A 54,954-nucleotide genomic window follows, 5' to 3' on the forward strand; every position below is an offset into this window, starting at 1 on the left:
ATCGATCGGCGCGCCGCGGCGCACCCGCGTGCACGTGCGCATGTCGGAGCAGACCAAGGGCCTCGCCGATGAGGGCGTGGAGTGGCCGCCGCCAGTGGTCGGGCAGGTACGCCTGCGTCTGATGACCGACATCACCGCCGCCGATCTCCGCGGCCCCACCGCGTGCGTCCTGCAGACCCCCGACGAGATGCTCGCGACCATCGCGAAGCTCGGACCGGACCCGCTCGTCGGAGACCCGGTCGAGAACGAGGAGCGCTTCGTCCGCGCAGTGCGCAAGAAGCAGACCGTCATCGCCCTTCTGCTGATGGACCAGTCGGTCGTGAGCGGCATCGGAAACGTGTACCGCGCCGAGATGCTCTATCGGCAGCGGCTCAACCCGCACACCCCGGGACGCGACGTTCCCGAGGACGTCGTTCGTGCGCTCTGGCGCGATTGGGTACGGTTGCTGGCGATCGGCGTCGAGACCGGCCAGATGATGACGATGGACGACCTGTCGCCCGAGCGGTACCGAGCGGCCATGGCGAGCCGTGACGACAGGCACTGGGTCTACCACCGCGCGGGTCTGCCGTGTCGCGTGTGCGGTACCGAGATCGCCCTCGAGGAGATCGGCGCGCGCAAGCTCTACTGGTGCCCGCGCTGCCAGGCGTGAAAGCCCGGGATCGAGTCGAGTCCTAGGCTGGGAGGATGCGTCAGAATCCCAGCTTCACTCTCGCCGATCAGGCGGAGATCCGTCGCGTGATCGCGGCGAATCCCTGGGCCACGATCACGAGCAGCACCGCCGATGGACTCGTCGCCTCGCACTACGCCGTACTGCTGGACGATGCGAGCGATGACCTGACGGTGGTGGGTCACGTCGGCCGGCCCGATGACCTCATCCACGGACTCGGCGACGGTGAGATCCTCATCGTCGTCCAGGGCCCGCACGGTTACATCTCGCCGGGTTGGTACGGCGATGTCGCCGCGGTGCCGACGTGGAACTACACGGCGGTGCACCTGTCGGGCGTGCCCGAGATCCTGACCGCCGACGAGAACCTCGCGGTGCTGGACCGTCTCGTCGACCGTTTCGAAAGTGAGCTTCCCGATCCGCGACGGATGTGGGAGCGGCCGAACGATGCGGCCTTCATCGAGCGTCTTGCGGCCGGCACCGTCGGCTTCCGGTTGACCCCGACGCGCGTGGTCGCGAAGCGCAAGCTCAGCCAGAACAAGCCCGCGGAGACGATCGAAACGGTCATCGGCGAACTGAACGGCGAGGGGCCGTACGCCAACCCGGCGTTGGCATCGGAGATGCGTCGGGCGCAGGACGCACGGAAGGAGAGGCGGGCATGAGCGTCGTCGGTGACGAGGTCGGGATGATCCGCGGGGTTCGCATCGCCGGACCCGGTCGTGAGTACCTGATCGACGAGGAGCCGGTGGACATCGTGATCGCGGACGGACGGATCGCCGACATCGCGCCCGCGGGCGCCCTGCGCCCGACCGGTGCGGTGCTCGATGCCGACGGGGCGTGGGCGGTGCCGGGGCTCTGGGACAACCACGTGCACACGGTGCAGTGGGCGTTGGCGGCCGAGCGCGAATCGCTGGGTGACGCTCTCTCGGCCGCCGAGGCGGCGTCCCGGATGGGGGCGGTCGCGCCTCTGTCGGACGGGCGACGCGTGGGAACGGGGTATCGCGACGCGCTCTGGGACGACCGCCCGACGCTCGCCGTGTTGGACGCGGCGACCGGTGAGGTGCCGACGTACCTCATCAACGCCGACGTGCACAGCGTGTGGCTGAACTCCGCGGCGCTGCGGCGCGAGGGCATGTCGACCACCGACGGGGTGCTGCGCGAGGAGGGGGCATTCGAGATCTCGCGCCGTCTGAACGCGGTCGACCCCGAGCATGCGGACCGCGCAGTGCAGCGAGCGGGGGAGGAGGCCGCGGCTCGCGGCGTGACCGGGATCGTCGACTTCGACATGGCCTGGAACGCGGATGCCTGGCCGCGCCGTGTCGCGAGCGGGTTCGCCGCGCACCGGGTGGAGTTCGCCGTGTACCCGTTCGACCTGGCTCGGGCGGTGGCGGAGGGTCTTCGTACCGGTGAGCTCATCGACGATGCGGACCTTCCGCAGGCGGCACGAGGCCTCATCCGGGTGGGACCGTTGAAGATCATCAGCGACGGCTCGCTCGGCACGCGGACCGCGGCGTGCACGCACGCGTACCCGGGCGATCCCTACAACTTCGGGGTGATGACGGTTCCCCGCGAGGAGCTGATCGGTCTGCTGACCACCGCGACCGGCGCGGGCCTCGCCGTCGCCGTGCACGCGATCGGCGATCGCGCGGCCTCCACCGCGCTGGACGCCTTCGCCATGACCGGGGCCGTGGGCGCCATCGAGCACGCGCAGCTCGTCCGGCACGCCGATCTCGCGCGATTCGCCCGGCTCGGCGTCACCGCGAGCGTGCAGCCGCAGCACGCGATCGACGACCGCGACCTCGCGGAGCGTCTGTGGGTGACGCAGGATTCCCTGGGGTACCCGCTCGCATCGCTGTTCGCCGCGGGGGCCGACGTGAGGTTCGGTTCCGATGCGCCGGTGGCTGCCCTCGACCCCTGGCAGGCGATGGCCGCCGCCGTCACACGCACCGAGAACGCGCGCGACGCCTGGCATCCCGAGGAAGCGGTGACCTTCGATCAGGCACTGCAGGCGAGCATCCGATCGACGAGCGTTCCCGGAGCTCCCGCAGACCTGGCGTTGTGCGCCGCGGATCCGCGGCGAGCGGCGGGGACGCACCTGCGCGACATGCCGGTGGTCGCGACACTGCTCGCCGGTCGCGTCACCCACCGGGCCTGAACAGCACGAAGGGCCCCGGGATCGAATCCCGGGGCCCTTCTGTCGTTCTCGTGCGACGAGATTACGCGGCGATGTGCGAGACGAGGAACCAACGGTCCTTCTCGAGGCCGCGCATGATCTCGATCGCGACGTCCTGGCTCGTGAGGTCGACCTCGTCGAGGCCGTCGATCGCGGCCTTGGTGTCGACCAGGATCGCGTCGATGTCGGCGATCACGGCGCGGACGAGTTCGTCCGACTGCGTGAAGCCGGCGGGGACGCCGGTCTCGCCGGCCTTCGTGGCGACCGCGCTCACGCGGGCGTCGATCGGGAGACCGAGGGCGACGATGCGCTCCGCCGCGGTGTCGGCGAAGTCGCCGGCGTGGGCGACGATCGTGTCGAGGAGTTCGTGGACGCCGACGAAGTTGGCGCCGCGCACGTGCCAGTGCGCCTGCTTGCCGTTGATCGTGAGCGCCTGCAGGCCCAGGACGACGGGCGAGAGGAACTGTGCGGCGGCAGCAGCCACGGTGGGGTCGCTGGCGGTGGTGGAAACGGTCTGTACCTTGCTCATCTTGTGCTCCTCCGAGGTGCCTTTTCGTACCTGATGAAGACAACGCTACTCAGGTCGAAACATTCCGCAAGCAAGCTGAGGCTCCGCTAACCGCCTCGAAAATCCGCGGAATCACGCGGAAGTGAGGATAGTCTCGCCTCATGAGCATCGCATCCGGAGCATCCGTCCTCGCCCTCCCCGATCGGGAGCCGTCGATCGATCCCGAGGCGTTCGTCGCCGAGGGGGCTCGCATCGTCGGCGACGTCACTCTCGCAGCGTCGTCGAGCGTCTGGTACAACGCGGTCCTCCGGGCCGATTCGGCCTCGATCGTGATCGGAGCGGGCAGCAACGTGCAGGACAACGTCTCGGTGCACGTGGACGCCGGACACCCGGTGCTGATCGGGCGCCATGTGTCGATCGGGCACAACGCCGTCGTGCACGGATGCTCGATCGGCGACGGTTCGTTGATCGGCATGGGGGCGGTGATCCTCAGCGGCGCGGTGATCGGGAGCGGATGCCTGATCGCGGGCGGTGCCGTCGTGCTGGGAGGCACCGAGGTGCCGGACGGATCTCTCGTCGCGGGCGTTCCTGCGAAGGTGCGTCGCGCCCTGAGTGAGGAGGAGCGTGCCGGACTGCTCGCGAACGCCGACATCTATCTCGCGCACCAGCAGGTGCACGCGCGCGCGACGAAGGTATGACTCGGGGCACCGCTAGGCTGGACGTACACGGGGCGGTGGCCAAGCTGGTCAAGGCAGCGGGCTCATAACCCGACGATCGTGGGTTCAAGTCCCACCCGCCCTACCATGCCGTGACAGTGGATTAGGCTTGCCTCAGTAAAGATGAGAATCACGGCTTCCGACGACAGCAGAACACCGGGCGAATCCTTCGCCGCTCCGCAGAGGGGCGCGCACGACAGCGACCCGGTGATCGGTGTAGGCACCGCGTCGGGCAAGGCGATCCTCTTCGGGGAGCACGCCGTCGTCTACGGGCACCCCGCGATCGCCCTTCCGCTGCGCGATCTTCGCGTTCGTGCCGAGGCGGAGCCGCTGCCCGAGCGCCGTCTTCTGCACAGCGCGCTCTACACCGGTGACCTCGGTCGGGTTCCCGATCGCCTGGCCTCCACCGCTCGCGCGGTCGAGGCGACGATGAGCGCGGTCGGCGCCGATGGCTCCGGGGTGCGGGTGCACGTCGAGAGCGATCTGCCCGCGGAGCGCGGTGTGGGATCGAGCGCCGCAGTGTCGGCGGCGATCGTGCAGGCCGTCGCCGCCGCTTTCGGCCACGAACTCGATCCCTCCGAACGTCATCATCTGATCCAGATCGCGGAACGCGCTGCGCACACGTCGCCCAGCGGGCTCGACGCGCGCACGGTCGTCTCCGATCGGCCGGTGTGGTTCCAGGACGGCAGCGCGCACGATCTCGAGGTCGCAGGTCCCCTGTCGTTCGTGATCGCCGACTCCGGAGTGCGGGGACGCACGCGCGAGGCCGTCGCCGCCGTCCGCGCGCTGCGCGACGCCGATCCGATCGCCGTGGAGCGGCGGCTCGATCGGCTCGGAGCGCTCGCCCGCGAGGGTCGGGCGGCGCTGGCATCCCCGAGGCCGGAGGAGATCGGCGTCCGAATGGACGAGGCGCATGCGCTGCTCGGGGAGCTGGGAGTCGGAGATCCTGCGCTCGACCGGCTCGCCGGCATCGCCCGCACGGGCGGCGCGCTCGGAGCCAAGCTCACCGGAGGCGGTCGGGGAGGATGCGTGCTCGTGTTGGCGCGTGATCCCGATCATGCGACGGAGCTCGCGCACGACCTTCGCGGACGAGGCGCCGCCGCCACCTGGACCACCGAACTGAGAGGAACGCGATGACCGCCGTCACGGCCCGCGCCCACCCGAACATCGCCCTCGTCAAGTACTGGGGAAAAGCGGACACGGCGTTGAACCTGCCCGCGACGGGCAGCCTCTCGATGACGCTGGACGTGTTCCCCACGACCACGACCGTGACGCTCGCGCCGGATGCCGCGCACGACGAGGTCGTGCTCAACGGAGCGGTCCGTGAGGGAGTGGTCCGTGATCGTGTCGTGCGCTTCCTCGACATCGTGCGGGAGATGGCCGGGTCCCGGACCGCAGCCGTGGTCGATTCCGTGAACACGGTGCCCTCCGCCGCCGGTCTCGCCTCCTCCGCGTCGGGGTTCGCCGCCCTCGCCGCGGCGGCGTCGCGTGCGTACGGCCTCGACCTCGATCGCACGGCGCTCAGTCGACTCGCCCGTCGCGGGTCCGGATCCGCGGCTCGATCGGTGATCCCGGGGTTCGCGGTGTGGCACGCAGGCAGCGACGAGGAGTCGTTCGCGGGGCCGCTCGAGGCCCCCGATCTCGCGATGGTGATCGCGATCGTGAACTCCGAGGAGAAAGCCGTCTCGAGCCGCGACGCGATGAAGCGGACGGCCCTCACGTCGCCGTTCTACCCCGCGTGGGTCTCGTCGACGACGGAGACGCTGTCGGCCGCGGTGCAGGCCAGCCGTGACGGCGACGTCGAGCGCCTCGGGCGGATCACCGAGACGAACGCGCTCCGCATGCACGCGGTCATCCAGTCGTGCGATCCGCCCGTGCGGTACCTGTCGCCGGTGAGCGTCGCCCTCTTCGACCTCGCGGAGTCGCTCCGAGCCGACGGTCTGCCGGTCTACGCGACCGCCGATGCGGGGCCCAACGTCGTGTTCCTGTGCCGGCCGCAGGACGCGGATGCCGTCGCCGCGGCGGTCCGTCCGCTCGCGGAGACCATGATCGCGCGTCCGGGGCCCGGAGTGGAGGTGCTCGCATGAGCCCGGTCATCACGGTCCGCGCACCGGGCAAGCTGTTCATCGCGGGGGAGTACGCGGTCGTCTCGCCGGGCGAGCCCTCCGTGCTCGTCGCCGTCGACCGGTACGTGTCGGTCTCGGTGTCGGAGAGCGTCGGAGCCGGGAGCATCCACTCGCCCGAGTACGGGCGTTCGCCGCTGCTGTGGACCCGCAGTGCCGACGGACTGCGCATCGATCCGGAGCACCACCCCTACGACTACGTGCTGGCGGCGATCACGATCGTCGAGAGGCTCCGCGCCGACCTACGGGTCGCCCCGCGCTTCTTCGATCTGCGGATCGAGAGCGGTCTCGACGACGTCAGCGGGCGCAAGTTCGGCCTGGGCTCCTCGGCGGCGGTCACGGTGGCGACCGTGCGCGCACTCGACGAGTTCTACGGGCTGGGCCTGGATCGCCTGGCGGCGTTCAAGCTGTCGATGCTCGCGACGATCCGGGTCAACCCCAGCGCATCGGGGGGCGATCTGGCAGCGAGCGCCTTCGGCGGATGGATCGGCTATCGCGCGCCCGACCGGGATCTCCTCGGAGAGAGATCCGAGAACGGACCGATCGCTCCGCTGCTCGCGGACGAGAACCTCTGGGCGGGCCTCCAGATCGTGCGTCTGCATCCGCCGGAGGAGCTGCGGTTCGTCGTGGGCTGGACCGGTGAACCCGCGTCGACGGCGCGACTCGTCGACGAGCTCGGCCGCCGAACGCTGGCGGGAGCGGTCGATCACCCCGCATTCCTGCTCGACTCGCGCGCGTGCGTGTCTGCCCTGTGGGAGTCGCTCTCGCGCGGCGACGACGCGGCGACCCTCGACGGCATCCGGGAAGCCCGACGACTGCTGCAGCGCCTCGGCGCCCAGGCCGGTCTGCCGATCGAGACCGCGCAGCTCGCGGTGCTGTGCGATATCGCCGAGGCGGCGGGGGCGGCCGCGAAGCCCTCCGGCGCGGGCGGCGGCGACTGCGGCATCGTGCTCGCTCCCGTGCACACCGATCTCGCCGACATCTTCCGCGAGTGGGAGCACCACGACGTGCGTCACCTCACGATCGGCGTGCACCCGCCCGAGGGGGTGCTCGATGTCCTCTGAGCGCAAGGACGATCACGTGCGGCTCGCCGCAGCCCAGCAGGACGAAGCGCGCATCGCATCGAACGGCTTCGACGACGTCGCGTTCGTGCATCACGCCCTCGCGGGGATCGACGCCGAGCGCGTCAGCCTCGCGGGTGATCTGCTGGGAGCACGCTGGAGCGTGCCTCTCTACGTCAACGCGATGACCGGCGGAAGCGAGAGCACCGGACGCATCAACCGCGACCTCGCGATCGCCGCGCGGGAGGCGGGAGTGCCGCTGGCTTCGGGATCGATGAGCGTCGCGCTGGAGAATCCCTCTCTCGCTTCCACGTTCCGTGTGCTCCGCGAAGAGCATCCCGACGGGTTCCTCTTCGCCAATCTGGGTGTCGAACGCACGCCGGACGACGCGCGCCGAGCCATCGATCTGATCGAGGCGAACGCGTTGCAGGTGCACGTCAACAGCGTGCAGGAGACGGTCATGCCCGAGGGACGCCGCGCGTTCTCGTCGTGGCAGCGGTCGCTCGAGTCGCTGGTGGCGGCCGTCGACGTGCCGGTGGTCGTGAAGGAGGTCGGTTTCGGTCTGAGCGCCCGCACGCTCGCCCTCCTCGCCGATCTCGGCGTCGCCGCCGCAGACGTGTCCGGCCGCGGAGGAACGGACTTCGTCCGTGTCGAGAACGCCCGCCGCGGGGGAGAGGGCTACGCCTACCTGGCGGGATGGGGGCAGTCGGCCGTCGAGTGCCTGATCGACGCCCCGGCATCCGCCCCGGTCCTCCTCGCCTCCGGCGGCGTGCGCACACCGCTCGATGCCGTGCGCGCCCTGGCGCTCGGCGCACGGGCGGTGGGCGTCTCCGGCCCGTTCCTCAAGACGGTGCTCGACGGCGGTCCCGAGGCGCTGGCCTCACGCCTCGTGGAATGGACCACGCATCTCACAGCGCTCTCGGCGCTCCTCGGCGCCGCGGCGACCTCCGACCTGGTGCGCACCGATCTCGTCGTCACCGGCGACACCGCAGACTTCTGCCGCGCGCGGGGCATCGACCTCGCGGCCCTCTCGCGGCGCTCCGACGCACGATGACCGAAAGGCTCCCCATGTCCGACGCCGTGTTCACCCCCATCCCCACGCGCTGGGTCGGTCCGCTGCTGCTCAGCGGCGAGGTCGAGGGCGAGCAGTCCGTGCCGCTCGCGACCTACGAGTCGCCGCTGTGGCCGTCGGTCGGGCGGGGCGCCCGGGTATCGCGGCTCGTCGCCGGCGGCATCCGCACCACCGTGGTGGGCGAGCGGATGACGCGATCCTCGCTGTTCGTCGCGCCATCGGCGGCCGATGCGGTCGCTGCAGCCCGCAGCATCGAGGCGCGCCGAGACGAGCTCGGAGCGGTCGTCTCGGAGCGCAGCCGTCATGCGCGCCTCATCGACCTCGACACCGAGATCGTCGGACACCTGCTGTTCGTGCGGTTCGCGCTGACGACCGGAGACGCGTCCGGCCACAACATGGTGACTCTGGCAGCCGAGGGGCTCATGGAACGGGTTCTCGCCTGGCACCCCGAGTTGGAGTACGGCTCGATCTCGGGCAACTACTGCTCCGACAAGAAGGCCACCGCGGTGAACGGCATCCTCGGTCGGGGGCGCAGCGTGATCGCCGAGATCCTCATCCCCGCCGACATCGTCGAGCAGCAGCTGCGTTCGACGGCCCGTCGCATCGTCGAACTGAACGTGCGCAAGAATCTCGTGGGTTCCACGATCGCCGGGGCGCTGCGTTCCGCGAACGCGCACTACGCGAACATGCTCCTCGCGTTCTACCTCGCCACGGGGCAGGACGCGGCGAACATCGTCGAGGGCTCGCAGGGCATCACCTACGCGGAGGAGCGCGGAGACGGCGACCTGCTCTTCTCCTGCACGCTGCCGAACCTCATCGTCGGCACCGTCGGCAACGGCAAGGACCTCCCGGCCGTGGAGGACGCGCTCGAGCGCCTCGGCTGCCGCGAGGAGCGCGCGCCGGGAGGCAACGCCCGCCGCCTCGCCTCGCTCATCGCCGCGACGGTGCTGTGCGGCGAGCTGTCGTTGCTCGCGGCCCAGACCAACCAGGGAGAACTCATGGCCTCGCATCTGTTGCTCGAGCGCCGTCAGGGAGGTGCGAAGTGACCGTCGTCGGCATCCACGACCTGTCCATCGCCACCGCGAGCCGCGTTCTCGATCTCGCCCTCCTCGCGGAGCGCGCCGGCATCGATCCCGACAAGTATCGGATCGGCCTCGGTCAGGATCAGATGAGCGTCCCCGCCCCCGATGAGGACATCGTCACGATGGCGGCCGCGGCCGCGCTGCCCATCGTCGAGCGCCACGGAGCCTCCGGCATCCGCACCGTGCTCTTCGCAACCGAGTCGGGCGTCGATCAGTCGAAGTCGGCGGCGGTGTTCGTGCACGAGCTCCTCGGGCTGGATCCCGCGACCCGCGTCGTCGAGCTCAAGCAGGCCTGCTACTCCGCCACGGCCGCTCTGCAGTTCGCCCTCGGGATCGTCGCCCGCCAACCGGACGAGTCGGTGCTCGTGATCGCGGCGGACGTCGCCCGATACGCGGTCGACACCGCCGCGGAGCCCACGCAGGGCGCCGGTGCCGTGGCGATGCTCGTCACGCAGAATCCCGCGATCGCCGAGGTCGAGCCGGCCACCGGCATCCACACCGCCGATGTCGACGACTTCTGGCGACCGAACGACAGTGACACGGCCGTCGTGAACGGCAAGCTCTCGATCGACGCCTATCTCGACGCCTTCGTCGGGGCATGGGACGACTATCGGGCGCGCGGGGGTGCGGCGATCGGGTCGATCGACTACTTCTGCCACCACCAGCCGTTCACGCGGATGGCGGTGAAGGCGCACCAGCGCCTGGCGGTGCACACCGGCGTCGCGCTGACTCCCGCTCAGATGGAGCCGACCACCCGATACAACCGTCGCCTGGGTAATTCGTACACCGCGTCGCTCTACTTCGCTCTCGCCGCCCTGCTCGACGGCGAGGAGGACCTGACCGATCGGCGTGTCGGGATGTACAGCTACGGCTCGGGCAGCATCGGCGAGTTCTTCTCGCTGCGAATTCGTCCCGGCTACCGCACGGCACTCCGTACCGAGGCGACGAAGCGCATCCTCGATTCCCGGGAGCCGCTCGACGTCGATGCGTATCGGGCGCTGCACGCCGCGCACTCGGCGTCGAGCGAGGTCGACCGTGAGATCGCGCCGACATCGCCGGCGCCGTTCCACTTCATCGGGGTTCAGGGGCGCGCGCGCCGGTACGCCCGCACTGACGCATGAGGTAGCGTTCGGAGCATGACGGCCGGCGACGAGCTGACGACGATCGCGACCGAGCTGTACGTGCGTCCACTCGGCGAGTTCGTGAGCGCCCGTCGTGCGAGCGCGAAACAGGCCTCCGACCGCGGGCTCGCGGCGGAGATCGCGACGCTGCGCAAGCCGTCGATCGCCGCCTGGGTGGTGAACGTCTTCGCGCAGGAACGCGCTGCGGAACTGGGTGAGGCGCTGCGACTCGCTCGCGAGCTCCGTGAAGCTCAGGACGATCTCGATGCGCCGGCACTGGCTCGGCTCGGTCGCGAGCGCCGGGCGCTGACACGCAGGCTCGCCGAGCAGGCCCGCGACCTCGCGATCGCCCGCGGCGAGAAGGTCACTCCGGGCACGTTGGATGCCGTGCAGCAGACGATCGGCGCGGCGTTCTTCGACGAGGCGGCATCGATCGCCGTCGCTTCCGGACGCCTCATCCGGGAGATCGAGCCCTCCGAGAGCGTGGTCCTGGGGGAGATCGTGGCCGGGGGACCGGTTCACGGGGAAGAGGCCGTTCCCGAGCACCGTGTGGACGAGCTGGCGGAGCGGCGTCGCAGGCGTCAGGCCGAGCGTGCCGTGCGCGATGCCGAGGATGCCGTCACGTCCGCCGAACGCGCGCTGGCCGCGGCGGAGAGCGCGGGCCGGGACGCCGATCGTCGCATCGACGAGGTGAGCGCCCACGTCGTCGCTCTCGAGAGGGAGCTGGCGCGTACCCGCGTCGAGTTGGACGGTGCGCGGCAGGACGCCGACGCAGCGAGATCGCGCGTGGCCACGGCGACGGAGGCCGTCCAGGTCGCCTCCGATGCCCTCGATCGGGCGCGCGAGGACCTGGACTCCGTATGAACAGATGACTGTATGCGAAGGAATCGAGTCTGATATCAGTATTCCGGTGGCGCTGAACCGTTCCATTCCCCTAGATTGAGGTCGCTGCCCCTCGGCAGACGCCGCCCGAACGGCGCCTCCCAACGAAGGAATCCTCTGTGACTCGCTCGCGCCTCGCCGTGGCCTCGCTCAGCGCCGCCGCGCTCGGCATCGCCGCCGTCCTCGTGCCCACCGCCTCCATCGCGGAGCCCATCACCGAGACGCCCGCGGCGTCCGCGCAGGTCATCTGGGCCGACGCTCCGGAGGATTTCACGCCGTTCGCTCCGACGGAGCTCGACGGGGAGTTTGCGATCGCCGACGAGTGGCAGTGGACAGCATTCGCCGGAACCGAGGGGTCGACGCTCTCGGACTTCGGCACCTTCGACGCGAACGGATTCACCAGCAACGGTTCGTCGCCCATCGGTCTCGTGCACGGCCTTCCCGCCTCTGTCTCCGGCGATGAGTTCATCGCCTTCATGGAGAATTCCTCGACGAACTCCGGCGCGGAGGTCGAAACCGGAGTCTTCATCGCCGGCGACGGTATCGAGTCCCCGCAGGTGACGACCATCGCCACCGTCGACGGCTTCCGCGGCGTGTCCACGCAGTGGGGAGCGGGCGAGGTGGGGATGTCCACCGAGCAGTTCGGGAGTGAGCTCGCCGAAAGCGGGTACGCGGTGATCGCCTATTACGCGATCCTCCCGGGCGACGCTCCGGTCATCACTTCTCCGCCGGCAGATCCCTCCAACCCTCCGGTGCTTCGCCAGGCCGCCCCGAGCGTGCTTGACGCCGCGCCGACTTTCGAGGAGCGGCTCGCGGCGCAGGGTGGCGGAGTCGCACTGAGGGCCGCCGCCGTGCCCGCCGCGGGCATCGCCAGCTTCCGCATCGGCGACCTCACCACGTACTTCACGCCGCAGCCCACCGCCGCTCTCGCTCTCAGCAGCACGTCGATCACCGTCGCGCAGGCGACCACCACCGGCTTCACGGTGAGCGGCAGCGGCTTCGCCCCGGGTGAGATCGTCAGCTCGGGCATCGGTACCGGCGCCATGGGCGACAGCCTGCCCGACACCTTCATCGCGGATGCCGACGGCAACGTGAGCGGCACGATCGTGCTCCCCGCGGCCTGGGCCGCCGCCGGCGACTACTTCATCGTCCTCGTCGGTGAGTCCTCCGGTCAGGTGGCGTCGAGCGCTCTCGCGATCACCGGTGCGGCCCCGGTCGCCGTGCCGGTGCCGGGCGAGGCCACGTACACCGGCTGACACTCGGTGCCCGACACCATCAACGTCCCGCGGCGGCGCACGATTCTCATCGTGGCCGCCGCGGTCGTCGTGTGCGCCGCGATCGTCGTCGCCTGCGTGGTGATCTTCGGTCGCGGTCCGGCAGTCGCCGAGCCCGCGCCGACCAGTTCGTCGACCCCCGTCGCGACGCCCGACCCGACGCCGACACCCACGCCGACGGCGGAGGAGCCGGTCGCCGATGTCCATGCGCCCGCGGAGTCGACCGTCGCCGCCGTGATCGGCGCCGAGATCGCGGTCAGCGCCGAGCCCGGTGGTGCAGCGACGCAATCGTTGCCGAACCCGCAGTCGTCCGGAGCGCCTCTCGTCTTCCTGGTCACCGCTCAGGAGGGGGACTGGCTGCAGGTCCAACTCGCGCAGCGGCCCAACGGAAGCCTCGGGTGGATTCACTCGGAGGCCGTTCAGCTCTCCACGACCTCGTACGCGCTGGTCGTGACGACGTCGACCAACACCCTCGATCTCTACGAAGGCGGGGAGCTGCGGCAGAGCTATCCGGTCGCGACGGGCACGGGCGGAACGCCGACCCCGAAGGGGCAGTTCGCGATCACCGAGCTGCTCGCTCCGACGAACAGCGGTTACGGCCCGTACGCCTACGGTACGACGGCGTTCTCCGACGCCCTCAACTCGTACGGCGGTGGCCCGGGTCAGATCGGCCTGCACGGCACCGACGACGAGGCGAGCATCGGCTCCGACGCCTCGCACGGTTGCGTGCGCCTGGCGAACGCCGACATCACGGCGCTCGCCCAGCTCCTGCCCCTCGGCACACCGCTGCAGGTGCGCTGAGTCCGAGGTCACCGCAGACGGAAGGCCCCGGGCGCGCATGCGCCCGGGGCCTTCCGTCTGATCACCGGGAGGAACGCCTCGTCTCGGCATCCGATCCGGACGGGGCGTCCGGGGCATCGCCGTGGGCGCCCGGCGTCGGCCGCGCACGCAGCTCGGCCTCGAGCTTCTCGGCTTCCTCGCCCGTGATGGCCTCTCCCCGCGCGACGAGTCCTGCCTGATCCGACAGGGGGATCTGCTTGAGGAACAGCGAGAGCACGAGCGCGAGCACGATGAACGGCACGAGGTACCAGAACACCGGAGCGAGGGCGTCGGCGTACGCGGTGACGATTCCGTCGCGCACCTCGTCGGGCAGTGAGTTGAGGGTGGCCGGGTCGATCGTCGCGGCGGATTGGGCGGCGTCGGAAGACGACGCTCCGGCATCCGTGAAGACACCGAGCAGGTTCTCGGTGAGACGGGTGGTGAAGATCGTGCCGAACACCGCCGTCCCGAGAGAAGCCCCCACCTCGCGGAAGTAGTTGTTCGTGCTCGTCGCGGTACCGATCTCACCGGCCGGAACGGCGTTCTGCACGACCAGCACGACGACCTGCATGATGAGGCCGAGTCCGGCGCCGAAGACGAACAGGAACACGCAGATGAGCCAGATGGGCGTCTCGGCCGACAGTGTGGTCATGGCGACCATGGCCATGCCGGTGAGGATCGTTCCCACGATCGGATAGGCCTTGTACCGACCGGTCTTCGAGATCGCGATGCCCGAGAAGATCGAGGTTCCGATCAGTCCCACCATCATCGGGATCATCAGCAGTCCGGATGCCGCGGCGGAGGTGCCGGAGGACATCTGCAGGAAGGTCGGCACGAAGCCGATCGCGGCGAACATCCCGATGCCGAGAACCAGCCCGATCGCGGTGGCGTTCACGAAGATCGGATTGCGGAACAGGCTCAGCGGGATGATCGGGTCCTGCACGCGGGACTCGGTGATCACGAACGCGGTCGCCGCGACGATCAGTCCCGCGCCCCAGGCCCACGTGGCGATCGAGGACCAGCCGAAGTCCTTGTCGCCACCGAAGTCGGTGAAGAAGATGAGGCAAGTCGTGGCGATCGAGAGGAAGATGACCCCGAACACGTCGATCGGCTTCTCGGCCTTCTTGCTGGGGAGCTTGAGGGCGACGAGGGCGATGATGAACGCGGCGATGCCGACGGGGATGTTGATGTAGAACGCCCACTGCCAGGTCATGTGGTCGACGAAGAAGCCGCCGAGCAGCGGCCCGGCCACAGCGGAGAGGCCGAAGACCGCACCCAGGGGGCCCATGTACTTGCCGCGCTCGTTCGCCGGCACGATGTCGGCGATGATCGCCTGCGAGAGGATCATCAATCCGCCGCCGCCGAGGCCCTGCAGCGCGCGGAAGACGACGAACATCCAGAAGTCCGTCGCGAACGCGCAGCCGACCGAGGCGAGGGTGAAGAGCGCGATCGCCACGAGGAACAGGCTCCGTCTGCCGAGCACGTCGCCGAACTTGCCGTAGATCGGCATGACGATGGTGGTCGCGAGGAGGTAGGCCGTGGTGATCCACACCTGGTGGTCGACGCCGCCGAGCTCGCCGACGATCGTCGGCATCGCGGTCGAGACGATGGTCTGATCGAGGCTGGAGAGCAGCATCCCGGCGATCAGGGCGCTGAAGATGATCCAGATGCGGCGCTTGGTGAGCAGGAAGGGCGCATCTGCCGTGGCGGTGGTGGACATTCAGTGGTCTTTCTGTGCGGAGGCGAAGAGGTCGCGAGCGATGTCGAGGCGTTCGGCGACGAGTCGGCCGAACGGGATGGAGGACTGGTGATCCAGGATCTGAGCGACGGCCAGGCGGATGCAGGCGCCGACGGTGTGGACGACGACCTCGGCGCGCATCGTCTGATCGGCGCCTTCGCGGCGCACGATGAGGGCGACGTCGCGGCGCTCGTTCTCGGCCAATCGCTCGAACGCGCCCTTCAGCAGTCGCGGTTCGTGCTCGATCACCTGGAGGAGGGCGGGGGCGTCGGACAGCGGGTCGAGCATCTCCCAGCGACGGACCACGACGTCGACGAAGTCGTCGAGCAGGTCACCGCTCTTCGCCACGAACTCGTCGTCGAGCTCGACGAGGCGCGGATCGATCTCGGTGTATCCGAAGACCGCGTTGTCCTTGCTCTCGAAGTAGTTGAAGAACGTTCGGCGGGAGACCCCCGCCTCGGCGCAGACCTCTTCGACGGTGAACCCGGCGAAGCCGCGCTCGATCGTCAGGCGTCGAGCCGTGTCGGTGAGTGCGCGGATGGTCTCGCGCTTGCGAACATCGCGCAGCGAAGGTGCATTGTTCTCCATAGAGTGCAAGTTTGCACTTCAAACCTTGGAGTGCACTGAATGGAGGGGGGCGGGTCAGCCGCGCGAGGCCTCCAGGGGCGCATCGGAACTGATCTGCTCATCGATCAGAGCGATCCCGCCGGTCGAGTTCGCAGAATGCGCGAGCGCCTCGATCCACGGGCGGCTCAGTTCCGGCGGCTCCGCCTCATCGAAGACGAAGCGGAGGGGAATGGAGGGGTGCAACCAGATCGTCGATCGGCCAACGGCATCCGTCTCCGGGTGCTTCCACGACAGCGTGAAGCTCTCGTTGCGCCGGAGCTTGGTCGAGATCACGACCTTCAGGTGCGCGAGTGCGCGATCCTCGATGCCGATCGGTTCGGCGCTATCGCCGTAGTAGAGACTGCCCACAATCGGACTCTACGGTGCCCCGCGACGCGCGGCCTCCCGCGCGGAACGACGCGCCGCTGACGCGAAACGTCCGTGCGCCCGATGTCATCTGCGCGCCTGGGCCGCGGTGGCCGACGGCGCCACCCCGTACTCCGAACGGTATGACGCGGCGAAGCGCGACGGGTGGCTGAAACCCCAGCGTCGTGCCACCACCGCGATCGAACCATGGCCCCCGTCGGAGAGGTCGCGATGCGCGCCCGCCAGACGCGCGCGGCGCAGGTACTCGGCCGGAGTCGAGTCCAGCGCCCGGCGGAAGGCGTACTGCAGGCCGCGTGTCGAGATGAACGCGGCAGCGGCGACGTCGTCGATCGTGATCGGGCGGTGCGCGTTCTCGTCGATGAACACGAGTGCTCGTCGCACGGCGATCGGAGCGGCCCCGCGCTGAGCCGCGCGCGACATCGAATCGTGGATGCTGGTGGGGAAGACCGACAGCGTGACCGCCAGCGCATGGCGCTCGAGCTCGGCGCGCAGGATGCCGTCGGCGGCGGTCTCGGCGACCGCATCCTCGAGATACGCGACCGTGCGCTCCCAGTGGCGTCCGGATTCCTCGTCGCGCGGGGCGAGGCCGGACGATCGGAGTGTGAGTCTGTCGTCTCCGGTGATCTGGCGTACGCGTGCCTGCGCCGCCGCCCGGTCGATCACCAGGGCGCGCACGCGCGCGGTGTGCTCCCAGCGCGCATGCACCTGAGCGCCGTCGGTCAACCACGGCTGGCCGGCGTCGATGGACTCCCTCCCGGAGCCGACCTCGGCGTTGGGCGCGGCGACCCGGCAGACCAGGAGCTCGTTCTCCGGTTGCGCGACGGACTGCACCTCCGCCGCGAGGTCGTACCGCACGAGCGTCAGACTTCCGAGCTCGGCCGACGTCCAGTCGAACATGAAGCGATCCGGATCCACACGCTGCAAGGAGGCAGAGGGAACGTATTGCCGCCAGGTCTCCTCGACCCGCTCGACCTCGTATGATCTGAACCTCACCGCGTCCCCCTCGTGGCGCCACCGATATATTCCAGTGCGTTCGGATGGTACCGGACGGTGATGCTGCTCATATTCACGGATAGCGGCGGGCGTCACACAGCGTCAACCCCCTTGTTCCCGGGCGCCGTCGTGTGCCAAGTTCGGCACCGACTCTCAGGAGGATGATGGCGACTCAACAGTCGGACGGCCCGCCGGCACCGCACGATCTCGGCGCCAGGTCCTGGCGTTTCGTCGCGCGCGGAACCGCGCGCAAGTTCGCCGACGACGGCGCTGCCGACATCGCGGCGGCGCTGACCTTCCACTCCGTGCTGGCCCTCGTACCAGCCATGCTCGTCGGCGTCTCGGTCGTCAGCCTCCTCGGAAGCGATTCCACGGCGGTGACGTTCGTTCTCGAGGTCGTGCGCGCCGTCGCGCCCGAGGAGACGGCGATGACGATCGCAGACGCCGTCGACGGCCTCGCGGACTCCGCTCTCGCGGGCCCCGCGCTGATCATCGGTATCGGACTCACGATCTGGGCCGTCGCCCGATACATCGCCGTCCTCGGCCGCGGGATGAATCGCGTCTACGACGTCGACGAGGGGCGTTCGCCCTGGGCTCTCAAGTCCATGCAGGTGGCGGTGGCGCTCGTCGTGCTCCTCGCCACGGCGGCTGCGGTGGCCGTGGGCGCCGCGAGTTCGTCCGTCGCCGCGGCCATCGGCGAGCAGCTCGGCGGCGGAGAGGCCGCACTTCTGGTCTGGCGGATCGCGCGCTGGCCGATACTGGTCGTGATCGTGGTCGCCACCGTCGCGTTCCTGTACGACCGTGCGCCGAACATCCGTCATCCGCGATTCCGTTGGCTCAGTTGGGGTGCGGCGCTGGCGATCGTCGTTCTCGCCATCGCCTCTCTCGCGTTCGGGCTGTACGTCTCGAGCATCGTCGACTACGAGCGCGTCTACGGGCAGCTCGCCGGCATCATCGTGCTCCTGCTCTGGCTGTGGATCGCGAACCTCGCTCTCGTTCTCGGAGTGGAGTTCGATGCGACGCTGGAGCGTGCGCGGGAGCTGAGCGCGGGGATCCCGGCAGAGGCGAGTCCGCGCCTCCCGCTGCGGGATCGATCACGGGTCGTCCGTAAGCAGGCGCGACGGAGCGCCGAGATCGCCGAGGCGCGTCGGCTCCGCGATCGGACGTGATCGCGCACTCGTCAGAGGGGCGGGTTCGCCGCGCCGACGGCGTGCGGACGCACCGGCCACGTACCGTCGACCGCGTCTTCCGGATCGAGGCGGCCGATGCTGATGAAGTACTCCGTCAGGCTCTCCGCCTGAGCCCGTGCCCACCCGATCTGCCGCGTATGCAGATCGTCGAGAGTGTCGGGCAGCGAGAACTGTCGCGCGATCGCCTGGGCCACCCGTCCCGCGGCGATGGCGTCGGCCGCGGCCTCGTGTGCGCCGTCGAGGGCCACCGCGTAATGGGCGGCGACGAGACTGAGAGTGCGCTTGCCCCTGCGGTAGCGATCGACGGCCTTGTCGATCACGAAGGGATCGATGATGGGCGCGGGATCGGACAGCGGGGCGAGTCCGTGTCGAACGGCCTCGTGCGCGAGGAGTGAGAAGTCGTAGGAGGCGTTGTACGCGACGACGGGGATGCCCTGATCGAGGAGCGAACGCAGAGCGATCAGCACCTGGGCGACGACTTCGCGTGCGGGGCGCCCCTCCGCCCGTGCCCGAGCGGTCGTGACGCCATGCACTGCGGTCGCCCCCTCCGGGATATCGACACCGGGGTCGGCGAGCCAGGTACGGGCCACGATTTGGTGGCCCTCGGCGTCGAGCACGCCGACATGCGCGGTGACGATGCGATCGGATGTGACGTCGATCCCCGTCGTCTCCAGGTCGAACACGCCGACACGGCGCAGCCAGGGCGGGAGCGGGAGATCGTCGGCCATGGGCCCACGCTAGATCCGGGCTCGGACATTCGGAGGGAGGCGCTCGGGAATCCGTAGACTCGTGACATGACCGTGCCCTCTCCGTACGCCGACCGCCTGGCTCGACTTCCCGTCGAGCGACGGGAGGCAGAAGTGCGCGGTGGCACGACGGCGTACTGGGTGTACGGCCCCGAGGACGCCGAGACCACGATCGTGGCCGTGCACGGCTTCCGCGGAGAGCATCACGGGCTGGAGCCGGTTCTTGCCTTCCTCCCCGAGGCACGCGTGATCGTGCCGGATCTGCCGGGCTTCGGTGAGACGGCTCCGCTTCCCGGACGCACGCACGACCTCGACGAGTACGCGGCGTGGCTCGGCGATTTCGTGGGGGAGGTCGCCCCCGGCGCCGTCATCCTCGGCCACTCGTTCGGGTCGATCGTCACGTCCGCGGCCGTGGCGCGCGGGCTCGTGACGCCCCGCCTGATCCTCCTCAATCCCATCGGGGCGCCGGCGCTGGAAGGCCCCAAGGGTGTGATGACACGGCTCGCCGTGCTGTACTACGCCCTGGGAGCGCGTCTGCCCGAACGCCTCGGAACCGCGCTTCTGCGCAACCGCCTCATCGTACGGGTGATGAGCATCACGATGGCCAAGACCTCCGACCCCGCTCTGCGCCGATTCATCCACGATCAGCACGACACGTACTTCTCGCGCTTCTCGGATCGCGACGTGCTCCGCGACGCCTTCGTGGCGAGCGTCTCGCACGACGTGCGCGGGTTCGCTCCCGACATCCACGTCCCGACGCTGCTGGTGGCCGCGCAGCGCGACGACATCACGCCGATCGAGGCCGAGCGCACGCTCGCGACGCTCTTCGACGACGCGTCGCTCGTCGAGATCGCCGAAGTCGGTCACCTGATCCACTACGAGACGCCGGCCGAGGCGGCCGGTGCGATCAGACGCTTCCTCCGGATTCCCGTCGCGCGAGGCCGATGAGTCCGGCGACGCGGAACGGGATGACCTCGCCCATCGCGAGAGACGTCTCCGTGCGCTCCACGCCCTCGATCGACAGGATCCGCGCGTCGGTGTCGAAGAGGTGACGCGCGTCGCGGCAGGCGACCCGTGCGAGCAGGTCGATCGAGCCGCTCAGCCCGTGCGCCTGCACGACCTCCGGGATGCGGGCGAGCTCGTTGATGATGCGCGGGAGCTCGGTCTGCCGCACCCCGATGCTGACGAACGCCTGCAGCGGGAAACCCAGCACGTCGGGGGAGAAGGCGCGTTCGTACGAGAGGAAGATCCCGGTCTGCTCGAGCCGGGTCATGCGCGCCTGGATCGTGTTGCGCGACAGCCGCAGGGTCTCTGCGAGCGCGACGATCGTGACGCGCGGGTCGTCGGCGAGAGCGGCGAGGATCTCGAGGTCGGTGCGGTCCAGTCCTGGCATAGTGCCAAACGATAGCAGCACGGATTCCTCGGATGCTTGGCAACATGCTCAAGCCCCTCTCGGATGCTTGAGCGACGTGTTCAGCGGACGTACGCTCGGGGCATGCCGGCATCGTCGCCGGCTCCAGCGCGAGAGCCTCACGAGGGCTGCTGAGAACGAGGAGGACGATGATGTCACCGCAGATCACTCCCATCGCCGACACCGAGCAGGATCTGGAGCTCACCGAGCGCCTCCTCGCTCCGGACGGCACCCGCGTGCGGCATCCGCAACTCGATCCCTTCGTCGCCGACGTCGACCACGAGATGCTCCGTGGACTGCTGCGCGACATGGTGGTGCTGCGGCGGATCGATGCCGAGGGTGTCGCGCTCCAGCGGCAGGGTCAGCTCGGCCTCTGGGCGCCGTGCCAAGGGCAGGAGGCGACGCAGATCGGCACCGCCCGGGCGCTGGAGGACCGCGACTACGTCTTCCCGAGCTACCGCGAGACCGGCGTCATCTACGCCCGGGGCGCTCAGCCCGGCGACTACGTGCGCATGTGGCGCGGTGAAGAGGGATCGGCGTACGATCCGGCCGAACTGCGGGTCGCACCGCTGCAGATCATCATCGGTGCGCAGACGCTGCACGCCGTCGGCTATGCGCTCGGCATCCGGCACGAGGGGGCCGACGAGGTCGCCGTGACCTACTTCGGCGACGGTGCCACGAGTCAGGGCGACGTGAACGAGGCGATGATCTTCGCGGCCTCGTACCGCGCCCCCGTCGTCTTCGTCTGCCAGAACAACCACTGGGCGATCTCCGAGCCGGTGGCGGTGCAGTCGCAGTACCCGATCGCCGGTCGCGCCCCCGGCTTCGGCATCCCGAGCCTGAGGGTCGACGGCAACGACGTCCTCGCCTGCCTCGCCGCGATGCGGTGGGCGCTCGATCACGCTCGTTCGGGCAGGGGGCCCGCCTACATCGAGGCGGTCACCTACCGGATGGGGCCGCACACGACCGCCGACGACCCCACGCGCTACCGGCCGGAGGGCGAGCTCGACGCGTGGCGCCGCCGCGACCCGATCAGCCGTCTCGAAGCGCACCTGCGCGCCGCGGGCGAGCTCTCCGAGGAGTACGTCGCGCAGACGCAGGAGACCGCCGACGCGGTCGCCAAAGAGATGCGGGCGCAGTGCCTCGGCATGGTGACCCGTCCGCCGCTGGCGGTCTTCGACGGTGTCTATGCCGAACCGCACACGGGTCTCGACCGCCAACGCGAGGAGTACGCCGAGTACCTCGCCGGCTTCGAGGAGGCGACGGCATGACGGAGCTGACTCTGGGCAAGGCGCTCGGCGCGGGATTGCGGAGGGCCATGCGCGACGACGACCGGGTCGTGCTCCTCGGCGAGGACATCGGCAAGCTCGGCGGCGTCTTCCGGATCACCGACGGTCTCCTCGACGAGTTCGGCGCCGGTCGTGTGATCGATACGCCGCTCGCGGAGTCCGGGATCGTCGGGACGGCGGTCGGACTCGCCTTCCGCGGCTATCGCCCGGTGGTCGAGATCCAGTTCGACGGATTCGTGTACCCGGCCTTCGATCAGATCGTGGCGCAGGTGGCGAAGCTGCACTATCGCACGCACGGGCGGGTGAAGATGCCGATCACGATCCGCATCCCGTGGGCCGGGGGCATCGGCGCCGCCGAGCACCATTCGGAATCGCCCGAGGCGTACTTCGTCCATACCGCGGGGCTGCGCGTCGTGGCAGTCTCGAACCCCGAGGACGCCTATCGCAGCCTGCGGCAGGCGATCGCCTCCGACGATCCGGTGATCTTCTTCGAACCGAAGCGCCTCTACCATCACAAGGGCGAGGTCGACCTGGATGCGCCGCTCGCGGATGCCGTACCGATGGGGCTCGCCCAGGTGGTCCGCGGGGGGACGGATGTGACCCTCGTCACCTACGGCGCGATGGTGTCCACCGCGCTCCAGGCCGCGTCGGCCGCGGAGGACGAGGGCGTATCGATCGAGGTCGTCGATCTGCGCTCCCTCTCGCCCGTCGACTACGACACGCTGGCCGCTTCCGTGCGCAAGACGGGTCGCGTCGTCGTCGCGCACGAGGCCTCGCGGGAGGCCGGTGTCGCCGCCGAGGTGATCGCGAGCATCACGGAGTTCTGCTTCGAGTACCTCGAGTCGGCGCCCCTGAGGGTGACGGGGCACGACGTGCCGTACCCGCCCGCGAAGCTCGAGAAGTACCACCTTCCCGATCTCGACCGGCTGCTGGATGCGGTCGATCGCGTGCTCGATCGCGGCGCGCGAACGGGGGTGGACGCATGATCGCCGAGTTCCGCCTCCCCGACCTCGGCGAGGGCCTCACGGAGGCCGAGGTCGTGCAATGGCTGGTCGCTCCCGGTGAGCAGGTCGCGCTCAACCAGACGCTGGCGGAGGTCGAGACGGCGAAAGCGGTCGTCGAACTCCCCTCGCCCTATGAGGGAACGGTGGCCGAGCTGCACGCCGACGCCGGAGAGACCGTCGCGGTCGGCTCGCCCCTGATCGCCTTCGAGGTCGTGGGCGAGGAAGCGGATGCCTCCGCTCCGACGGCCGGAGCGGAGCGGGCTCAGCCCAATCTCGTCGGATACGGGGCGGCCCCGTCGACGTCGGGGCGACCGGCGCGGCGCGCGCGGCGCGCAGCAACAAGCGTGCCGGTGATCGATGCGGCCGTGATCGAGGCCGCACCGCACGACGCGTCCCCCTCGGTCACGGCCGAGCCACCGGTCGTGGAGCGGCCGCGCTCGACCCCGCCCGTCCGCGCGTATGCGAAGCGCGCGGGCGTGGATCTCGCCGTGGTCGCGGCCGTCGTCGGCGATCGCCTGATCACCCGCGCAGACATCGATTCCTTCGCCTCGACCGCGGCGGATGCCGGAGGTCGGACAGTCGCGGCGCCACGGCGCGAGACCTCTCCCGCGTTCGGCGCATCGGAGGAGGGGGCGCGCGAGGTGCGCATCCCCATCCGGGGCGTGCGCAAGCACACGGCGGCGGCGATGGTCGAGAGCGCCTTCACCGCGCCGCACGTCACGGTCTTCCACACGGTCGACGTCACGGCCACGGTCGAACTGCTCGACTCGCTTCGCGCCGATCGTGTCTGGAGCAAGCACCGCATCGGCCCGCTCGCTGTCGTCGCGAAGGCCGTATGCCTGGCGCTCGGTCGAACGCCGGGATTGAACGCGCACTGGGACGAAGCGGCCGGGGAGATCGTCCAGTACCGCTACGTGGACCTCGGTATCGCTGCGGCGACGGACCGCGGACTCATCGTGCCGAACATCCGCGATGCCGAGGGTCTCGGCCTCGGCGGTATGGCGGATGCGATCCGCGATCTCGCGGCCACGGCTCGCGCGGGGAGGACCACGCCGGCGGAACTCCAGGGTGGAACGTTCTCGATCTCGAACATCGGGGTCTTCGGCATCGATGCCGGCACGCCGATCCTGCCGCCGGGGCAGTCGGGAATCCTCGCGGTGGGTGCGATCCGACGCCAGCCCTGGGAGCACCGCGGCGAGATCGCGCTGCGCGACATGATGACGCTGAGCCTCTCGTTCGATCACCGTCTGGTGGACGGGGCCGAGGGTGCGCGATTCCTGCGCGATGTCGCCGACGTGCTGCAGGAGCCGGGTCGGGCGATGCTCTTCGGTTAGCTGCGCAACGCCGCGGAGGCCATGCGCGCCAGCACGTCCCCGGTGGCCGCGTGGCGGCGCGCCGCAGCGCGCGTGCTGTGCGGCGTGGAGTTGATGAGGCCGAAACAGGCCTGCACGCGCAGACGCAACTCGTCGCGGTCGGCCGGAAGCAGGGGAGCGAGCGTGTCGATCCACAGTTCGATGTAGTCGCGCTGCACGCGGCGGACATCGTCGCGATCGTCGTCAGCGAGATGCACGACATCCCGGTCCTGTACCTGGATCACGGCGGCGTTGCGCAGGGCGAAGTCGACGTGGAAGCGGATCAGCGCCTCCATCCTCTCCTCGGCGTCCGCGTCAGCGGTCGCCACGCGTGTGCCGCCCGTCAGCAGATCGTGGCTGACCTTCACGAGCACGGAGCCGAGCAGCGCCTGCTTTCCCGCGAAATGGCGGTAGACGGCGGGGCCGGAGACGCCCACGGCAGCCCCGATGTCCTCGAGGCTGACGCCGTTGTAGCCGCGGGCGGCGAAGAGCAGCGCCGCCTCGTGACGGATCGCATCCGAGCGCTCCGCCTTGGCGCGATCACGAGCGGTGATCGGGGTTGTCATCTCAGTTAATCCTCGCTAACCTGAATAACCGGGTTAGTGCACACTAACCGAAGGATCGTGTGCAGCGCCAGCACCGTGGCTGCGCCGAAGCGTGTCGAGGAGGACACCGCGATGCCCGCAACCCAGCAGGCCCTCGCCGAGCAGTTGCACGAGCGACTCGCCGCCGCGGCACTCGGTGGCCCGGAGGCCTCGCGTCAGCGCCATGTCGCCCGGGGAAAGCTCCTGCCGCGCGAGCGCGTCGACCGACTTCTCGACGAGGGGAGTCCGTTCCTCGAGGTGGCGCCACTCGCGGCGGACGGGCTCTACGACGGCGAAGCGCCGGGCGCGGGAGTGATCGCCGGCATCGGACTGGTGCACGGCCGGCACGTGATGGTCGTCTGCAACGATGCGACCGTGAAGGGCGGCACCTACCTCCCGATGACGGTCAAGAAGCATCTGCGTGCTCAGGAGATCGCACGTGAGAACCGTCTGCCGTGCCTCTACCTGGTGGATTCCGGCGGGGCGTTCCTCCCCAAGCAGGACGAGGTCTTCCCCGACCGCGACCACTTCGGTCGCATCTTCTTCCACCAGGCACGGATGTCGGCCGAGGGCATCCCGCAGCTCGCCGCGGTGCTCGGATCCTGCACCGCGGGTGGCGCCTACGTACCGGCGATGAGCGACGAGACGGTCATCGTGCGCGGCCAGGGCACGATCTTCCTCGGTGGTCCGCCGCTGGTGAAGGCCGCGATCGGAGAGGTCGTCACGGCGGAGGAGCTCGGTGGGGGAGAGATGCACGCGCGCCGCAGCGGGGTGGTCGATCACCTCGCCGAGGACGACGAGCACGCCCTCGAGATCCTCCGGGATATCGTGCGCACGCTCCCGGCACCGCGTGAGCCGATCTGGGAGGTCCTCCCGACGCGCGAACCCGACGAAGCGGGCTCGCTGTACGACGTGGTCCCCGTCGACGTCAACGCCGCGTACGACGTGCACGCGGTGATCGATCGTCTGGTCGACGGCGGCAGCGTCCGCGAGTTCAAGGCGGAGTACGGCACGACGCTGGTGACCACCTTCGCCCGGATACACGGGCACCCCGTGGGCATCGTCGCGAACAACGGCGTGCTCTTCAGCGAGTCCGCACTCAAGGGAGCGCACTTCATCGAGCTGTGCGATCAGCGGGGCATCCCGCTCCTCTTCCTGCAGAACATCACCGGCTTCATGGTCGGCTCCGACGCCGAAGCCGGCGGGATCGCGAAGGACGGTGCGAAGATGGTCACCGCCGTCGCGAGCTGCCGGGTGCCGAAGCTGACCGTGATCATCGGCGGATCCTTCGGCGCGGGCAACTACTCGATGTGCGGGCGCGCCTACTCGCCGCGCTTCCTGTGGACGTGGCCCGCGAGCCGCATCTCGGTGATGGGCGGTAACCAGGCGGCATCCGTCCTGGCGACCGTGAAGGAGGACCAGCTCACCGGCCGCGGAGAGTCCTGGACCCCGGAGCAGCGCGCCGACTTCGAAGAACCGATCCGTGCCCAGTACGAGGAGCAGGGCGAGCCGTACTACGCGACCGCCCGCCTCTGGGACGACGGGATCGTCGACCCGCAGCAGACGCGGCACATGCTCGGGCTCGCCCTCGACGTCGTCTCGCGCGCGCCGCTGCCCGAACCGCGCTTCGGCGTCTTCCGGATGTGAGTGGGATGAGCGAGCACCTCTTCGACACGGTCCTCGTCGCGAACCGCGGCGAGATCGCACGGCGCGTGATCCGCACCCTCACCGCGCTCGACATCCGCAGCGTCGCGGTCTACAGCGACGCCGACGCGGATGCCCCTCACGTGCGCGAGGCAGACGAGGCGGTGCGGATCGGCCCGGCCCCGGCGAGCGCTTCGTACCTCGACATCGACGCGATCATCGCGGCGGCCGTCGACACGGGCGCCCAGGCCATTCACCCCGGTTACGGTTTCCTCTCCGAGAGCGTCGGCCTCGCCGAAGCCTGCCGCGCGAACGGCATCGTCTTCATCGGCCCCGGCATCGAGGCGCTGCAGATCATGGGTGACAAGGCGCGCGCCCGCAAGCATGTGGTGCGTCACGGCGTGCCCGTGGTCCCGGGCTTCGACGCCGCGGGGCTCGACGACGATCGGATCGCGCACGAGGCGGATGCCGTCGGCTACCCGCTGCTCGTGAAGCCGAGTGCCGGCGGCGGCGGGAAGGGGATGGAGGTCGTCGCGGCGGCATCCGATCTGTCCGGTGCGCTGGCTTCCGCACGCCGCGTCGCGGCAGCGGCCTTCGGCGACGATTCCCTGGTTCTCGAACGCCTGCTCCGGCGTCCCCGGCACATCGAGGTGCAGGTGTTCGGTGACGTCCACGGCACGGTCATCGCCCTCGGCGAGCGCGAATGCACGCTCCAGCGGCGGCACCAGAAGGTGATCGAGGAGGCGCCGTCGGTCGGCATCTCCGCCGCCACCCGGGAGGACCTCTTCCGGGCGGCGGTGCGCGCTGCCGAGAGCGTGTCGTACGTCGGCGCGGGCACGGTCGAGTTCCTGATCGACGCCGACGACCCGACGGAGGTGTTCTTCATCGAGATGAACACCCGCCTGCAGGTCGAGCATCCGGTCACCGAGGAGGTGACGGGTCTCGATCTCGTGGCGCTGCAGTTACGCGTCGCGGCAGGGCTCGCCCTCGATGCCGCGCCCGTCGTGCACGGTCATGCGGTCGAGGCGCGCGTCTACGCCGAGGCGCCCGAACGGGGCTTCGTACCCTCGACGGGAACCGTCCTGCTCTTCACACCCCCGCCGGGTGTGCGCGTCGACTCCGCCGTCGAGACCGGATCCGAGGTATCGGGGTTCTACGACCCGATGATCGCGAAGATCATCGCCGTGGCAGACGATCGCGAGACCGCACTGCGGCGTCTCGACATCGCTCTCTCACGCACCGTCGTGCTGGGTGTCGAGACGAACATCGCGTTCCTGCGCACCCTCTGCCAGGACGAGCGCGTGCGAGCCGGCGACCTCGACACCGGGCTCATCGAGACCCTGCTCCCGATCGCACCGGAGCCGCCGTCACCCGGCATGCTCGACGCGGCTTCGCGGGTCGTGCTCTCCGACCCGGCGGACGCCGATGCGCTGTTCCCGTGGAACGACGGCTCAGGATGGCGTCTCAGCGGCGTTCCGTCGGCCGCAGCGGCGCGAGTGTTCCTCACCGACGATGACGCCGTCGTGGAGGCGTCACCCCTCGACGGCGTGCGGCGCTACGCGGTCGCACGAGCCGATGCGGACGGAGCGATCTGGGTCGCCGAGGACGGGCGCGGCGTGCGCTTGCGCCCGCTCGACCGTCGCGCAGCGCTCGATCGTCGCCTCGCTGCCCGGTCCGACGCGGCATCCGCCACCGAGCCGGAGGGGCGGGCGCCCATGCCGGGGAGCGTGGTCGCGGTGCACGTGCGGGATGGCGACCATGTGAGGGCGGGAGCAGCCCTCGTGTCGATCGAGGCGATGAAGATGGAGCACCCGGTGCTCGCTCCGCACGACGGTGTCGTGCGGGTGCTCGTGGCCGTGGGCGATCAGGTGCGGCGCGGCGAATCCGTCGTGCGCGTGATGACGGATACGACGACGGAGGAGACAGACACATGGACGACCTGAGCCCCGAGGAGCGTGAACTCGCCGGCATGGTGCGCGAGTTCGCCGAGACCGTCGTCGCTCCGCGCTCGTACGAGGCGGACCGCACGCACACCCTGCCGATGGACGTGGTCGCGCAGATGGGAGATCTCGGACTGTTCGGCCTGCCCTTCCCGGAGGAGTACGGCGGACAGGGCGGTGACTATCTCGCGCTGGGCATCGCGATCGAGGCACTCGCCCGGGTCGATCAGTCGATCGCGATCACGCTCGAGGCCGGTGTGAGCCTCGGCGCCATGCCGATCTTCCGCTTCGGCACGGAGACGCAGAAGAACGAGTTGCTCCCCGACCTGCTCGCCGGCCGCGCCCTGGCCGGCTTCGGGCTCACCGAACCGGAGGCGGGGAGCGACGCCGGTGCCACGCGCACGACCGCACGACTCGACGGCGAGGACTGGGTCGTCGACGGCACCAAGCAGTTCATCACGAACTCCGGCACTCCGATCACGCGTTTCGTGACCGTCACGGCGGTGACGGGGAGTGTGGACGGTCGCAAGGAGATCTCGACGATCATCGTGCCGAACGGCACGCCCGGTTTCACGGTCGAAGCGCCGTACGACAAGGTGGGGTGGAACGCCTCCGACACGCATCCGCTCACCCTCGACGGGGTGCGGGTTCCCGCCGCGAACCTGCTCGGTGAGCGGGGAGAGGGCTTCCGCAATTTCCTCAGCATCCTCGACGAGGGGCGCATCGCCATCGCCGCACTCGCCACCGGCGCGGCCGAGGGCTGCCTCGAGGAGGCCGTCGCCTATGCGAAGAGCCGCACGGTCTTCGGCAGCGCGCTGAGCACCCGGCAGAACGCCCAGTTCACGCTGGCACGCATGCGGGCGCGTGTGCACACGGCCCGTCTCGCCTGGCACCATGCGGCACGGTTGCGCGACGAGGGCCGCCCGTTCGCGGAGCAGGCGGCGATCGCGAAGCTCGTCGCGGGCGAGGCGGCGATGGACAACGCCCGCGATGCCACGCAGATCTTCGGCGGCAACGGGTTCATGAACGAGTTCCCCGTGGCGCGCCACTATCGCGACTCGAAGATCCTCGAGATCGGCGAGGGAACCACCGAGGTGCAGCTGCTCGTGATCGCGCGGGGCCTCGGACTCGCCGGGTAGCGTGGGGGCATGAGCGCGCAGGAGATCGTCCAGAGGGGCCTCTACTTCGAGGAGTTCGAACTCGAGACCCGCTATCTGCACCGCCCGGGTCGCACGGCCACCGAGGCCGACAACGTGCTGTTCACGACCCTCACGATGAACACGCAGGCCCTGCACCTCGATGCGGCGTTCGCCGAGGCGCAGGAGCCCTTCCACGACCGCCTCATGAACTCGATGTGGACGCTCTCGACGATGGTCGGCGCATCGGTCGCCCAGCTGACGCAGGGCACGCTCGTCGCACAGCTCGGACTCGGTGACATCCGCTTCCCGCATCCGCTCTTCGCGGGCGACACCCTGTACACCGAGAGCGTCGTGACCGGCATGCGGCCCTCGTCGTCGCGTCCGACGCAGGGGATCGTGGAGATCGCCCACACCGGCCGCAACCAGGACGGCACGGTCGTCGCGACCGCCACCCGCTCGGTGCTCGTGCGCCGCCGGCCCGAGGGGACCTCGTGACCTTCGACCTGGGACCCGCACTCCTGTTCTGCCCGGCGGACCGTCCGGAGAGATTCGCGAAGGCGGCGGAACGGGCGGATGCCGTCATCCTCGACCTCGAGGACGCCGTGCTCCCGGCGGCGAAAGCGTCCGCGCGCGAGAACGTGCGGGCGGCCGCCCTCGATCCGGCGCGCGTCATCGTGCGCGTCAACGCGCCGGGCAGTGCGGAGTTCGCCGCCGATCTGGCCGCCGTGGCTGCCTCGCCGTTCCGGACGGTCATGGTCGCGAAGACGGAGGAGCCCTCGACTCTCGACGTCTTCGACACGGACTACGCCGTGATCGCTCTCTGCGAGACCGCCCGAGGGGTGCAGGCGGCCGAGAGCATCGCGGAGCACGAGCGGGTCGTCGCCCTCATGTGGGGTGCGGAGGATCTGGTCGCCTCGCTCGGCGGCACATCGAGCCGTCGTCCGGACGGCACGTACCGCGACGTCGCCCGGTACGCGCGTACGCGGGTCCTGCTCTCCGCCGGCGCGCACGGCAAGGGGGCGATCGACGCCGTGCACGTCGACATCGACGACGTCGACGGCCTGGAGGAGGAGGCCTCGGATGCCGTCGCCTCCGGGTTCCGCGCGACGGCGTGCATCCACCCCTCGCAGGTGCCGGTGATCCGCGCGGCCTACCGTCCCGATCCGGCGAGCGTCGAGTGGGCGCGCGGAGTGCTCGCGGTGGCCGAGGAGGAGCGGGGCGTCTTCCGGTTCGAGGGCCGGATGGTCGACGAACCGGTGTTGCGGCACGCCCGGTCGATCGTCGCGCGGGCGAACTGAGCGGGCACGCGCCCGCCCACGCCTCTCAGAGCAGAACGGTCTCTTCGAGCAGGCGCAGCGAACCCGGTGACGCCTCGAACCGCGTTGCGGAGCCGTTGCGGATGATGTCGCCGACGCGGGGGAGCGTGCCTCCCGAGACGTGGTCGATCAGCGAGCGGATCACGCCACCGTGCGCGACCACGATGACGGACTCCGCAAGGGGAGCCGAACGGCGACGCGCATCGAGGGCGATCCGATCGAGCGCCCTGAGCGCTCGATCAGCCACGCCCTGGAGCGTCTCGGCGCCGGGAACTTCGGCGTCCCAGTCGCCGTAGGTCTCGAGGTAGTCGGCGACGAGCATGCCCTCGCCCTCGCCGAACTCGCGCTCGCGCAGATCCGCATCGAGTGCGGGAGTGTCGAGTCCGAGTTCCGCCGCGATGATCTCCGCCGTCTCACGGGCTCGCTTCAGCGGGCTGGCGTAGATGGTGTGGTGCACGCCGCCCGCGAGCTGTCCCGCCGCCCATCGGGCATCGGCCCGGCCGGTGTCGTTCAGCGGGATGTCGGTCGATCCCTGGATACGGCGGGCCAGGTTCCAGTCGGTCTGGCCGTGGCGGACGAGGGTGAGCAGAGTCACGAGAGAAGCTCCTGCAGGGCGGGGAGCACGTCACTGGTGCCGGCGGCGATGGTGACATCGGCCCAGGCATCCGCGCGGGTCGGCTCGCGGTTGACGATGATCAGGGGGATGCTGCGGCGGCGCGCGCGCTCGACGAGCCGCACGCCGGAGTTCACGACGAGCGAGGAGCCGGCGACGATCATCGCCGTGCTCGACCGCAGCAGGGACTCCGCGGCGCGGAAGCGGTCCTGCGGAACGTACTCGCCGAAGAACACGACGTCGGGCTTGAGCATGCCGTCGCAGACGGTGCATCGGGGGATCACGAAACCTTCGACGCTCTCGGGGAGAACATCGCCGTCCGGCGCGAGCGGCACGTTCTCCGGCACCGTGATCCAGGGGTTGAGTTCTTCGATCTGCCCGGCGACGTCGCGGCGGTCGAAGACCTGCCCGCAGTGCAGGCACAGCACGCGGCGCATCGTGCCGTGCACCTCGATCACGTGCGAGCTCCCGGCTCGCAGGTGCAGACCGTCGACGTTCTGCGTGATCACACCGCTGACGACGCCGGCGGACTCCATCTCCGCGAGCGCACGGTGCCCGGGGTTCGGGTCGGCGCGGGCGAACGCGCGCCACCCGAGATGACCGCCGACCCAGTACCGACGCCGCGCGGCCTCGTCGCCGAGGTAGGTCTGGATCGTCATCGGGTTGCTCCGTGGCGTGGCGCCCTCGCCGCGATAGGCGGGGATCCCCGAGTCCGTCGAGACACCCGCGCCCGTGAGGAGGGCGATGCGCCGACCTCGCAGGAGGTCGGCCGCCTTCTCGATGCGGAGCCGGAGCTCGTCGTCTGCGATCGTGGTCACTAATCCTCCCCGTGTGATTCTACGGGGCCGGCCGATGCCCGGCTCCCTCGAGGCACGGCCCGCGCATGGGAAGGTGGGAGTCTATGGACATCCTGCACATCGACTCGTCGACGGACCCGCGACTCGACGAGTACCGGTCGCTCACCGACACGGCCCTGCGGAGCATCCGGGAACCGGCCGGCGGGCTGTACATCGCCGAGTCGTCGAAGGTGATCGAGCGCGCGATCCGTGCGGGGCATTCGCCGAGGTCGGTGCTGGTGCAGGAGCGGCGGCTCGACGGCATCCGCAGCATCGTCGCCGGGTTCGACGTGCCCGTGTACGTGGTGCCCGACGACGTCGCCGAGGCGGTCACCGGGTTCGCTGTGCATCGCGGGGCGATCGCGTCGATGCACCGTCCGCCCCTGCCGTCGGTCGCCGAGACCCTGGGCGGGCGGAAGAGCGCTCGGTCGCGCATCGCGATCCTCGAGGGGCTCGCCGACCACACGAACATCGGGGCGCTGTTCCGGTCGGCCGCGGCGCTCGGCGTCGACGCGATCCTCATCTCGCCGGACTGCTCGGACCCGCTGTACCGCCGCGCGGTGCGCGTCTCGATGGGCACCGTGTTCCAGGTGCCCTGGACGCGGATCTCGGAGTGGCCCGCGGGCATCCATGAGCTGCAGGACGCCGGCTACGTCGTCGCGGGCATGACGCTGGGCGAGGGAGCGATCACTCTCGACGACCTCGTCGCCGAGGATCATGACAGGCTCGCGCTGGTGTTCGGCACCGAGGGCCATGGCATCACGCCCGCCACCGACGCGATCCTCGACCGCCGGGTGACGATCCCGATGATGGGGGGCGTGGATTCCCTCAACGTGGCCGCCGCATCCGCGGTCGCTTTCTACGCCACCCGTTAGCCGAGGCCCGAGGCGCTGTCGAGGGCGCCCACCGCAGCCGCGAGCGCGGTGAGCCGAGCCTCCCGATCCCCGGTGAGCTCGATGACCCTCGCGCGATCTCCGCGCAGGTCGCGATCGTCGTAGATCTCGAGGAGGGCGGCGTCCATCGCGGAGCGCAGCGCCGGATCCTCCTCGTCGTGCACCCAGATGCGGTCGTGCGGGTTCAACGGCAGGAGTGCCACCAGGTCGACGTTCTGCATCGCGTCGGAGATCATTGCCTCGGCGCGCTCGAGAACCTCCGCCGGCACGCTTCCCCGGCCCAGGTCCTCCCACGCCCGAAGATAGGCGAGGAAATCGAGCGGACCGCGTTCGGCGATCAGGCGTTCGTGCGGGTCGAGCGAGACGAGCCGTCGGGCGCTGATCGCCAACTGGGCGAGGAATGTCGCCGGCCCGGGATCGTCCTGCCCCTCACCGAGCACCTCGAACGGGTCGGGGAGATGACTGATGCCCGGATGGAGGCCGAGGAAGTCCGCGATCAGAGTGCTCTTGCCGCTCGCATGCGTGCCGGAGACGACGATGCGCACGGGGATCAGTGGCTATCGGGGAAGATGATCGGCGACGGCTCCGGGCGCTTCGCCGCGATGTGGTCTCCGGAGGACTGGTGGCGCAACCGGCGCAGGACCCAGGGCACCAGGTGTTCGCGCGCCCAGCCGAGGTCTTCGGCCCGGGCCTCGCGCCACGTGCGGATCGGCAGCGGCTCCGGCTGCAGCGACTCGAGATCGTTCGGCACGTTCAGCGCGCGCAGCACCATGCGCGCGACCTCGTGGTGACCGAGGGAGTTGTAGTGCAGGCGGTCGTCGTCGAAGAACCGCATGTCCTGCACGACCTTCAGAGCCCACTGATCGGCCACGATGCAGTCGTGCCGCTCGGCGATCGCGCGGACGTTCTCGTTGTAGATCGCGACCTTGCCTCGGAACCCGCGGAACACCGGTGTGAATGCGGTGTCGACGCCGGTGAAGAGGAGCACGGCCGCGCCGGTGGAGGCGAGCCGGGTGACGGCATCCTCCAGCTGTGCCGCGATCGCATCGGGATCGGTTCCGGGGCGGATGACGTCGTTGCCGCCCGCGCAGATCGACACCAGATCGGGGTGCAGCGCGACGGCCGGCTCGATCTGGTCGTGCACGATCTGGGAGATGAGCTTGCCGCGGACCGCGAGGTTCGCGTAGGCGAAGTCGTCGACCTGCGCGGCGAGCACCTCGGCGACACGGTCGGCCCAGCCGCGATGGCCCCCGGGGTTCGTGGGATCGGGGTCGCCGATGCCCTCGGTGAAGGAATCCCCGATGGCCACGAAACGACGCCACGGGTGCACCGACTCGTTGGGGACGTAGGGGGTCCGGGTCGAATCCTGGTCTGTCATCCAGCTCTCCTTCGCGAACGCGCGCGGCTCGACGATCGCGGCTGCGCAGTGACCGAGCCTACTCCGCCGGGCGCGTCGGGGAGGGGCGCGCGCCGATGTCCGACGGAGCGATTATCGTGGAGCCGATGCTCTCTCCGTCCTTCCCACAGCGCGCCCCCTGGGGAACCGCGAACAAGCTGCGCGCCTGGCAGCAGGAGGCGCTCGAACAGTACTTCGCCGCCGGCCAGAGGGACTTCCTCGTGGCCGCGACGCCGGGCGCCGGAAAGACCACCTTCGCCCTCACCCTCGCGGTCGAACTCATGCGCACGGGCGAGGTCAATCGCATCATCGTCGTCGCCCCCACCGAGCACCTCAAGACGCAGTGGGCCGATGCCGCGGCACGGGTGCACATCCGCCTCGATCCGCGTTTCCGCAACAGCGACTGGGCGCCGGCACGGCACTATCACGGAGCGGTCGTGACCTACGCGCAGGTCGCGGCGAAGTCGTCCGTGCACCGGCACCTGACCGAAGACGCCAAGACGCTGGTGATCCTCGACGAGGTGCACCACGGCGGCGACGCGCTCAGCTGGGGTGATGCGATCCGCGACGCCTACGGCCCCGCGAAGCGGCGGCTCCTGCTCTCCGGCACGCCGTTCCGCAGCGACACCGCACCGATCCCGTTCGTGGAGTACCACCCCGACGAATCCGGCGCGCGCATCTCTCGCACCGACTACAACTACGGCTACGGCCGCGCCCTCGCCGACGGTGTCGTGCGTCCCGTGCTCTTCCACATGTACGCGGGCAAGATGCGCTGGCGCACGACGTCGGGCGACGAGCTCGAGACGCATCTCGGGCAGGACAACACCAAGGACGTCACCTCGCAGGCCTGGCGCACGGCGCTCGATCCCGAGGGGGAGTGGATGCCGGCGGTGCTCTCCGCCGCCGACCGCCGCCTCACCGAGATCCGTCACCACGTGCCCGACGCGGGTGGTCTGGTGCTCGCGACCGATCAGACGGTCGCCCGTGCCTACGCCAAGATCCTGCACAGCATCACCGGCCAGCAGGCGACGGTCGTGCTCTCCGACGACGCCACCGCCTCGGAGCGCATCGAGAAGTTCAGCGCGGGCGAGCAGCGCTGGATGGTGGCCGTCCGGATGGTGTCGGAGGGCGTCGACGTGCCGCGCCTCGCGGTCGGCGTGTATGCGACCTCGTCGTCGACGCCGCTGTTCTTCGCGCAGGCGATCGGTCGATTCGTGCGCGCGCGTCGTCGGGGCGAGGCCGCCAGCGTCTTCCTCCCGCAGGTGCCCGTGCTCATGGGCCTCGCGAACGAGATGGACAAGCAGCGCGACCACGCGCTCGACCGGCAGTCGAAGGACGACGACGGCCTCGAGGACTCCCTGCTCGAGAGCGCCAATCGCGAGGAGGAGACCTCCGACGCGCTCACTCAGGAGTTCAGCTATCAGGCGCTGTCGTCCGTCGCGCACTTCGACCGGGTCGTGTTCGAGGGCCAGGAGTTCGGGCAGTTGGCCGAGCCCGGCACCCCCGAAGAAGAGGAGTTCATCGGGTTCCCCGGCCTCCTCGAGCCCGAGCACGTGCACGAGCTGCTCATGCAGCGGCAGTCCCGGCAATCGCGGCTGCGCGAGGCTCGTGAAGCTTCGGCCGGCCCGACCGAGACGACGACGCTTCCGCCGCCTCTGCACCGAACCCTCAAGGAGCAGCGTCAGCTCCTCAACAGCCTGGTCGGTCTCTACGCGCGGCAGAAGGGCGAACCGCACGGCGCGGTGCACGCCGAGCTGCGCCGCATCTGCGGGGGGCCGGCGGTCGCGCAGGCCACCGTCACCCAGTTGCAGTCCCGGATCGAGGTCCTCCGCAAGCGCGTTCGTTCTTGAGCGCTTCGGATCCCCGAAATGCTGGCAATCCCGGCGTCGGCGGCGTTCGCACGCCTTCCCGCGGATAGCGTGGAACGGTTGTCCACGCACCCGAGGAGTCAGACATGACCACTCCGCTCGCCGCCGAACCCACGGCCGCCGACCGTCGCCGCTGGGCGCGCTACCTCGTGGAGGAGCGCGCCGAGGGAACGGTGTATCAGCGTCTCGCGGCGCGCCGGACGGGGGAGGAGCGCGACATCCTGTTGCGCCTCGCCGATGCCGAGCGGCGCCACGAGCAGCACTGGCTCGACCTCCTCGGCGGGGAACCGGCTCGCTTGCCCCGCGCCGGAGTCCGCTCGCGGCTGCTGGGATGGATGGCCGGGCGCTTCGGCTCGATCTTCGTGCTCGCACTCGCGCAGAGCGCCGAGGCGCGGTCGCCCTATGACGCCGAGCAGTATGCGACTCCGGCCATGCGTGCCGACGAGAAGGTGCACTCCGAGGTGGTGCGTGGTCTCGCCGCCCGTGGTCGCCGCCGTCTGTCGGGGTCGTTCCGAGCCGCGGTGTTCGGCGCCAACGACGGGCTCGTCAGCAACCTCGCGCTGGTGCTGGGCATCGGGGCGACCGGAGTCGGCTCCGGGTTCGTGCTCTTCAGCGGGATCGCCGGTCTCCTCGCGGGCGCGCTGTCGATGGGGGCGGGCGAGTTCGTCTCCGTGCGGTCCCAGCGCGAGCTCCTCGCGGCGACCGAGGCGAACGAGGATGCCGCGGCATCCGCTCATGATCTCGACATCGACGAGAACGAACTCGCCCTGGTGTACCGCGCCCGCGGCGCGGACCCCGAGGAGGCCCTCGCGAAGGCGCGCCGCATCGTGACGGCGGCCCAGGCGGGGGTGCGGCGCACGGCGACCGGGCCCATTCGCACCCACGGCGACGTGAGCGAGGTCGTCGGCAGCGACTGGACGGCTGCGATCTCGAGCTTCCTGTTGTTCGCCTCCGGAGCGATCATTCCCGTGCTCCCGTGGATCTTCGGTCTGCAGGGTGCCGCCGCCGTCATCGTCGCGCTCGTGCTGGTGGGCATCGCGCTGCTGAGCACGGGTGCCATGGTCGGCATCCTCTCGGGAGGACCGCCGCTGCGCCGGGCCCTGCGCCAACTGGCGATCGGGTTCGGCGCCGCGGCGATCACGTATCTGCTCGGTCTGCTGTTCGGCGTGGGCGCGGTCTAGGACGCGTCGCCGTCGCCCTGGGCGCCACGGGTCGGAGCGTCGCCGCCGGGCATCCCACCGCCCTGACCGCCGCCGGGCTGGCCGCCCATCCCGCTCGTGCCGCCCTCTCCGGCCGTCACGGTGGTCGTGGATCCATCGACGACCACGTCGTAGACGCCGCCCTTGAGCGCCTAGCAAAAAGCCCCGGCGGATCCAGGGGATCCACCGGGGCCATCTGTGCGCGGAGGGGGACTTGAACCCCCACGCCCTTACGGGCACTACGACCTCAACGTAGCGCGTCTACCATTCCGCCACCCGCGCAGGTTTTGGATGATCGTTGCCGACCGAAGAATGACATTACCACCTTCTGGTGTCGGCCTCGAATCGGGCGTGACGCCCGGGCGTGGCACGCGCTTTCGATAGCCTGGTTCGCATGACCGAACCCTCCCTGCCCGAGGTCGCGCGCATCGCGAGCGAGCTGATCCGCTTCGACACCTCGAACTTCGGAGGCGGCAACGCGAAGGGGGAGCGTGAGGCTGCGGAGTACGTGGGTGCGTACCTGTCAGATCTCGGGCTCGAGGTCGAGTACTACGAGCCCGTCCCGCGTCGCACGAACGTGATGGCACGGGTGCCGGGTCGCGACCGCTCGCTGCCGGCGCTCGTCGTGCACGGGCACCTCGACGTGGTCCCCGCCATGGCGGAGGACTGGACGGTCGATCCCTTCGCCGGGATCGTGCAGGACGGGATGCTGTGGGGGCGCGGCGCCGTCGACATGAAGAACATGAACGCGATGATCCTCACGGCCGTCGCCGACATCCTCCGCGCGGGCGAGATGCCGGCGCGCGACCTCGTCCTCGCGTTCTTCGCCGACGAGGAGAACGGTGGCGTCGAGGGATCGGCGCTCGTCGTGCGCGACCGCCCCGAATGGTTCGCCGGTGCGGCGACCGCGATCAGCGAGGTCGGCGGATACTCGATCACGGTCGACGACCGTCGGGCCTACCTGTTGCAGGTGGGCGAGAAGGCGCTGATCTGGATCCGGCTGGTCGCGAAGGGACGGGCGGGCCACGGCAGTCGTCTGCACGACGACAACGCGATCACGGCGCTGGCCGAGGCCGTCGCGGCGATCGGTCGCACGCGCTGGCCGATCCGGCTCACGCCGACCACCACCGCGCTCCTCAAGGGACTGAGCGCACTCACCGGGCGGAGCGCCGACGATCCGGACGCCCTGGCATCGGCCGCCGGTCCCGCCGAGGCGTTCCTGCGATCGTCGTTCCGGACGACGACGAATCCCACCGGCCTCACCGCCGGGTACAAGCACAACGTCATCCCGGAGCGCGCCGAAGCGCTCATCGACGTGCGGGTGATCCCCGGCACGGAGGACGAGGTGCTGGCCGAGCTCCAGCAGATCGTCGGCGACGACATCGTGATCGAGACCGTGGTCCGTGACATCGGTATGGAGACCCCGTTCGAGGGCGAGCTCGTCGAGGCCATGGTCGCGAGCATCGGTCGGCACGACCCCGGTGTGCCCGTCATCCCGTATCTGCTGGGGGCCGGAACCGACAACAAGGCGCTGTCGACCCTCGGGATCACCGGATACGGGTTCGCGCCGCTCCGGCTGCCCGCAGATCTCGATTTCACAGGCATGTTCCACGGAGTCGACGAGCGTGTGCCCGTAGACTCGCTTGTCTTCGGTCAGCGGGTGCTGGCCGATCTGCTGCGCACGTACTGAGCGCTCCCGCCGGCTCCGTGCCGCCGTCGACCCTGAAGGCCCTCCATGCATCTCTTCGAAGCGCTCATCCTCGGTATCGTCCAGGGGCTGACCGAGTTCCTGCCGATCTCCTCCAGCGCCCACCTGCGCATCGTCGGTTCGTTCCTGCCCTCGGGCGAGGACCCGGGTGCGGCGTTCACCGCGATCACCCAGATCGGCACCGAGGCGGCCGTGGTGGTGTTCTTCTGGCGCGACATCGTCCGCATCGTCACGCAGTGGTTCCGGTCGCTCGTCGGCAAAGCCCCGCGCACCGATCCCGACGCGCGGATGGGCTGGATGATCATCATCGGCAGCATCCCGATCGTCATCCTGGGCCTGTTCTTCCAGGATCAGATCGAGAGCGTGTTCCGCTCGCTCTGGGTGGTCGCGATCATGCTGATCGTGTTCGGCATCCTGCTCGGCATCGCTGATCATGTCGGAGCGAAGAAGCGCACGCTCAACCAGCTCACCTACCCGCACGGTGTCGCCTACGGATTCGCCCAGGCCCTCGCCCTCGTCCCGGGCGTCTCGCGCTCGGGCGGCACGATCACGATGGGGCTCTTCCTCGGCTACGAGCGCGCCGCGGCGGCCCGCTACGCGTTCCTCCTGGCGATCCCCGCCGTCTTCGGCAGCGGCTTCTACCAGCTGGCGAAGAGCTGGAACGAACCGGCGTTCTTCTCGCTCGGCGACACGCTGGCGGCCACCGGTATCGCCTTCGTCGTCGCCCTCGGGGTCATCGCGTTCTTCATGAGCTGGATCTCGAAGCGCAGCTTCCTGCCGTTCGTGATCTACCGCATCCTGCTGGGCACGGTGATCCTGGTCCTGCTCGCCACCGGAGCGATCGCCGCCTGAGCGCAGACGCGCTCAGCGCTTGTGGTCGCCCGGACCGTCACCGCGCCGACGCAGGTACTTCTCGAACTCCTGGGCGATCGCATCGCCCGACGCCTCCGGCGAGTCCCATGTGTCGCGGGTGCGCTCGAGCTGGCGGATGTACTCGGTCATCTCCTCGTCGTCCGCCGCGGCCGCGTCGATGGATGCCTCCCACGCGGCGGCTTCCGTGCGCAGTGCATCGCGCGGCACCGACACCCCGGTAAGCTCTTCGAGGCGATCGAGCAGGGCGAGGGTGACCTTCGGCGACGGAGTCGCGTTCGCAACGTAGTGCGGCACGCTCGCCCACAGGGTCGCCGTCGGGATGCCCGCCGACTCGGCGTAGTGCTCGATGACGCTCAGGATGCCGACGGGGCCCTCGTAGAGGGACTTCTCGAGTCCGAGCTCCTCGCGCGCCTGCTCGTTCTGGCTGGCCGCGAAGATCGAGATCGGCCGGGAGTGCGGCACATCGGCGAGCATCGCGCCGAGCATGATGAAGCCGCTCACGTCGTCGCGCAGCGCGACGTCGATGAACTCGGCGGCGAACGACTGCCAGGTGCGAGCCGGTTCGACTCCGGTGAGCAGCCAGAACTCGGGCCCGTCGCCCGCGTCGCGCGGACGCCACAGCGTCGCTTCCGGCCACTTCAGGCGCCGACGACCCTCCGTGTCGAGCTGGGTCGACGGACGCGTGTACTGGTAGTCGAAGTAGAGCTCGGGGTCGACGGTGTGCACGAGGTCGTACTCGCTCGTGGCGCGCAGGGCCGCGAGGGCACCGCTGGCCGCTTCACCCGCGTCGTTCCAGCCGTCGAAGGCGACGATCACGATGCGCGAACCGAGAACATCCATCGTGATCCCCTTTCGATCGAGTGACGGTGTCGTCTCCCCAGGCTAGTCGCGCTCGGAGGAAGACGGGTCCTGCGCCGGATAACATGGCTCGGTGAGCACACAGCCCCGCGCGGTCCTCTGGGACATGGATGGAACAGTCGTCGATACCGAGCCGTACTGGATGGCGGCCGAGACCCGGCTCGTCGAGTCCTTCGGCGGGACCTGGACCCACGAGGACGCGCTGCAGCTGGTCGGCAGCGGACTGATCGACAGCGCGATCATCCTGCAGAACGCGGGCGTGCGCATGGAGGCCGAGGCGATCGTCGCCCATCTGACCGATGAGGTGCAGAACCTTCTGCGCACCGAGGGAGTGCCCTTCCGCCCCGGCGCACGCGAGCTCCTGCTCGACCTGAAGCAGGCGGGGATCACGACCGCGCTCGTGACGATGTCGCTGCGACGGATGGCGCTGAGCGTCGTCGATCTCATCGATTTCCCGGCCTTCGATCTGGTTGTCGCCGGCGACGACGTCGACAACCCGAAGCCGCATCCGGAGCCGTACCTGCAGGCCGCCGCCCTGCTCGACATCGACATCGCCGAAGCCATCGTGATCGAGGACTCGCCGACCGGTGTCCGTGCCGGGATCGCCTCCGGCGCCGTGACCCTCGGAGTCCCGCACATCGTGCCGCTCGACGACCTCGGTGCGCACGAGCTTTGGCCGACGCTCGACGGCCGCACCGCACACGACCTGGTCGACCTCCTCGACCGCCATTCCGCCACGACGGGAGCCACCCGATGACCGCCTCCGGCACGCACCGTCCGAGCGGCCCGTTCCGCGAGGGCGACCGCGTCCAGCTCACGGGTCCCAAGGGCCGACTGCACACCGTCACCCTCCGGGCGGACGGCGAGCTGCACACCCACCATGGGGTGCTGCGCCACCGCGATCTCATCGGCCTGCCCGACGGATCGGTGGCCGCGAACAGCTCGGGCCACGAGTATCTCGCGCTGCGCCCGCTGCTGAAGGACTTCGCGATGTCGATGCCCCGTGGAGCGGCGATCGTCTATCCGAAGGATGCCGCGCAGATCGTCATGCAGGCCGATGTCTTCCCCGGAGCGACGGTGGTCGAGGCCGGAGTGGGGTCGGGTGCCCTGTCGCTGTCGCTGCTTCGTGCGGTGGGGCCGGCGGGCAGGCTCGTATCGTTCGAGCGGCGAGAGGACTTCGCCGAGGTCGCCCGCGGCAACGTCGCGACGTTCTTCGGCGAGCAGCCGGACACCTGGAGCGTCGTCGTCGGGGATCTCGTCGAGCAGCTGCCCTCCGAGCTTCCCGCCGGATCCGTCGATCGCGTCGTGCTCGACATGCTGGCCCCGTGGGAGTGCATCGACGTCGTCGCCGACGCGCTCACGCCCGGGGGAGTGGTGCTCTGCTACATCGCGACCGCCACGCAGCTCTCGCGCGTCGCGGAGTACATCCGCAACACCGGACTGTTCACGGATCCGGACGCCTCCGAGACGATGGTGCGCGGCTGGCATGTCGAGGGCCTCGCGGTGCGTCCTGATCACCGGATGGTCGCGCACACCGGCTTCCTGCTGACCGCGCGTCGTCTGGCTCCGGGCACGGTCGCACCCTCCGTGAAGCGTCGCGCCTCGAAGTCCAGCTACGGCGACGACGACCTGGAGCAGTGGACCCCCGGTGCCGTCGGCGATCGCGAGATCACCGACAAGAACCTGCGCAAGCGCGCTCGCGAGGCTGCGCGCGCCGCCGAGGGCGCGCGCATCGCGACGGCATCGCGCGAATCGGAGCACCCGACCGAATAGACTGGAGGGCGTGCGTAAAACGTCCGCCGTTCTGGCCACTCTCAGCCTCGCCGTCCTCGCTCTGACGGGGTGCACGGCTGCTCCGACCTTCGATGGCGCCGCGTGCGACCGCTCCGGCGGCTCGAGCGGTCTCGCCGATGCGGTGACCGTCGAGGGCGATCTCGGCGCCAAGCCGGATGTGAGCATCTACACGCCGCTGCACGTCGAGAAGTCGGCGACGACGGACGTCGTCGTCGGCGATGGTCGTGCTGTTCAGAACGGTCAGCAGCCCTTCGTCTACGAGCTCACCCTCTTCAGTGGCGAGACGGGCGAAGAGGTCGCCGGCACTCCGTACGATCCCGCTCAGGGGCCGCTGACGAGCCTCGACATCCAGGGTGCGCGTTTCCCGGCTCTCGCAGACGCACTGAAGTGCGTCACCCAGGGGTCTCGCACGGTGGTCGCTCTGACCGCGGATGATGCCGGAGCGGAGGCACTGCAGAGCTTCGGTCTCGATGCCGACGACACGATGGTGTTCGTCGTCGACACCATCGACGTGCTCCTGCCGAAGGCCGAAGGCTCCCTGCAGTTCAATGATGCTCGCGGCATGCCGACCGTCGTCCGTGCTCCGGACGGCACTCCCGGCGTGATCATCCCCAACTCTGACGCACCGTCCTCTCTGGTCACGCAGACGCTCATCCTCGGTGAGGGCGACGACGTCGAAGCCGATCAGGTGCCGATCGTCCAGTACACCGCGCTCGGCTGGGACGACAAGACCGTGATGACGCAGACGTGGGGCAAGGCGGTCTCCACCGACCTGCAGCAGGTGGCACCGGCCGTGGCCCAGGAGCTGGTCGGCAAGCCCGTCGGCTCCCAGGTGCTCGTCGTGACTCCGGCTTCCGACTCGGCCCCCGCCGTCGTCTACGTCGTCGACATCCTGGGCGCCATCACGGTACCGACTCCGTGATGGCCGCCCGTATTCCCGCCGAGGAGCGCCTGACGAATCTCGTCGTGGCTCTCATGGCGACGGAGATCGGGCTCACGAAGCAGCAGATCCTCGACAACGTCTCCGGGTACCGCCAGCGCGCGGATGCCGGGACGCGGTCGGATGCCCTCGAGAAGATGTTCGAGCGCGACAAGGACGAACTCCGCTCGCTCGGTGTGCCCGTCGAGACGATCGGCGACGCCGCAGACCCGAACGATCTGCGTGAGGCGCGCTACCGGATTCCGCAGGCGGAGTACGATCTGCCGAGCGACATCGACTTCACGCCCGCCGAACTCGCCGTGCTGCGTCTCGCGGGCAGCGTGTGGAGCGCGGAATCCGCATCGGGCGATGCGCAGTCCGGTGTCCGGAAGATCCGCGCCCTCGGGATCGACGGTGACGAGCCGATCATCGGGTTCGCGCCGCGAATCACGGCGCGGGATGCCGCGTTCGGTCCGCTCCAGGAGGCGATCGAGAAGAGCCGGGTCGTCGCTTTCGACTACCTGAAGCCGGGGGAGGATGCTCCTCGTCGTCGCCGGGTCCAGCCGCTCGCGCTGGTGGACTACGAGGCGCGCTGGCACGTGTTCGGCATCGACATCGACGCCGCCGGCGACCGTACGTTCCTGCTCAGCCGCATCGTCGGGGATGTGACGGTGACCGCGACGACCTTCGACCCCGTCCTGCGAGACGGAGCGGGTGACCGCGCGCTCGCGGGACTCGAGGAGGTGGCGTCCCAGAACTCCGCTCTGCTCGAGATCACTCCGGGTACCGAGGCGTCTCTGCGGCTCGGGCGGAGGGCGGTCCCGGCGGTCCAGGGCATCCGCGTCGCCTTCGTCGACGTCCACATCCTCGCCGACGAGCTCGCCTCGTACGGCCCCGAGGTGCGTGTGGTCGAGCCCGATGAGCTCCGCGACGCGGTGGTGTCGCGTCTCCGCGCGGTCGCCGAGGCTCACGCCGAGCGGGAGGTCCGCCGATGAGTGCGAAGAAGCCGTTGCTCGCCGGTGATCGGGTGCGTCTGTACCTGACCCTCGTGCCGTACCTTCTCGAACACGGACAGGTCTCCCTGGCCGAGGCATCAGCGGAGTTCGGCGTGACCCCGCGCGAGATGCGGGCGATGGTCGAGAAGCTGACCGTCATCGGCCTTCCCGGCGAAGCCGGGTTCTGGCAGCAGCCGCAGGAGATGTTCGACATCAACTGGGATCTGCTCGACCAGGAAGACGTCATCGAGATCACGAACGACGTCGCGCTGCGCCGTGTGCCGCGGTTCACGGCGCGCGAAGCGGCAGCACTGCTCGCCGGGCTGCAGATGGTCGCTGCGGTGCCCGCGGTCTCGGACTCGGGGCTCGTCGCCGGTCTCATCTCGAAGCTTTCCCGAGGAGCGGCCGACGCTCCCGCCGAGGTGGTCATCGCGCCCACCGCGGTCGACGAGGTGCGCGAGGCGGTGTCCCGTGGGGTGCAGGAGGGGCGCGCGATCTCGTTCACCTATCAGGCGCCCGACGCGCAGCCGACCACGCGCACGGTCGATCCGGTGCAGATCCTGATCACCAACGGCCAGTGGTATCTGCAGGGATGGTGTCATCTGCGTCAGGCGATGCGCACCTTCCACCTCGACCGGGTGAGCCGCCCGCAGCTGACCGACATCCCGATCACGCACGCGGGCGAGCACGTCCCCGAGGCATTCGCCGAGGTGGCGGACGACCGCGAGGTCACCGTGCGCGTTCCCGAACGACTCGCTCCGCTCCTGGGCGGGCTTCTCTCCGCGGATGAGGTCGAGACCCTCGATGGCGTGGTCACGGCGCACCTGCACCTCGCAGATCCGCGCGGTATCAAGCGCATCGCGGCCCGTTTCGGGGGAGCGCTCGAGGTGCTCGAGCCGGGCATCGCGCGCGCGGCGACCCGGGAATGGGCGTCTGCGGGACTCGCGCTCTACCACCGCCCATCCACAGCACAGCCGGGTAGACTGGCCGAATCGCCCACCGACGACGGGAACTAGAGATGTTTGCTGGACTGCAGGGGTGGCACCTCCTGATCGTGCTCGCCGTGATCCTCCTCCTTTTCGGCGCGGCAAAGCTGCCCGCCCTCGCGAAGAGCGTCGGCCAGTCGGCCCGCGTCTTCAAGGGAGAGATGAAGGCGATGAAGGAAGAAGACGGTCCGGCGGTCGCGGAGAACGCGGCAGTGGACCCGACCACGGTGAAGAACTCGGGCTCAGAACCTGAGACTCCGCCGCGCGCCTGACCGCTCGTGGCAGTGATGGACCCGGCCGCGAAGGCGAAGCCGGACCGCGACCGGCGGATGTCTCTCGGAGCGCACCTCGTCGAGTTGCGCCGCCGTCTGATGATCGCCGCCATCGCGCTGGTCGTCGGCATGGTGCTGGCGTTCATCGTCGCGGATCCGATCATCCACTTCATCACCGAGCCGATCCGTCTCATCACCGAGAAGCGCGGCGACGACTTCAGCGCCCTCAACTTCTCGACCGTGACCTCCGCGTTCGACATGCGCATGCGCATCGCCCTGTCGATCGGTCTCTTCGCCTCCGCACCGGTCTGGCTGTGGCAGATCTGGGCGTTCATCATGCCCGGCCTCACGCGCAAAGAGGTGCGTTACACGGTCGGCTTCGTCGCGGCCGCCGTTCCGCTGTTCCTGGGCGGGTGCTACCTCGGCGTCATGATCATGCCGCACATCATCGAGCTGATGTGGAGCTTCACGCCGGAGGGCGGTACGAACTTCTACGCCGCCCAGGACTACTACGACTTCATCTTCAAACTGATGCTCGTGATCGGCGTCTCCTTCGTGCTGCCGGTCTTCCTCGTCGCACTGAACTTCGCCGGCATCATGTCGGGGCGCGCGATCCTCAAGGGATGGCGCGTCGCGATCATCATCGCCACGGTCTTCGCCGCTCTCGCGACGCCGGCCGCCGACGTGGTGAGCATGCTGATGCTCGCCGGCATCCTGATCGTCTTGTACTTCGCAGCCGCCGGTCTGTCGCTGCTGTTCGACCGGCGCAAGCGCAAGCAGGATGCGGCCGCCGGCCTCCTGCCGGACGCCGCATGAGTTCGCCGGCGGAGCGATACGCCGCCGCGCGACAAGCATCCGAGCACCCCGAGACCTCCGCGTTCGCCGCCGGCCAGCGCTTCGATCTCGATCCGTTCCAGATCGAGGGCTGCCATGCGCTCGAGCGCGGGAACAGCGTCCTGGTCGCGGCGCCGACCGGGGCCGGTAAGACGATCGTGGGCGAGTTCGCGATCCATCTCGCGATGCAGACCCCCCGCGACAAGGCGTTCTACACGACGCCGATGAAGGCGCTCTCGAATCAGAAGTTCCGCGAGCTCGTCGACGTCTACGGAGCCGACGAGGTCGGGCTGCTCACCGGCGATACCAACATCAACGGCAACGCACGCATCGTGGTGATGACCACCGAGGTGCTGCGCAACATGATCTACGCCGACTCCGCGGCGCTGCGCGACCTCCGCTACGTCGTGATGGACGAGGTGCACTACCTCGCCGACCGATTCCGCGGCGCGGTGTGGGAAGAGGTCATCATCCACCTGCCGTCGCAGGTGCGTCTCGTCTCGCTGAGCGCGACGGTCTCGAACGCCGAGGAATTCGGCGACTGGCTCGACACGGTGCGCGGCGACACCGAGGTGATCGTCTCGGAGATCCGCCCCGTTCCACTGGAACAGCACGTGCTCGTGCGCGACGATCTGCTGCCCCTGTTCGACGACCGGGCGGGTGTGGCCACGGCTCAGGTGAACCAGGAGCTGATGCGCATCCGCTCGTTCACGGGCTCGCACTACGACAACAACCGTCGCGCGCAGTCCTACGTCAGCAATCGTCACGCCGGCCGACAGGCCAAGCGCCCACCGCGCGGAGGCCAGCGTCCGGTACGTCCGTCGAACGCGCGCCGCATCGAGCGGATCGATCGCCCGGAGGTCATTCACCTCCTGGAACGCGCGAATCTGCTGCCGGCGATCTTCTTCATCTTCAGTCGCGTCGGCTGCGATGCCGCCGTCGCGCAGGTGCGCCGCTCGGGTATGCGTCTCACGTCGCAGGAGGAGCGCGCCGAGATCCGCGCGATCGTCGAGGAGCGCACCCGCACGCTCCAGGAGGAGGACCTCGGCGTCCTCGGCTACTGGGAGTGGCTCGACAATCTCGAGCGCGGCGTGGCCTCGCACCACGCGGGCCTGCTGCCGGCCTTCAAGGAGGTCGTCGAAGAGCTCTACCAGCGCAAGCTCGTCAAGGTCGTCTTCGCGACCGAGACCCTCGCGCTCGGCATCAACATGCCGGCGCGCACCGTCGTGCTCGAGAAGATGGAGAAGTTCAACGGCGAAGCCCGCGTCGCGATCACCTCGGGCGAGTACACGCAGCTCACCGGTCGCGCCGGACGTCGCGGCATCGACGTCGAAGGCCACGCGGTGGTGCAGTGGACCGAGGGCATGGATCCGCAGGCCGTGGCCGCTCTCGCATCGCGGCGCACCTACCCGCTGAACTCGAGCTTCCGGCCGACGTACAACATGGCCGTGAACCTCATCGACCTGTTCGGCAAGCCGCGGGCCCGCCAGATCCTGGAGTCGTCGTTCGCGCAGTTCCAGGCCGATCGTGCCGTGGTCGGTCTCGCCCGCCAGGTGCGCGAGGCCGAGGTGTCGCTCGCGGGCTACGAGAAGTCGATGTCGTGCGAGCACGGTGATTTCGTGGAGTACTCCACGATTCGCCGCGAGCTGAGCGACCTCGAGAAGAAGAACCGGCAGGACTCGGGAGCCCCGCGTTCGGCGCGCGACAAGCGGCTGAAGCGCATCCAGCAGCTCCGCACGAAGATGCAGCGGCACCCGTGCCACAGTTGCCCGGATCGCGAAGCGCACGCCCGGTGGGCCGAGCGCTACTGGAAGCTGAAGCGTCAGACCGACCGCATCCGCCGTCAGATCGAGACCCGCACCGGAACGGTGGCGCGTGTCTTCGACCGCGTGGTCGAGGTGCTCGAGACGCTCGACTACCTGCGCTCCGACGGCGACGAGATGACGCTCACCGAGGCGGGCCGCACGATGCGGCGCATCTACGGCGAGCGGGATCTGCTCGTGGCCGAGTCGTTGCGCCAGGGGCTGTGGTCGGGCCTCGATGCGCCGTCGCTCGCGGCCATGGCCTGCTGCCTGGTCTACGAACCGCGGCGTGATGAGGCGAACTCGGGGGAGCGCGGTCTTCCGCGCGGCGCGTTCCGTGCCGCATACGAGAAGACGACGGCGCTGTGGGCGGTCCTCGATGATCTGGAACAGGATCATCACCTTCCCGGCTCCGAGCCGCTCGCCGCCGGCCTCGCCGGGGCGATGCACTCCTGGGCTCGCGGCGGGATGCTGGATCGGGTGCTCGTCGACGCCGATATGGCGGCCGGTGACTTCGTCCGCTGGGCCAAACAGACGATCGACCTCCTCGATCAGCTCTCGATCGTCGCCGAGGACGGAGCGCTCGCCCGCACGGCCCGCACGGCGCTCGACGGCGTGCGCCGCGGCATCGTCGCCTACTCCTCGATGTGACCGGGGCGAACATGGCTGAACGCACGATTCGACCGCGCCCGCCCATGCCGTTGTGGGCGGCGTCGATCGCGGCCGCCGCCGCGGCGCTGCTCATGAATCTCGCCTACCCGGCGGCCGCGATCTGGGTTCTCGCGTTCCCGGCGACCGCGCTGCTGCTGCTGGCGTTGATCGGCCGCCGCGCGGGCGGAGCGCTGCTGGTCGGCCTGGTCTACGGCATCCTGTTCTTCGCTCTTCTCGTGTCATGGACCTCGAGGTATCTGGGCCCTGTTCCCTGGGCTGCTCTCAGCGTCCTCGAGGGCGGCCTGACGGCTCTCGCCCTCATCCCGATCGCCCTCGCCTACCGGTGGATCCCTCGCGCGCTTCCCGGCGCCTGGGGGCGGATGCTGGTGCTCCCGGTCGTCGTCGCGGCCCTCTGGGTCGGCCGGGAGGTCTTCGTCGGCTCCTGGCCCTATGGCGGCTTCCCGTGGGCACGAATCGGGATGAGTCAGGCCGAGAGCCCGCTCGCTCCGGTGTCGTCGTGGCTCGGCGTCGGGGGTCTCGGGTTCCTGATGGTTCTCGTCGTGGCGATGCTGATCGAAGCGGTGCGGCTGAGGCTGTGGCGGCGCCCGATGCCGCTGCTCGTGCCCGCCGCCCTCGCGGTCGTGCTGCTCGCGACGCCGCAGTTCCCGACCGCTCCCGCGGGTGAGATGCGCATCGCCGCCGTGCAGGGAAACGGGCCGACCGGGTATTTCGACGAGCGCACGCCCTTCGCCGTGGTCCGCGCGCAGACCGAGGCCACCGAGCCCCTCTACGGCGAAGACGTCGACCTCCTCGTCTGGCCGGAGGGCAGTCTCGACACCGACCCCTTCCAGAACGAGACGCTCGCGCGTCAGCTGACGCTGGTCTCGACCCGGATCGACGCGCCGGTGCTCGCGAACGCCGCGACCGCCCGCAACGACCTCTACTGGAACACGTCGATGCTGTGGACGGATGCCGGGGGAGCAGAGCAGATCCACGACAAACGGCATCCGGTGCCCTTCGGCGAGTACGTTCCCGACCGCGACTTCTACTACGCCCTGGCCCCCGATCTGATCGGCCTCATCGGCCGGGAGTACACCCCGGGGATCAACCCGCCGCTCATGGACATCGACGGCGCCCTCGTCGGTCTCGCGATCTGCTTCGACGTGATCTACGACGACGTCATTCACGAGAGCGTGACGGGCGGCGCCGAGGTCCTCGTGTTCCAGACCAACAACGCGGACTTCCGGGGGACGGCCGAGAATCTGCAGCAGCTCGCGTTCGCGCGGATGCGGGCGATCGAGACCGGGCGCAGCGTCGTCAACGTCTCGACGGTGGGTACGAGCCAGATCATCCGCCCGGACGGGTCGACGGTCACGAGCCTGGACGCAGATGAGGCCGGGGCGATGCTCGAAGATGTCGAGCTCCGCTCCGGCCTCACGGCGGGTGTGGTGCTGGGTCCCTGGGTGCAGCAGATCCTGCTCTGGGGCGGGCTGGGCGCGCTCGCTCTCGGGTGGTGGCGCGCTCGTCGGGCTTAGGCCCCGATCTTCTCCCGCGTCGGGTCCTCACCGGCCCCGCGGCGCGCGCGGATGAAGGCGAGGCGCTCCTCGAGCAGTTCTTCGAGCTCGGCGCGCGTGCGGCGCTCCAGCAGCATGTCCCAGTGGGTGCGGGCGGCCTTTTCGTCGGTCGCCTCGAGCGTCACGGCCTGGCCGTCGACGTTGAGTCGGGCGTCAGCACCGCAGGAGCGGCATTCCCAGGTCTGGGGCGGCTCGGCGTCGGCCGCGAACATCAGGTTCGTGACGTGGCCGCAGGTGTCACAGGTATAGGTGGTCTCACGGCGCTCCATGAAAACGACGCCCTCTTCGCTCTGTAGGCTCTGGGCGCCGAGTCGGATGCCGCGCAGGCTGCGATCTGCCATTGTGTGGTCCTCTCGTCGCTGTCAGGTATAACGCTCCAGCCTGTGCGCTTCATCCACGTCCCCGGAAACTCGGCGTTATTCACAGCGGAATCCCAGCGCGGGAGGTTATGAGGGCGACAACGTGTCGAGGGCGAGATCGGCGCGATCCGAGACGATCCCATCGACGCCGAGGGCGATGAGTCGGTTCATCTCCGCGGCATCGTTCACGGTCCACACGTGCACCTCGACGCCCCGGGCATGCGCGGCGCGGAGCACCGCGGGAGTGAGCACGGTCAGCGGCCCCTGCCGCTCGGGGATCTGCAGGGCGTCGATGTCGCGGAGCACCCGTGCGGGGGAGAGGCGCAGGACGGACAGCGCGCGCACCGTCGCGATGGTTCGGCTTCCCCCCGATGTCGCGGGGCGCAGCGCGGCGCCCGCGCGGAGGACGGCGGCGACGGTCGCGCGCCGGTGGGCATCGGAGAAGCTCGTCACGAGGGTCCGATGCGTGTGATCGGCGAGGATCGGCCCGAGGGGCTCCGCCGCGGCGGCGGTCTTCACGTCGATGTTGAAGCGCACGGTCGGGAACAGGTCGAGGGCCTCGGCGACCGTGAGGAGGCCGCCGTGATCGGCGAAGAGACGGACGAGGTCGCGGGTGCGCACCTCGCGGACTGCTCGGCGGTCACCGGTCAACCGCTCGAGGGACGCATCGTGGAAGAGCACCACGTCGCCGTCAGCCGTGACCTGGCAGTCGGTCTCGACGTACTCCACCCCGGCGGCGTGCGCAGCGGCGAAGGCGGCGGCGGTGTTCTCCCAGACGCCCGAGTCCTCGCCCGCCGCGGTCACGAGACCACGGTGGGCGAGGACTCGGGGATGCCGTGCCTTCGCGAAGTACGGGTGCGTCACACGCCCGGCGGGGGAGTCGGTGCCTGACCGGGCTTCGGCGTGAACGCACTGCCGATGCCCTTGAGAGCTTCGGTGAGTTCGCTCGGGATGATCCACAGCTTGTTGGACTGACCTTCGCTGATCTTCGGCAGCATCTGCAGGTACTGGTAGGCGAGGAGCTTGTCGTCGGGGGCGCCCTGGTGGATCGCCGTGAAGACGTTCTGAATGGCCTCCGCCTCACCCTGCGCACGCAGGACCGCGGCCTGCTTGTCGCCCTCCGCGCGGAGGATCTCGGCCTGACGCGCACCTTCGGCCTCGAGGATCGCGGACTGCTTCGTTCCCTCAGCGGTCAGGATCGCGGCGCGACGGTCACGCTCGGCGCGCATCTGCTTCTCCATCGAGTCCTGGATCGAGATGGGCGGATCGATCGCCTTCAGCTCGACGCGGCCCACGCGGATGCCCCACTTGCCGGTCGCCTCGTCGAGGACGACGCGCAGCTGACCGTTGATGTTGTCGCGGCTCGTGAGCGCCTCTTCGAGGTTGAGTCCACCGACGACGTTACGGAGCGTCGTGGTCGTGAGCTGCTCGACGGCGCCGAGGTAGTTCGCGATCTCGTAGGTCGCGGCACGGGCATCCGTCACCTGGAAGTAGACGACGGTGTCGATGGAGACGACCAGGTTGTCCTCGGTGATGACGGGCTGGGGCGGGAAAGAGACGACCTGCTCGCGCATGTCGATCAGGGGGCGCAGTCGGTCGATGAACGGCACCAGGATGTTCAGACCGGGGGTGAGGGTCTTGTGATAGCGGCCGAGCCGTTCCACGACCCCGGCCGTGGCCTGCGGGATGATGCGGATGGAACGCGCGACGGTCACCACCACGAAGATGATGACCGCGATCGCGAGGATCCAGAGGATCGCGGTGGGGATGAACGAGGCGTCGTTCACGGAGTCTCCTAGTCGTTGACGGGACGGACGATGGCGGTGGCGCCGTTGATCGCCGTCACGGCGATCGGCGATCCCTGGGGGATCGGTACGGGCGTGGCGGAGCGAGCGGTCCAGGTGTCGCCGTTGCTGAGCTTGACCTGTCCGGAGATCTGCGTGATGTCGTGGAGCGCGGTTCCACGGAGGTCGAGGAGAGCATCGACGTTCGACTTGGTCGGATCCTCGCCGCGCCGCAGCCGTCGGAGAAGCGGCGGTCGCAGGAAGAGGATGAACAGCGCCGCGGCTGCCGCGGCGACGATCACCTGCGCCCAGACCGGGATGCCGACCAGATCGGTGAGCAGTCCGATGGCGCTGCCGAAGCTGAGCATCAGGAACGTGAAATCGAGCGTGAGCATCTCGATCACGAGGAACGCGGCGATCAGGACCAGCCAGCCGATCCAGGCCCATTGGTCGATGAACTGTACGAAAGTCGAGACGGTGTCCATGCGGCCTCCTTCGCGGTCAACCTATCACGGGGCCCGACGCCGTATCGGGCGGCGCGGGGCGCTCTTGATAGTCTGAGTTGCCGCGTCATCGCGGCGTTTCACGCACCATGAGGAGTCACCGTGACCGCTGTTCTTCCCGCAGGATCTCTCGACGGCAAGGTCGCCCTTGTCACCGGCTCGTCGCGGGGGATCGGCGCCGACACCGTGCGCTACCTGGCGGAGGCCGGGGCGGATGTCGTCATCAACTTCCGCAACAAGGCTCCGCGCGCCGAGAAGCTCGCCGGTGAGCTGCGCGAGCTCGGACGCCGCGCGCTCGTCGTCGGTGCCGACCTGACCGACCCCGAGTCGGTCGCGGCGATGTTCGACGCCGTCACCAACGAATACGGTCGTCTCGACGTGCTCGTGCTGAACGCCTCCGGAGGCATGGAGTCCGGCATGGCCGAGGACTACGCCCTCACGCTCAACCGCGACGCGCAGCTCAACGTGCTCCGCGCAGCCGAACCGCTCCTGGGCGAGGGCGCGCGCGTGGTCTTCGTGACGAGCCACCAGGCGCACTTCATCCGCACCACCCCGACCATGCCCGAGTACGAGCCGGTCGCTCTGTCGAAGCGCGCCGGCGAGGATGCGCTGCGCGAGCTCATTCCCGGCCTCGCCGAGAAGGGCATCGGCTTCACGGTCGTCTCCGGCGACATGATCGAGGGCACGATCACGGCGACGCTGCTCGAGCGTGCGAACCCCGGAGCGATCGCCGAGCGCCGCGAGTCCGCGGGCAAGCTCTACAACGTCTCGGAGTTCGCGGCCGAGGTCGCTCAGGCGGCCGTCGATCCCGTCCCCGCCGACAACACCCGCCTCGTCGGCGACGTGAGCGCGTTCGTCGCGGAGTAGCACCCGCACGCGAATCGGCCCCGTGCTCCACCTCGGAGCACGGGGCCGATCTGCAGTGCGGATGTCAGTGCGCGGCGTCCTCCTGGACGGCGGCCGTGAACTCCTTGGCGTCCTTTCCGAGCGTGATGGCCCGGACGATCTGCACGATGCCGAGCGCGACGAGCGAGATGCCGAGGATCAGCCAGAAAGCGAACCCGGCGACGAGCGGCGAGAACAGCACGATGATTCCGGCCACGATGCTGAGGAGCGCGTAGAGGAGGGTCCACACGCGCGATCCGTCCTGACCGAGCAGGCTCAGGGCCACCACGCCGTCGACGATCCAGCTGATGCCGATGAAGATGACGACGACGAAGGCGAGAGCCGCGGCGGCCGCACCGAGGTTCGCGAAGGCGATGATGCCGGCGACGATGTAGAGCAGGCCGAGGAGGATGTGCCCGACGCGCGACCAGCCGCCGCGGGCGCCCGAGAAGATGCCGAGGCCGATGTAGACGAGACCCGCGACGACGAGGTAGGCGGCGAAGATCGCGGTGACGACG

At 69.6% G+C, this 54,954-nt stretch carries 57 protein-coding genes and 2 tRNA genes (2 of these 59 only partly in view); 39 read left to right on the plus strand and 20 right to left on the minus strand.

Annotated features, from left to right (window positions below):
- The 3 genes in view from ACTJKK_RS03250 to ACTJKK_RS03260 are tightly spaced (at most 35 nt apart) and all read left to right on the plus strand, a layout consistent with a single transcriptional unit that may run on beyond the window.
- A protein-coding gene (locus ACTJKK_RS03250) for an Fpg/Nei family DNA glycosylase (protein ID WP_440746982.1) crosses the window boundary here: on the plus strand, nt 1-649 show its 3' portion. 350 nt of this gene lie to the left of the window's left edge; the window shows 649 of its 999 coding nt (coding positions 351-999); its start codon lies off the left edge, out of view; it ends in the stop codon at nt 647-649.
- 35 nt (nt 650-684) lie between these two features.
- A complete protein-coding gene (locus ACTJKK_RS03255; protein ID WP_440746983.1) occupies nt 685-1,326 on the plus strand; it encodes an FMN-binding negative transcriptional regulator in 642 nt (213 codons plus the stop codon).
- Complete coding sequence (locus ACTJKK_RS03260) at nt 1,323-2,819, plus strand: amidohydrolase (protein ID WP_440746984.1); 1,497 nt, start codon at nt 1,323-1,325, stop codon at nt 2,817-2,819. The genes ACTJKK_RS03255 and ACTJKK_RS03260 overlap by 4 nt, the downstream gene beginning before the upstream one ends.
- A 61-nt stretch (nt 2,820-2,880) precedes the next feature.
- Here the strand turns inward: ACTJKK_RS03260 and ACTJKK_RS03265 are convergent, their stop codons facing one another.
- On the minus strand, nt 2,881-3,366 hold the full coding sequence (locus ACTJKK_RS03265) for a Dps family protein (protein WP_440746985.1): 486 nt from the start codon (nt 3,364-3,366) through the stop codon (nt 2,881-2,883).
- A 140-nt stretch (nt 3,367-3,506) separates the two neighbouring features.
- On the opposite strand from ACTJKK_RS03265, the gene ACTJKK_RS03270 reads away from it, so the two are divergent.
- The 11 genes from ACTJKK_RS03270 to ACTJKK_RS03320 all read left to right on the plus strand — a co-directional run bounded on the left by ACTJKK_RS03270 (nt 3,507) and on the right by ACTJKK_RS03320 (nt 13,477).
- On the plus strand, nt 3,507-4,043 hold the full coding sequence (locus ACTJKK_RS03270) for a gamma carbonic anhydrase family protein (RefSeq protein ID WP_440746986.1): 537 nt from the start codon (nt 3,507-3,509) through the stop codon (nt 4,041-4,043).
- Between the two features lie 29 nt (nt 4,044-4,072).
- A tRNA-Ile gene (locus ACTJKK_RS03275) sits at nt 4,073-4,149 on the plus strand.
- 35 nt (nt 4,150-4,184) lie between these two features.
- Complete coding sequence (gene mvk / locus ACTJKK_RS03280; protein ID WP_440746987.1) at nt 4,185-5,198, plus strand: mevalonate kinase; 1,014 nt, start codon at nt 4,185-4,187, stop codon at nt 5,196-5,198.
- Nucleotides 5,195-6,148 carry a diphosphomevalonate decarboxylase gene (gene mvaD, locus ACTJKK_RS03285; RefSeq protein ID WP_440746988.1) on the plus strand — a complete coding sequence of 318 codons (954 nt, stop codon included), beginning with the start codon at nt 5,195-5,197 and terminating at the stop codon, nt 6,146-6,148. The genes mvk and mvaD overlap by 4 nt, the downstream gene beginning before the upstream one ends.
- The gene (locus tag ACTJKK_RS03290; protein ID WP_440746989.1) at nt 6,145-7,248 is read left to right on the plus strand and encodes a phosphomevalonate kinase; all 1,104 of its coding nucleotides are present in this window, start codon (nt 6,145-6,147) and stop codon (nt 7,246-7,248) included. Before mvaD ends, ACTJKK_RS03290 begins: the two co-directional genes overlap by 4 nt.
- The gene (gene fni / locus ACTJKK_RS03295; RefSeq protein WP_440746990.1) at nt 7,238-8,299 is read left to right on the plus strand and encodes a type 2 isopentenyl-diphosphate Delta-isomerase; all 1,062 of its coding nucleotides are present in this window, start codon (nt 7,238-7,240) and stop codon (nt 8,297-8,299) included. Before ACTJKK_RS03290 ends, fni begins: the two co-directional genes overlap by 11 nt.
- Nucleotides 8,300-8,313: 14 nt before the next feature.
- Nucleotides 8,314-9,363: a hydroxymethylglutaryl-CoA reductase gene (locus ACTJKK_RS03300; protein WP_440746991.1), complete on the plus strand. Its 1,050-nt coding sequence runs from the start codon at nt 8,314-8,316 to the stop codon at nt 9,361-9,363.
- Complete coding sequence (locus ACTJKK_RS03305) at nt 9,360-10,520, plus strand: hydroxymethylglutaryl-CoA synthase (protein ID WP_440746992.1); 1,161 nt, start codon at nt 9,360-9,362, stop codon at nt 10,518-10,520. The genes ACTJKK_RS03300 and ACTJKK_RS03305 overlap by 4 nt, the downstream gene beginning before the upstream one ends.
- Before the next feature lie 15 nt (nt 10,521-10,535).
- Nucleotides 10,536-11,384, plus strand: coding sequence for a transposase (locus ACTJKK_RS03310; RefSeq protein ID WP_440746993.1), 849 nt, complete (start codon nt 10,536-10,538; stop codon nt 11,382-11,384).
- Between the two features lie 137 nt (nt 11,385-11,521).
- Nucleotides 11,522-12,658, plus strand: a complete 1,137-nt coding sequence (locus ACTJKK_RS03315; RefSeq protein ID WP_440746994.1) for a hypothetical protein — start codon at nt 11,522-11,524, stop codon at nt 12,656-12,658.
- 6 nt (nt 12,659-12,664) lie between these two features.
- Nucleotides 12,665-13,477 carry a L,D-transpeptidase gene (locus ACTJKK_RS03320; RefSeq protein WP_440746995.1) on the plus strand — a complete coding sequence of 271 codons (813 nt, stop codon included), beginning with the start codon at nt 12,665-12,667 and terminating at the stop codon, nt 13,475-13,477.
- A gap of 61 nt (nt 13,478-13,538) precedes the next feature.
- Here the strand turns inward: ACTJKK_RS03320 and ACTJKK_RS03325 are convergent, their stop codons facing one another.
- The 4 genes from ACTJKK_RS03325 to ACTJKK_RS03340 all read right to left on the minus strand — a co-directional run bounded on the left by ACTJKK_RS03325 (nt 13,539) and on the right by ACTJKK_RS03340 (nt 17,123).
- Nucleotides 13,539-15,215, minus strand: coding sequence for an MDR family MFS transporter (locus ACTJKK_RS03325; RefSeq protein ID WP_440746996.1), 1,677 nt, complete (start codon nt 15,213-15,215; stop codon nt 13,539-13,541).
- Entirely contained in the window at nt 15,216-15,821 is a 606-nt protein-coding gene (locus ACTJKK_RS03330; RefSeq protein WP_440746997.1) for a TetR/AcrR family transcriptional regulator, read from the minus strand.
- Between the two features lie 54 nt (nt 15,822-15,875).
- The gene (locus tag ACTJKK_RS03335; protein ID WP_440746998.1) at nt 15,876-16,208 is read right to left on the minus strand and encodes a DUF7882 family protein; all 333 of its coding nucleotides are present in this window, start codon (nt 16,206-16,208) and stop codon (nt 15,876-15,878) included.
- A gap of 84 nt (nt 16,209-16,292) precedes the next feature.
- Nucleotides 16,293-17,123 carry a helix-turn-helix transcriptional regulator gene (locus ACTJKK_RS03340; RefSeq protein ID WP_440746999.1) on the minus strand — a complete coding sequence of 277 codons (831 nt, stop codon included), beginning with the start codon at nt 17,121-17,123 and terminating at the stop codon, nt 16,293-16,295.
- 257 nt (nt 17,124-17,380) lie between these two features.
- Here ACTJKK_RS03340 and ACTJKK_RS03345 point away from each other — a divergent pair, with 257 nt between their 5' ends.
- The gene (locus ACTJKK_RS03345) at nt 17,381-18,388 is read left to right on the plus strand and encodes a YihY/virulence factor BrkB family protein (RefSeq protein ID WP_440747000.1); all 1,008 of its coding nucleotides are present in this window, start codon (nt 17,381-17,383) and stop codon (nt 18,386-18,388) included.
- A gap of 11 nt (nt 18,389-18,399) precedes the next feature.
- Here ACTJKK_RS03345 and ACTJKK_RS03350 read toward each other — a convergent pair whose 3' ends face one another.
- Nucleotides 18,400-19,137, minus strand: coding sequence for an exonuclease domain-containing protein (locus ACTJKK_RS03350; protein ID WP_440747001.1), 738 nt, complete (start codon nt 19,135-19,137; stop codon nt 18,400-18,402).
- Between the two features lie 66 nt (nt 19,138-19,203).
- Here ACTJKK_RS03350 and ACTJKK_RS03355 point away from each other — a divergent pair, with 66 nt between their 5' ends.
- A complete protein-coding gene (locus tag ACTJKK_RS03355) occupies nt 19,204-20,103 on the plus strand; it encodes an alpha/beta fold hydrolase (protein ID WP_440747002.1) in 900 nt (299 codons plus the stop codon).
- Here the strand turns inward: ACTJKK_RS03355 and ACTJKK_RS03360 are convergent.
- Nucleotides 20,063-20,548, minus strand: coding sequence for an Lrp/AsnC family transcriptional regulator (locus ACTJKK_RS03360; RefSeq protein WP_247622526.1), 486 nt, complete (start codon nt 20,546-20,548; stop codon nt 20,063-20,065). The two genes, ACTJKK_RS03355 and ACTJKK_RS03360, sit on opposite strands and share 41 nt — an antisense overlap.
- A 170-nt stretch (nt 20,549-20,718) precedes the next feature.
- Between ACTJKK_RS03360 and pdhA the strand changes: the two genes are divergently transcribed.
- The 3 genes from pdhA to ACTJKK_RS03375 are packed head-to-tail and all read left to right on the plus strand — an operon-like array spanning nt 20,719 to nt 24,193.
- Nucleotides 20,719-21,837, plus strand: coding sequence for a pyruvate dehydrogenase (acetyl-transferring) E1 component subunit alpha (pdhA, locus tag ACTJKK_RS03365; RefSeq protein ID WP_440747201.1), 1,119 nt, complete (start codon nt 20,719-20,721; stop codon nt 21,835-21,837).
- Complete coding sequence (locus tag ACTJKK_RS03370; RefSeq protein WP_440747003.1) at nt 21,834-22,841, plus strand: alpha-ketoacid dehydrogenase subunit beta; 1,008 nt, start codon at nt 21,834-21,836, stop codon at nt 22,839-22,841. Before pdhA ends, ACTJKK_RS03370 begins: the two co-directional genes overlap by 4 nt.
- Nucleotides 22,838-24,193 carry a dihydrolipoamide acetyltransferase family protein gene (locus tag ACTJKK_RS03375; RefSeq protein ID WP_440747004.1) on the plus strand — a complete coding sequence of 452 codons (1,356 nt, stop codon included), beginning with the start codon at nt 22,838-22,840 and terminating at the stop codon, nt 24,191-24,193. Before ACTJKK_RS03370 ends, ACTJKK_RS03375 begins: the two co-directional genes overlap by 4 nt.
- Here ACTJKK_RS03375 and ACTJKK_RS03380 read toward each other — a convergent pair.
- Nucleotides 24,190-24,777 (minus strand): TetR/AcrR family transcriptional regulator, encoded by a 588-nt coding sequence (locus ACTJKK_RS03380; protein WP_440747005.1) that lies wholly within the window; start codon nt 24,775-24,777, stop codon nt 24,190-24,192. The genes ACTJKK_RS03375 and ACTJKK_RS03380 overlap by 4 nt on opposite strands.
- A gap of 111 nt (nt 24,778-24,888) precedes the next feature.
- On the opposite strand from ACTJKK_RS03380, the gene ACTJKK_RS03385 reads away from it, so the two are divergent.
- From ACTJKK_RS03385 to ACTJKK_RS03405, 5 genes are read left to right on the plus strand one after another with little or no spacing between them, the layout of a single operon-like run.
- Entirely contained in the window at nt 24,889-26,442 is a 1,554-nt protein-coding gene (locus ACTJKK_RS03385; RefSeq protein ID WP_440747006.1) for a carboxyl transferase domain-containing protein, read from the plus strand.
- A 5-nt stretch (nt 26,443-26,447) separates the two neighbouring features.
- Nucleotides 26,448-28,382 carry an ATP-binding protein gene (locus ACTJKK_RS03390; RefSeq protein WP_440747007.1) on the plus strand — a complete coding sequence of 645 codons (1,935 nt, stop codon included), beginning with the start codon at nt 26,448-26,450 and terminating at the stop codon, nt 28,380-28,382.
- Nucleotides 28,370-29,518 (plus strand): acyl-CoA dehydrogenase family protein, encoded by a 1,149-nt coding sequence (locus ACTJKK_RS03395; RefSeq protein ID WP_404596426.1) that lies wholly within the window; start codon nt 28,370-28,372, stop codon nt 29,516-29,518. The genes ACTJKK_RS03390 and ACTJKK_RS03395 overlap by 13 nt, the downstream gene beginning before the upstream one ends.
- A 9-nt stretch (nt 29,519-29,527) precedes the next feature.
- Complete coding sequence (locus ACTJKK_RS03400; RefSeq protein ID WP_440747008.1) at nt 29,528-30,013, plus strand: MaoC family dehydratase; 486 nt, start codon at nt 29,528-29,530, stop codon at nt 30,011-30,013.
- Nucleotides 30,010-30,816, plus strand: a complete 807-nt coding sequence (locus ACTJKK_RS03405; protein WP_440747009.1) for an HpcH/HpaI aldolase/citrate lyase family protein — start codon at nt 30,010-30,012, stop codon at nt 30,814-30,816. Before ACTJKK_RS03400 ends, ACTJKK_RS03405 begins: the two co-directional genes overlap by 4 nt.
- Nucleotides 30,817-30,841: 25 nt before the next feature.
- Here the strand turns inward: ACTJKK_RS03405 and ACTJKK_RS03410 are convergent, their stop codons facing one another.
- A complete protein-coding gene (locus ACTJKK_RS03410; RefSeq protein ID WP_440747010.1) occupies nt 30,842-31,429 on the minus strand; it encodes a histidine phosphatase family protein in 588 nt (195 codons plus the stop codon).
- On the minus strand, nt 31,426-32,265 hold the full coding sequence (locus tag ACTJKK_RS03415; protein WP_440747011.1) for a Sir2 family NAD-dependent protein deacetylase: 840 nt from the start codon (nt 32,263-32,265) through the stop codon (nt 31,426-31,428). The genes ACTJKK_RS03410 and ACTJKK_RS03415 overlap by 4 nt, the downstream gene beginning before the upstream one ends.
- An 83-nt stretch (nt 32,266-32,348) precedes the next feature.
- On the opposite strand from ACTJKK_RS03415, the gene ACTJKK_RS03420 reads away from it, so the two are divergent.
- Complete coding sequence (locus ACTJKK_RS03420) at nt 32,349-33,158, plus strand: TrmH family RNA methyltransferase (protein ID WP_440747012.1); 810 nt, start codon at nt 32,349-32,351, stop codon at nt 33,156-33,158.
- On the opposite strand, the gene ACTJKK_RS03425 is transcribed toward ACTJKK_RS03420, so the two are convergent.
- Together ACTJKK_RS03425 and ACTJKK_RS03430 are read right to left on the minus strand one after the other, a co-directional pair.
- The gene (locus ACTJKK_RS03425) at nt 33,155-33,721 is read right to left on the minus strand and encodes an AAA family ATPase (RefSeq protein ID WP_440747013.1); all 567 of its coding nucleotides are present in this window, start codon (nt 33,719-33,721) and stop codon (nt 33,155-33,157) included. The genes ACTJKK_RS03420 and ACTJKK_RS03425 overlap by 4 nt on opposite strands.
- A 5-nt stretch (nt 33,722-33,726) precedes the next feature.
- Nucleotides 33,727-34,554, minus strand: a complete 828-nt coding sequence (locus ACTJKK_RS03430; protein ID WP_440747014.1) for an SGNH/GDSL hydrolase family protein — start codon at nt 34,552-34,554, stop codon at nt 33,727-33,729.
- A 125-nt stretch (nt 34,555-34,679) separates the two neighbouring features.
- Between ACTJKK_RS03430 and ACTJKK_RS03435 the strand changes: the two genes are divergently transcribed.
- Nucleotides 34,680-36,422, plus strand: a complete 1,743-nt coding sequence (locus tag ACTJKK_RS03435; RefSeq protein ID WP_440747015.1) for a DEAD/DEAH box helicase — start codon at nt 34,680-34,682, stop codon at nt 36,420-36,422.
- 104 nt (nt 36,423-36,526) lie between these two features.
- Nucleotides 36,527-37,621, plus strand: a complete 1,095-nt coding sequence (locus ACTJKK_RS03440; RefSeq protein ID WP_440747016.1) for a VIT1/CCC1 transporter family protein — start codon at nt 36,527-36,529, stop codon at nt 37,619-37,621.
- Here the strand turns inward: ACTJKK_RS03440 and ACTJKK_RS03445 are convergent.
- A complete protein-coding gene (locus ACTJKK_RS03445; RefSeq protein ID WP_440747017.1) occupies nt 37,618-37,767 on the minus strand; it encodes a hypothetical protein in 150 nt (49 codons plus the stop codon). The genes ACTJKK_RS03440 and ACTJKK_RS03445 overlap by 4 nt on opposite strands.
- Nucleotides 37,768-37,838: 71 nt before the next feature.
- Nucleotides 37,839-37,921, minus strand: a tRNA-Leu gene (locus ACTJKK_RS03450).
- Between the two features lie 112 nt (nt 37,922-38,033).
- Between ACTJKK_RS03450 and ACTJKK_RS03455 the strand changes: the two genes are divergently transcribed.
- Nucleotides 38,034-39,329 carry a M20/M25/M40 family metallo-hydrolase gene (locus ACTJKK_RS03455; RefSeq protein WP_440747018.1) on the plus strand — a complete coding sequence of 432 codons (1,296 nt, stop codon included), beginning with the start codon at nt 38,034-38,036 and terminating at the stop codon, nt 39,327-39,329.
- A 45-nt stretch (nt 39,330-39,374) separates the two neighbouring features.
- The gene (locus ACTJKK_RS03460; RefSeq protein WP_336640379.1) at nt 39,375-40,199 is read left to right on the plus strand and encodes an undecaprenyl-diphosphate phosphatase; all 825 of its coding nucleotides are present in this window, start codon (nt 39,375-39,377) and stop codon (nt 40,197-40,199) included.
- 12 nt (nt 40,200-40,211) lie between these two features.
- On the opposite strand, the gene ACTJKK_RS03465 is transcribed toward ACTJKK_RS03460, so the two are convergent.
- Nucleotides 40,212-41,060, minus strand: coding sequence for a PAC2 family protein (locus tag ACTJKK_RS03465; RefSeq protein WP_247956148.1), 849 nt, complete (start codon nt 41,058-41,060; stop codon nt 40,212-40,214).
- Between the two features lie 91 nt (nt 41,061-41,151).
- On the opposite strand from ACTJKK_RS03465, the gene ACTJKK_RS03470 reads away from it, so the two are divergent.
- From ACTJKK_RS03470 to lnt, 9 genes are read left to right on the plus strand one after another with little or no spacing between them, the layout of a single operon-like run.
- Nucleotides 41,152-41,835, plus strand: a complete 684-nt coding sequence (locus tag ACTJKK_RS03470) for an HAD family hydrolase (protein WP_440747019.1) — start codon at nt 41,152-41,154, stop codon at nt 41,833-41,835.
- Nucleotides 41,832-42,851, plus strand: a complete 1,020-nt coding sequence (locus ACTJKK_RS03475) for a tRNA (adenine-N1)-methyltransferase (protein WP_440747020.1) — start codon at nt 41,832-41,834, stop codon at nt 42,849-42,851. Before ACTJKK_RS03470 ends, ACTJKK_RS03475 begins: the two co-directional genes overlap by 4 nt.
- Before the next feature lie 10 nt (nt 42,852-42,861).
- Nucleotides 42,862-43,794: a hypothetical protein gene (locus tag ACTJKK_RS03480; RefSeq protein ID WP_440747021.1), complete on the plus strand. Its 933-nt coding sequence runs from the start codon at nt 42,862-42,864 to the stop codon at nt 43,792-43,794.
- Complete coding sequence (locus ACTJKK_RS03485; RefSeq protein ID WP_440747022.1) at nt 43,794-44,786, plus strand: helix-turn-helix transcriptional regulator; 993 nt, start codon at nt 43,794-43,796, stop codon at nt 44,784-44,786. Before ACTJKK_RS03480 ends, ACTJKK_RS03485 begins: the two co-directional genes overlap by 1 nt.
- A complete protein-coding gene (locus tag ACTJKK_RS03490; protein WP_247622497.1) occupies nt 44,783-45,802 on the plus strand; it encodes a helix-turn-helix transcriptional regulator in 1,020 nt (339 codons plus the stop codon). Before ACTJKK_RS03485 ends, ACTJKK_RS03490 begins: the two co-directional genes overlap by 4 nt.
- A gap of 2 nt (nt 45,803-45,804) precedes the next feature.
- Nucleotides 45,805-46,044, plus strand: a complete 240-nt coding sequence (gene tatA / locus ACTJKK_RS03495; RefSeq protein WP_440747023.1) for a twin-arginine translocase TatA/TatE family subunit — start codon at nt 45,805-45,807, stop codon at nt 46,042-46,044.
- A gap of 57 nt (nt 46,045-46,101) precedes the next feature.
- Nucleotides 46,102-46,860, plus strand: a complete 759-nt coding sequence (gene tatC, locus ACTJKK_RS03500) for a twin-arginine translocase subunit TatC (RefSeq protein ID WP_247633975.1) — start codon at nt 46,102-46,104, stop codon at nt 46,858-46,860.
- Complete coding sequence (locus ACTJKK_RS03505; protein ID WP_247632229.1) at nt 46,857-49,331, plus strand: DEAD/DEAH box helicase; 2,475 nt, start codon at nt 46,857-46,859, stop codon at nt 49,329-49,331. Before tatC ends, ACTJKK_RS03505 begins: the two co-directional genes overlap by 4 nt.
- Nucleotides 49,332-49,342: 11 nt before the next feature.
- Nucleotides 49,343-50,866 carry an apolipoprotein N-acyltransferase gene (gene lnt, locus ACTJKK_RS03510; protein WP_440747024.1) on the plus strand — a complete coding sequence of 508 codons (1,524 nt, stop codon included), beginning with the start codon at nt 49,343-49,345 and terminating at the stop codon, nt 50,864-50,866.
- On the opposite strand, the gene ACTJKK_RS03515 is transcribed toward lnt, so the two are convergent.
- From ACTJKK_RS03515 to ACTJKK_RS03530, 4 genes are all read right to left on the minus strand, one after another.
- Nucleotides 50,863-51,246 carry an RNA polymerase-binding protein RbpA gene (locus ACTJKK_RS03515; protein WP_247622493.1) on the minus strand — a complete coding sequence of 128 codons (384 nt, stop codon included), beginning with the start codon at nt 51,244-51,246 and terminating at the stop codon, nt 50,863-50,865. The genes lnt and ACTJKK_RS03515 overlap by 4 nt on opposite strands.
- 105 nt (nt 51,247-51,351) lie before the next feature.
- Complete coding sequence (locus tag ACTJKK_RS03520) at nt 51,352-52,128, minus strand: glycerophosphodiester phosphodiesterase family protein (protein WP_440747025.1); 777 nt, start codon at nt 52,126-52,128, stop codon at nt 51,352-51,354.
- On the minus strand, nt 52,125-53,051 hold the full coding sequence (locus ACTJKK_RS03525; protein WP_247622491.1) for an SPFH domain-containing protein: 927 nt from the start codon (nt 53,049-53,051) through the stop codon (nt 52,125-52,127). The genes ACTJKK_RS03520 and ACTJKK_RS03525 overlap by 4 nt, the downstream gene beginning before the upstream one ends.
- An 8-nt stretch (nt 53,052-53,059) precedes the next feature.
- The gene (locus ACTJKK_RS03530) at nt 53,060-53,533 is read right to left on the minus strand and encodes an NfeD family protein (protein WP_247622490.1); all 474 of its coding nucleotides are present in this window, start codon (nt 53,531-53,533) and stop codon (nt 53,060-53,062) included.
- A 120-nt stretch (nt 53,534-53,653) separates the two neighbouring features.
- On the opposite strand from ACTJKK_RS03530, the gene ACTJKK_RS03535 reads away from it, so the two are divergent.
- Nucleotides 53,654-54,418: an SDR family oxidoreductase gene (locus tag ACTJKK_RS03535; protein WP_247632226.1), complete on the plus strand. Its 765-nt coding sequence runs from the start codon at nt 53,654-53,656 to the stop codon at nt 54,416-54,418.
- A 64-nt stretch (nt 54,419-54,482) separates the two neighbouring features.
- On the opposite strand, the gene ACTJKK_RS03540 is transcribed toward ACTJKK_RS03535, so the two are convergent.
- Nucleotides 54,483-54,954, minus strand: the 3' portion of a protein-coding gene (locus ACTJKK_RS03540) for an HdeD family acid-resistance protein (RefSeq protein WP_247622488.1). Its footprint extends 125 nt past the window's final position; the window shows 472 of its 597 coding nt (coding positions 126-597); the start codon falls outside the window, past its right edge — the gene reads right to left on this strand; the stop codon is at nt 54,483-54,485.

Origin of the sequence: Microbacterium sp. 22179, assembly GCF_052045715.1 — a bacterium.
In the GTDB taxonomy this organism is placed as follows: domain Bacteria; phylum Actinomycetota; class Actinomycetes; order Actinomycetales; family Microbacteriaceae; genus Microbacterium; species Microbacterium galbinum.

Bases quoted from the DNA above. Each gene is read 5' to 3' on its own strand.
- ACTJKK_RS03255 (WP_440746983.1), top strand. From the start codon at position 685: ATGCGTCAGAATCCCAGCTTCACTCTCGCCGATCAGGCGGAGATCCGT.
- ACTJKK_RS03260 (WP_440746984.1), top strand. From the start codon at position 1,323: ATGAGCGTCGTCGGTGACGAGGTCGGGATGATCCGCGGGGTTCGCATC.
- ACTJKK_RS03265 (WP_440746985.1), bottom strand. From the start codon at position 3,366: ATGAGCAAGGTACAGACCGTTTCCACCACCGCCAGCGACCCCACCGTG.
- ACTJKK_RS03270 (WP_440746986.1), top strand. From the start codon at position 3,507: ATGAGCATCGCATCCGGAGCATCCGTCCTCGCCCTCCCCGATCGGGAG.
- mvk (WP_440746987.1), top strand. From the start codon at position 4,185: ATGAGAATCACGGCTTCCGACGACAGCAGAACACCGGGCGAATCCTTC.
- mvaD (WP_440746988.1), top strand. From the start codon at position 5,195: ATGACCGCCGTCACGGCCCGCGCCCACCCGAACATCGCCCTCGTCAAG.
- ACTJKK_RS03290 (WP_440746989.1), top strand. From the start codon at position 6,145: ATGAGCCCGGTCATCACGGTCCGCGCACCGGGCAAGCTGTTCATCGCG.
- fni (WP_440746990.1), top strand. From the start codon at position 7,238: ATGTCCTCTGAGCGCAAGGACGATCACGTGCGGCTCGCCGCAGCCCAG.
- ACTJKK_RS03300 (WP_440746991.1), top strand. From the start codon at position 8,314: ATGTCCGACGCCGTGTTCACCCCCATCCCCACGCGCTGGGTCGGTCCG.
- ACTJKK_RS03310 (WP_440746993.1), top strand. From the start codon at position 10,536: ATGACGGCCGGCGACGAGCTGACGACGATCGCGACCGAGCTGTACGTG.
- ACTJKK_RS03325 (WP_440746996.1), bottom strand. From the start codon at position 15,215: ATGTCCACCACCGCCACGGCAGATGCGCCCTTCCTGCTCACCAAGCGC.
- ACTJKK_RS03330 (WP_440746997.1), bottom strand. From the start codon at position 15,821: ATGGAGAACAATGCACCTTCGCTGCGCGATGTTCGCAAGCGCGAGACC.
- ACTJKK_RS03340 (WP_440746999.1), bottom strand. From the start codon at position 17,123: ATGTTCGACTGGACGTCGGCCGAGCTCGGAAGTCTGACGCTCGTGCGG.
- ACTJKK_RS03345 (WP_440747000.1), top strand. From the start codon at position 17,381: ATGATGGCGACTCAACAGTCGGACGGCCCGCCGGCACCGCACGATCTC.
- ACTJKK_RS03350 (WP_440747001.1), bottom strand. From the start codon at position 19,137: ATGGCCGACGATCTCCCGCTCCCGCCCTGGCTGCGCCGTGTCGGCGTG.
- ACTJKK_RS03355 (WP_440747002.1), top strand. From the start codon at position 19,204: ATGACCGTGCCCTCTCCGTACGCCGACCGCCTGGCTCGACTTCCCGTC.
- ACTJKK_RS03360 (WP_247622526.1), bottom strand. From the start codon at position 20,548: ATGCCAGGACTGGACCGCACCGACCTCGAGATCCTCGCCGCTCTCGCC.
- pdhA (WP_440747201.1), top strand. From the start codon at position 20,719: ATGTCACCGCAGATCACTCCCATCGCCGACACCGAGCAGGATCTGGAG.
- ACTJKK_RS03370 (WP_440747003.1), top strand. From the start codon at position 21,834: ATGACGGAGCTGACTCTGGGCAAGGCGCTCGGCGCGGGATTGCGGAGG.
- ACTJKK_RS03375 (WP_440747004.1), top strand. From the start codon at position 22,838: ATGATCGCCGAGTTCCGCCTCCCCGACCTCGGCGAGGGCCTCACGGAG.
- ACTJKK_RS03380 (WP_440747005.1), bottom strand. From the start codon at position 24,777: ATGACAACCCCGATCACCGCTCGTGATCGCGCCAAGGCGGAGCGCTCG.
- ACTJKK_RS03385 (WP_440747006.1), top strand. From the start codon at position 24,889: ATGCCCGCAACCCAGCAGGCCCTCGCCGAGCAGTTGCACGAGCGACTC.
- ACTJKK_RS03390 (WP_440747007.1), top strand. From the start codon at position 26,448: ATGAGCGAGCACCTCTTCGACACGGTCCTCGTCGCGAACCGCGGCGAG.
- ACTJKK_RS03395 (WP_404596426.1), top strand. From the start codon at position 28,370: ATGGACGACCTGAGCCCCGAGGAGCGTGAACTCGCCGGCATGGTGCGC.
- ACTJKK_RS03400 (WP_440747008.1), top strand. From the start codon at position 29,528: ATGAGCGCGCAGGAGATCGTCCAGAGGGGCCTCTACTTCGAGGAGTTC.
- ACTJKK_RS03420 (WP_440747012.1), top strand. From the start codon at position 32,349: ATGGACATCCTGCACATCGACTCGTCGACGGACCCGCGACTCGACGAG.
- ACTJKK_RS03430 (WP_440747014.1), bottom strand. From the start codon at position 34,554: ATGACAGACCAGGATTCGACCCGGACCCCCTACGTCCCCAACGAGTCG.
- ACTJKK_RS03435 (WP_440747015.1), top strand. From the start codon at position 34,680: ATGCTCTCTCCGTCCTTCCCACAGCGCGCCCCCTGGGGAACCGCGAAC.
- ACTJKK_RS03440 (WP_440747016.1), top strand. From the start codon at position 36,527: ATGACCACTCCGCTCGCCGCCGAACCCACGGCCGCCGACCGTCGCCGC.
- ACTJKK_RS03455 (WP_440747018.1), top strand. From the start codon at position 38,034: ATGACCGAACCCTCCCTGCCCGAGGTCGCGCGCATCGCGAGCGAGCTG.
- ACTJKK_RS03460 (WP_336640379.1), top strand. From the start codon at position 39,375: ATGCATCTCTTCGAAGCGCTCATCCTCGGTATCGTCCAGGGGCTGACC.
- ACTJKK_RS03465 (WP_247956148.1), bottom strand. From the start codon at position 41,060: ATGGATGTTCTCGGTTCGCGCATCGTGATCGTCGCCTTCGACGGCTGG.
- ACTJKK_RS03475 (WP_440747020.1), top strand. From the start codon at position 41,832: ATGACCGCCTCCGGCACGCACCGTCCGAGCGGCCCGTTCCGCGAGGGC.
- ACTJKK_RS03485 (WP_440747022.1), top strand. From the start codon at position 43,794: ATGGCCGCCCGTATTCCCGCCGAGGAGCGCCTGACGAATCTCGTCGTG.
- ACTJKK_RS03490 (WP_247622497.1), top strand. From the start codon at position 44,783: ATGAGTGCGAAGAAGCCGTTGCTCGCCGGTGATCGGGTGCGTCTGTAC.
- tatA (WP_440747023.1), top strand. From the start codon at position 45,805: ATGTTTGCTGGACTGCAGGGGTGGCACCTCCTGATCGTGCTCGCCGTG.
- tatC (WP_247633975.1), top strand. From the start codon at position 46,102: ATGTCTCTCGGAGCGCACCTCGTCGAGTTGCGCCGCCGTCTGATGATC.
- ACTJKK_RS03505 (WP_247632229.1), top strand. From the start codon at position 46,857: ATGAGTTCGCCGGCGGAGCGATACGCCGCCGCGCGACAAGCATCCGAG.
- lnt (WP_440747024.1), top strand. From the start codon at position 49,343: ATGGCTGAACGCACGATTCGACCGCGCCCGCCCATGCCGTTGTGGGCG.
- ACTJKK_RS03515 (WP_247622493.1), bottom strand. From the start codon at position 51,246: ATGGCAGATCGCAGCCTGCGCGGCATCCGACTCGGCGCCCAGAGCCTA.
- ACTJKK_RS03530 (WP_247622490.1), bottom strand. From the start codon at position 53,533: ATGGACACCGTCTCGACTTTCGTACAGTTCATCGACCAATGGGCCTGG.